This window comes from Paenibacillus sp. EKM301P, from assembly GCF_011800295.1.
In the GTDB taxonomy this organism is placed as follows: domain Bacteria; phylum Bacillota; class Bacilli; order Paenibacillales; family Paenibacillaceae; genus Paenibacillus; species Paenibacillus polymyxa.
This window is the reverse complement of sequence record NZ_JAALFM010000015.1, coordinates 1-57,671: the sequence shown is the minus strand read 5'-3', so window position 1 is coordinate 57,671 and position 57,671 is coordinate 1. Positions and strand designations below refer to the sequence as shown.

Sequence of the window (57,671 nt, the reverse complement as noted above, 5' to 3'; positions counted from 1 at the left end):
GGGGGAATCGGGGAGCGGTAAAAGCACGGTGGGCCGCACGATTGTCAGATTGACGGATAAAACAGATGGTACCGTAAAATACAAAGGGGTGGATCTCCACAGCTTGTCGGCCAAAGGGATGCAGGAACTTCGTCCTAAAATTCAGCTGATCTTTCAAGACCCGTACAGCTCGCTGAATCCGCGTGTACGGATCGGAGATGCCATTGGTGAGGCGCTGCTCGACCACGGTATAGCTACCAAAGAGGAGGTCCGGCAGATCGTGCTGGACGTACTTAAGCTGTGCGGATTGTCGGAATATCATATCGACCGTTTCCCGCATGAATTTTCGGGAGGCCAGCGTCAACGGATTGGCATTGCCCGCGCGCTGGCGCTTCAACCGGATCTGATCATCGCTGATGAGCCGGTGTCAGCGCTGGATGTGTCCATACAGGCGCAGATTATTAACCTTTTTGCCAAATTGCAGGCCGAGCGGGGTCTGACATATTTGTTCATCTCCCACGATTTGAGCGTAGTTGAACATTTATGTTCTCGTATTGGCGTGATGTACCTAGGCTCTATGGTCGAAACAGCTTCGCGTGACGAGTTATTCGGCAATCCGCTGCATCCGTATACGAAGGCGTTGCTGTCGGCTGTGCCTATACCAGTGCCGAAGCTAAAAAGAGAACGTATTTTGCTCAAAGGGGATATTCCAAGTCCGGTGAATCCGCCTTCGGGCTGCAAGTTTCATACGCGCTGCCCCTTTGCAATCGACCGCTGTTCTCAAGAGATTCCATTCTATCGTGAAGCTCGCCCAGATCACTGGGTGGCTTGCCATTTGGCTGAATGAACGAAGTTAACTCAGCAAGTTTTGTGCCGTTGTCACGGCAGACCGTTCACCGCAATGAAACGGTTCTGCTAGAGCAACGGCTTTTTGCTGTATAGTGTTTTGAAATGTTTGAGTTGACAATCTACTTGAAGCAGAGGTATATTAAACATTAATCGTAATGATTACTATTAAAATGCAAAAGCATGTCCATATTTGTGTCCTTCCGTCCCGCGATCGCGATGGGGAACCTTTATGATTGGCATATATAACAAGGAGGAGCTTTACATGGCCAAGAAGTCGAAAATCGTAAAAGAGAAGAAACGTCAGGAAATTGTAGCGAAATATGCGGATTTGAGACGTGAATTAAAAGCAAAAGGGGACTATGAAGCTTTGCAAAAGCTTCCTCGGGACTCATCCCCAACCCGCTTGAAAAACCGTTGCGAGCTGACAGGCAGACCGAGAGGATACCTGCGCAAATTCAAGCTGTCCCGAATTGCGTTCCGCGAGCTGGCCCATAAAGGCCAAATACCAGGCATTACGAAATCTAGCTGGTAATTTAGAAACCGATTAATTGTTTGTATGTTTATCTGATAGCAGGTTGTAACGAGAATGCTTCATGCCGTAGGGTGGCGTGGAGCATTCTTTTTAGAAGGAATATATTATCATTTGTATTGATTCTCCTCAGTTGGTTAGGTAGAATATGGACGGGTTAAAAATAATACATAACAAGCGATTACATAATGTGGATATGTCAGATTATGTATACCTCAGGAGGAGCTACAAGATGGAAGTGAAACAGAGAGAGGACTCCTTTTGGAGTATGGTCAAAAAAGGAAATAAATCTTCAGGCTCGGCAGCGTTGGGTAATACCGGCATTGCCCTGATTAAGGGGATTGCTTTTGCCTTGACAGGCAGTGGCTCTATGTTTGCTACGATGATGCATTCCATTGCGGATGCAGTGAACCAAATGTTTGTATTTGCAGGCAGTGTATTGGCAGAGAAAAAACCTACGAAACGGTTTCCTACTGGCTTTGGACGGGTAATTAATCTTTTTTGTATGGTTGCTGTTATTGTCGTAACGATTATGGCCTACGAAACTGCATTGGAAGGAATTCATTTGCTACAGCATCCGGCTGAATCTGCACAAGGATTTTGGATTAATGTAGTGGTGCTGGTTTTGTCATTGGCGGTTGACGGATTTGTATGGAGCAAAGCGATGAAAGAAGTGCTGCATGAATCCAGAGTGGAAGCTAAGGGGCTAAGTATTTTTACTTCTGCCTTTCGTCATGTGGGACGTGCTGCGCCACCAACCCGTTTGGTGTTCTATGAGGATTTGGTTGCAACGACAGGTGGGGTACTCGCCCTGCTAGCTGTAGTGGTCACATCGCTGACTGATTTTAAGCTGCTGGACGGAATTTCAAGTATTCTCATCGGCTGTCTGATGGTCGGTGTAGCGTTCCGGGTCGGTTATGACAACATGGTGGGCTTGATTGGTGTATCAGCACCTCCCGATATCGAAGAACGTGTGGCTTCCATTATCCTGGCAGATACACATGTGACCGATATTTCTCAAATGCGTATTTTGCAGGAGGGGCGTTACTATCACGTCGAAGGGGTAATTGAGCTTACTTCGGGCATGACGCTGGCCGATGCTGATGATATCAAATTTAGAGTCGAGGATGCTCTGCTGCGTGATCCTAATATTTCAGATGCCGCATTGGGGATTCTAGAGGATGACGGGATTAGAAACTGGAAACAAGAGAAGCCTAAAGCTTAGAAAAATGGACCAAAGCGAACCTGGACGGAGCTTAAGAATGTAAATAAGAACCTTCATGACCACGACAACGTGGCGTGGAGGTTCTTTTATATTTTTCCAATTGTATTCCTACCCCTTTGAATTTAGGCTGATTGTTAGATACAATGAAAGCGTTAACAAAAAGAGGGTGAAACGAATGCTTCTCATGGGGAGGAAATGCGAATGAGTCTTCTGAAGGAGGCTTGGCCTGCTTCGCGGCTCGTCAACGCGCTGGCTGGCGGAGTGCAGGGTTCAGCAAGACAACGGTTAAGGAGCAATTGGACCCAAAGGCTACGGGCAACTGTCGATAAACCGGCATTCGCCGAGCTTTGGAAGGACATCGAACGCATCTGCAATGATGTTCGGGAAGCGCCTTGGCCTGAACTACCATTGTCTCTGTTCCGGCAATTTGCTAATACAGGGGAGCGCAAGCCGTATGAGGATGTATACTTCGAACGGCGCGGACGACTAGTTGCTATCGTGCTGGCAGCTGTTGCCGATCCGGTGCCTCGGAAGATGAAAGAGGTGGAAAGCGGACTGCTGGACATATGCAGCGAATACACTTGGGCGCTTCCTGCACATGTCAACGAAGAGGACACTGTAACACCGCCTTGGCAGCAGGTGGATTTATTCGCGTCCGAAACAGCGCAAATGCTGGTTGAAATTTTATTGCTGCTTGGAGAAAAGCTGGTTGATCACGTAGTCGTTCAGGTGCACAAAGAGGTTGAGCGCCGTGTACTGGAACCTGTTTTTTGGCAGCCTCATCATTATGATTGGGAAACGGCAGAGCATAACTGGTCGGCAGTATGCGCTTCGGGTTGCGGAATTGCTGCATTGCTGCTGGCAAAAGACGACTTTTCCAAAGCGGTAGCCATCGAGCGTGTGCTGGGCGCACTGGATTGTTTTTTGGCAGGCTACAGAGAGGACGGGGGATGTCCCGAAGGCGTAGGTTATTGGGTGTATGGCTTTGGGTACTTTATATATTTTGCCGATATGCTGCGTGAGTTTACCGAGGAAGCTGTGGATATTTTGAACTCGGAAAAGGTAAGGCAAATCGCAGCCTTCGCAGAACGGGTCCATTTGTCGGACGGTATTTTCGCTAATTATTCAGATAGTAGTGAAACTGAACGGTTACCTTCCGGACTCATCTCCTATGTGAATTATTTGCTGGGACGCCCATCTACACTTCCTTTTCGCGTACCTGGTTTGTTGAAAGATCCGTGTCGCCGCTGGGCTCATGTATTGCGTAACCTAGTCTGGACGAATCCCTTGGTGTATGGATGCGGTGAAGCCGAAATCGATTATTTGCCACAACTCGGCTGGTTGATGTGCCGTAGCCTCAGTTCTAGTCATCATGGATCTGGGGGGCAGCAGGATCATTCAGATGCCGTACTTGCTTTTTCAGCCAAGGGTGGGCATAACAATGAGCCGCACAATCATAATGATCTTGGACATTTCATCCTTCATGGCGGCGGCGAAAATCTACTTTGTGATCTGGGAGCAGGCTTGTACACGAAAGCCTATTTTTCGCCCGGACGGGAGTCGATTATCAATATTTCCTCCAGCGGCCATTCCGTGCCTATCATCAATGGGACCGCGCAGCAATCCGGAGCAAAGGCAAGGGCGGTTGTGCTGGATGTTGCTATGGATGAGCAGGAGGGAGCACAGACAGTCACAAGCTTTAAGCTCGACTTGACATCTGCTTATGCTGTAGATGAATTGGCTGTTTTCACCCGTTCCTTTGCCTGGAGTGTACTGGAGGGAAACGAGGGAGCAAGGCTTACTGTCACAGATCATTTTGAGTTTGAAACGTCTAGTATGAACGTGAAGCCGTGGGATGTGGAGGAGCTTTTGATCAGCCGTATTCAGCCTAATACAGGAGCAGGCTTCGTGGAATGGAAAGGAACGAATGCAGTGGTTAGGCTAAATTATGATGCTGGCGCGCTGAGGCAGAGGCTGGAGGCTGTGAAGCATATAGATCATGACGGAGTGCCCTTTGTATTTTATAAGACATCACTGCAACTGGATTCCAATCGCTGGAACGGCTCAGCAAGTGTCGATTGCAATCTATTTTTTACCATACATCAATCTTCATGTTGAATGGGAGGCATACAGAATGAATAAGCTTCAAACAGGCAGCGTATACCCTTGGCAGACGGAACTGGAGAGATTTATACAACAGGTGGAAAGCGCACCAAATCGAGAAAATGATGGATGGACACACGAACGTAAGCTGGCTGTGCTGGAAAAGCTGGTTCGTGCATATGCCTTGTATCAGGATGAAAACGGAGCTATCATTGACCCTCATTCTGAAAGTGAACGGTATTACTCCACCCCATCCTATGCGTTGAGTGCGGCTGTGCTGGTCAAAGAAGGCCGGCATGATTTACTCGAATCTGCGGCTGCGGCCTTGACGCATAGCATAGCCTGTGTAGTGGACGAAAAAGCGCCAGATCATCACCCGGACTTTTTTCCAATTATGATGATGGGGGCGTATCGTATCCTTAAAAATCTGCTGCCAGAGCAAGCCACGGCTTGGAAGCAGCAGTTGAGCAGGATTCAACCTGAGCAGACTTACATTTTTACGATGAGCAAAATGAAAAATCCAAACCGGATGATCAACTGGAACGCGATCATGATTTCCGGCGAGTTTTTGCGTGCCACTGAAGGGATTGCAGCCGACTCTGAGTGGATGGAGACGTATATCCGCAACTACCATTTACCTCGTTTTACCGGTTTGGGGCTGTATCAAGATGGTCCGCTGGATCGGCCCAATAGCCCATTCGCCTACGATATTGTCACACGGTTTCATCTGGGCGTGATGCTGGAGAGCGGATATAATGGCGGCTGTGCTCTCGAAGTGCGTGACTACCTTCGCAGAGGAGCACTTAGCTCATTGCTGACTTTATCCCCGCATGGGGAAATTCCTCCGCGTGGAAGAAGCGCGCAGCACCAATGGAACGAAGCGGCTGCGGCTTTTGTTTTTACAACACATGCTCAGCAGGCGTATACAGCAGGCGAGCATGGGCTTGCAGGTGCATTTCGACGGGCAGCAGATCTATGCTGGCAATCCATTAGCCGATGGCAGACCGATGATGGCAAGCTGCATATCGTTCGCAACCATTATTCGTCTGAGGCACGCCATGGCTTTGAGGTGTACTCGAATCATACCTGCTACAGTCTGTGGACGGCAGCGGTGCTGGCCCATACCCTCCTACATGGGAAGGAGATTGATCGTATTCCTCCGACCTCTATCCCGGCGGAGATCGGCAGTCGGGTGTTGGCAACGGACGGCTGGTTTCAGACCGTCATTGCAGCTGTAGACGGGCAGCAAATGCTTGTGCAGACCTCAATCAACGATCCGTACAATATTCCGGGCATCGTACGTGTTCAACGTTCTGCGCTGCCGTCTCTGATCGGCCCATCCTCAGCAGGACACGCAGATCGCGGCTTTACGGGTTTCGCGGAGGGAGATATTTTCCCGCTGAGCTATACACCAGCCTGGCAAACCGAAGACGGAAAATGGCACAGCTTGTCAGAAGGAATCCCCGGTACATTGGAATTCGATCGTGATGGAGGGATTGATCCGCAGGATGGCGGAGGAAACGTACAGATGGAGCGCAGCTCAGCGTCTGATGGAGAGACAGATTTCACTCTGCTGTGGGAAGGTCCATTCCCGGGGGTGAGGGAAATCCGAACGCATTATCGTCAGGTGCCCGGCAAAATTGAAGTGTCGTATGAGCTTCAGGGCAATATTCAGAATGTGGGGGCACTTATTCCATTGATGGCGTATGACGGTCGGGAACGAAGTGTGATTCATCATGTGATGGCAGCCGGGGAGGAAACTGAAAGCATTCGCGTAGAATATGCGGGCGCAAGCCTTGAAGTTATCCCCACGACGGAAGGAACAAACGTCGTATGGCCGGATGAATTGACTGCCGTAGCCTGCCGAAATGGTTTACTTAAGGGAGCGCGTCTAGAGTGTGGCGGCAGTCGCATTTCCTTTATCATTCGGTTACCTGAATAGATAGTTCGGGAGCCATAGTTATCTTCAATCATGTGGAAAGGGAGAGGGAAAAAGGAATGATAAAATCAGAAGCGTGGCTGGAGCAATCGTGGGAGCTGGCATTGGATAAAACGCTTGCCTTGGCGGCAAGACTGGGGGACGCCTTTCCACATGTTGCAGAGGGTGGACGTTATGATAATCGTGAGGAAGCATGGTGGACAGCAGGCTTTTATCCGGGACTGCTATGGCTGGCCCATCGGGCACGTCCTGATTGGGAGTCTGCCAAAATTGCACAACGGTGTGAGGCCCGGTTGGAAAAAATACTCTATAATAGCGAAGCTGTAGACCATGATCTCGGTTTTATTTGGCTGCTCAGCGGTGTGGCCGCCCATCGGTTGACTGGAGATTCAGAGTCCAGAAGACGGGGGTTATTGGCTGCTAATTTGCTGGCTGCCCGTTTTAACGTAAATGGCCGCTTTATTCGCGCGTGGAACTTCCACTCGAAGGATATGGATACACGGGGTGTTGCGATTATAGACAGTATGATGAATTTACCCTTGCTCTATTGGGCCTCGGAGGAAAGTGGAGATCCACGCTTTGCGGCTCTCGCTGTCCAGCATGCAGATACCGTGGCACGTGAGTTCGTTCGTTCGGACGGCTCCATTGCGCATGTGGTTGAGTTCGATCCGGAGATTGGAAAAAAGGTCGCTGAGCATGGCGGACAGGGATTTGCTCCCGGTTCCGCCTGGGCACGTGGCACGTCTTGGGCTTTGTACGGTTTTACGCTTTCGTATGGATACACACTCGATTCGCGTTATTTAAAGGTGGCCGAGAACACGGCTGACTTTTTCCTGTCCCAGTTGGGCGATGCTTGCCTGCCTGTATGGGACTTTAGAGCAGAAGAAGGACACCGCGAAGCATGGGATTCGTCAGCTGCGGCCATTGCAGCTAGCGGTTTGCTGGAACTAGCAAAATATTCGGCACGTGCAGAGCAATTTACAAAAGCTGCAGAATCCATCCTTCAGGGTTTGCATCACACGTGTACGGCATGGGGCGAAGAACATGAGGGATTGCTGATGAACGGAACCGTACATTATCCTGAGCAAAAACACATCAATGTGCCCATCATCTACGGCGATTATTTCTTTGTCGAAGCATTGGCAAAGCTGCGTGGTGAGGAAGGTTTGTTTAGTGTGGAGGGCAAAAAATATAGTAAGTAAGATGGTCAGGAACAAGCTCATTCGAGCTGAGTTGTTGCTTGTCAAATCGATATAATAAATAGTGAGGCAGCGTATGTGTAAACTCATTTACACATACGCTGTTTTTTTATGCGTGAAAAGGCTGATTTTAATTCGATGCCAAAGTACTACGTATAGGTAGATAAGAGACTGTAGCAGCGCTTATTTCGTGCCTAATCAGAGTAAAATCACGGTATATAAGCTCTTAAATCCTATAAAAATGTCCATTTTAATGCATGGAAATAGGTCTTTTCACTTGTTTATGAGTGTTTATTCGTAAATTGACAATTCAGGGAGGTGGCCGTATGATATCTCCTTGGGTAAAGGAATAAAATGGATTTTAACGAATGCAAAGGAGTTATACATCATTATGACAGTAACAAGTGATAGTGTAAGAAAGATTTACGGAGGATTTTGGGTGAGAACGGCAGCGTTTGTGATTGATCTGATCATCCTTACTGCCATAATCCTTTCAATAGGGGGAGCAATTTACATCATCCCAGATATTTTGGGTATAAAGGAGACGGTGTTCATACAAGTACTGCTTATGTGGTGGCCGCTAATCTTTTGGCTCATGGTGCCATGGCTGTACTGTGTATTATGGGAGTCGTCGAAGGTAAGAGCAACACCAGGTAAGCTCGTGTTCTCTTTAGTTGTTGTAGATAAGGAAGGAAAGCGTCTTGGATTCTTACATGCCTCAGGGCGTTATTGGATTAAAGCCATTTCTTTTGTGATTTTACGTCTTATTTACATTGTGGTCGCTTTTACTGCGAAAAAACAGGGAGTCCACGATCTTTGTGCCAGCACCTTAGTTGTAAATAAAAAAGAGTTGCAGCGACATGAGCAGCAATCGTCCCTACCTCCAGTAGCTTCTAATAGAATGAATTAAGGAAATCGCCGTTGCAGATGATGGGACTATTATGTAATATAAAGTAAATGATAATGATTATCATTTTCTATGAAACTACATAACTTGGAGGATACATCATATGCAACATATAAAAATATCGCCTCGATTCCCCGTGCTGACGAGTGTAATGCTCATTATAGCCATTGTACTTTCAGCTTGTAGCTCACAAGAAAATGGTGCCCAAACTTCCCTTACGGCAGGACAGGCTACAAACAGCACGGAGCAAAAGGAAACGGCATCTACAACGCCGACCACCCGGGAATATACAGACTTTCAAAAACGTAAAGTCACGATTCCGGTAAATCCGCAGAAAATTGTTTATGTAGGCAGTGATCCAGGGGATTTGCTTGCCTTGGGTGTACGTCCAGCAGGTGCGAGTCTGAGTGTCATTCAGTCACAAATAGTGTACGCAGACCTTACCAAGGATATTATCGATATAGGCTACCCGGTGAATCTGGAAAAGCTGACGATGCTGAAACCAGACCTTATTCTTTTCGATAATTGGGATGTAAAGACGATTGACACGTTAGCTAAAATTGCACCTACCGTGGTTCTTAATTCCGAATTGGCAACTTTTGAACGTATGCAGGAGCTAGGTAAACTTCTTGGGAAAACTAAAGAGGCAGATCGGTTTAAAACCTTATATGACGAGAAGGCCAAACAAATGAAGGCCAAGCTGGATGTTGACATTAAGCCGGGAGAGACAGCAACAGTGCTGTTAGTTATGGGGGATAACCTGTATGTTATGGGACATCAGGGTATATCCGTGTCGTTGTATGATATGCTCGGTTTTATACCAGCTTCCAAGGTACAGACAGACTTGATTGATAAAAAAGAGCGCTTTGCTACCATTTCTAACGAGGTACTTCCTTCATTTATCGGGGATGAACTCTTTATTCTGTCGGATCAGAGTGAAGAAACAATTGCAACGACCAGAAACCTGATGAATAGTGAAGTGTGGAAAACGATTCCTGCCGTTCAGAATAAACGGGTTTATACGCTTGACAGCTCGTGGAATTTTGATGATGCCATTACGAGAGAACGATTGCTGGAACAAATTCCAGATTTGATGAAGCAAAAGTAAACAAGGAACCAGCCAGTGCCTGAAAGCATTTGCTGGTTTCTTTGTTTTTTCATTATGGCAGTGTAACGTCCTCACAAACAAACCCCTCGACGTCCTATCTTTTATAGAATTTCATGAAAAATAAAAAATGTAAGTTATTCTTACAGTTTACATGTTCTTTTTAGCTTGTTTTGCGTTATAATGAAAGGATGCACATTATGAACGAATTGGAGGCACAGCCCGATTGACTACTTACCCTTTTGCCTTTGATCCGTCCAAGCCGTTTATTGAGCAGGCAAGTGACTGGATTGCAGATGTATTTTACGAAGTTTTGCCTGAAGTCGGCTTTGAGGTTCGGGATGAACAAATTTATATGGCATTCCAGCTGGAACGTGCCTATAAGGGAAAAAAGACCATTTTTGCAGAAGCAGGTGTAGGCACTGGCAAAACGCTGGTATACCTGCTGTACGCTATTGCATATGCCAGATACATGAGAAAACCGGCGATTATCGCCTGTGCGGATGAATCATTGATTGAACAACTGGTGAAGCCAGAAGGAGATATCGCCAAGCTGGCACGGCACTTAAGCTTGACGATTGATGCTCGATTGGGGAAGTCACCGGATCAATATATTTGCCTGAACAAGCTGGATGAGGGGCGAAGCGGACTGGATGAGGACGCAGATGTTTTCCGCGATATTTATCAGGGTCTGCCTGATTTTGTTCATTTTCCAGATACGTTACAGTCCTTCACTCCATACGGGAATCGGAAAGAGTATCCCGAGCTAACAGATGGACAGTGGAGCAGACTGGGATGGGATGTATTTCAAGACTGTCTCGTTTGTCATCAGCGCCATCGTTGCGGACAGACGTTGTCTCGTGATCATTACCGCAAAGCGGCAGATTTGGTCATCTGCTCTCACGACTTTTACATGGAGCATGTATGGACCTACGAAGCGAGAAAGCGCGAGGGTCAACTGCCGTTGTTGCCAGAGCACAGCTCTGTTGTTTTTGATGAAGGGCATTTGCTGGAGACAGCAGCACAAAATGCGCTTACTTACAAGCTTAAGCACACTCAATTTGAGTCTATTATTACCCGACTGCTAGAGGGGGAAGTGCGGGAATCTCTGGCTATGACGATCGAGGATGCAATCTCCCAAAGCGAGGCATTGTTCGCCGCGCTCAATAAGAACAGTCAGCCAGTACAGGGGTCTAATCGCAAGGAGTTTATCCTGAATGAATCGTTGATTCGGGAGGTGAACCGTTTTGGTGAACTGATCGGCACGATCGAGGAAGAGCTTGTGTTTGAAAGCGGGTTATTCTCTCTGGATGAGTATCAAGTCAAAATTGTAGAAGAACATTTGGAAATGATTCAAACTGCTTTGGCTTTGTTTAAGCGTCCTGAACTTCTCATCTCGTGGGTGACGGAGGACCAGGATGGATTAACGCTTGTGGTTATGCCGAAGATGGTAAAAGAGATTCTCAAAGAACGAGTATTTGCGCAGCATATTCCAATCGTATTCTCTTCGGCTACACTTTCCGTGGAGGGTTCATTTGACTATATGGCGCAGAGTCTCGGTATTGAAAACCCGTTAACGTTTTCCGTCGCTTCACCTTATGACTACAGTGATCAGATGCAAGCGGCATTGTACCCGTTGCAAGCGGGACATAATCCAATCCAGAGAGCGCTGACGCTACTGAAGAAATCGCAGGGAAGAGCGCTTATCCTGTTTCCTTCTCAGGAGGAACTGACTGCCTTCCAAAGGGGACTCGCTGCTTACCCAGAGGCATCTGCCTATCGTTTTCTGTATGAAGGTTCGGCTGAAATCAGCCATCTGATCTCCGCTTTTCAGAATGATGTGGAGAGTGTGTTGTGCGCTGTTACATTATGGGAAGGATTGGACATCCCTGGACCATCCCTGTCACATGTTATCATCTGGTCGCTGCCATTTCCTCCGAACGATCCGGTTTTTACGGCTTTGCGCAAGGATGCAGCAGATCCGTTCAATGAGATAGATATGCCTCACATGGCACTTAGGCTCCGACAGGGCATAGGGCGTTTAATCCGCTCGCGTAATGATCAGGGCTGGATCTCGATCATGGGTCACGATTTGAATCGTCCAGAAGTACGCACACAAGTTGAACAACTACTGCCTGCGGGCGTAGAATGCACCGTAATTGAAGGAAAACCGGAGGGAATAAAAACATGTTGAATTTTACAGCATATACAGTAGATCAAATTAAAGATGCTTTTGGTATTTTGAGTGGACAGCGTTATGAATTTATCATTGAGATAGAGGTAGAGGAAGACGACGAGCTATACACTGAAAACGGAATATATATCCGTGCTCTTTATTTAGTAGACGAAGGAAAGACAGGACTGCTGAAGTATGAATTGTTTGAAAAAGCAACGGATCGTTACATCGAGCTTGAACTTGAAGAGGATGAGCTGCAAGCAGTTGAAAACTTCTGTAAAGAACATGTACAGGATGGAGCAGTAAATTAACAGTAAGGGCACATAGCTAGCAAAGCTATATATTGCAACCTATAATGAGGACATCAAGGAGCCTTGGCAATGACCAGGCTCCTTTTTTCTATGACCAGTGAAATGAACCTATGTGCTCTAACGCAGTCTGTTCCACATATTCACCATAAACAGCATAATACCCGCCGCCAGTAACACCCATCCTATGACGATCCACACTCCAGCCTCTACAATCGCGTAATTTTTACCTATAATCGCCAATATCAACACTGGCAGACTGATGTTATGTATCCAAAAATGGATACGTGCCAAAATCGTAACTGAAAGTGCAGGAAAGGCCACATAGATTAGACCTATGATCCCAAGAGTCGTCCAACCCAGTAAATGGATATGAGACTGAATAGGGGACAGGCTATAATCACCCGACACGCCAATGATTGCACTGAGCAGCGCACCGAGGGCAAAATATACGGCAGCTATCTTTAAGCATTGCTTACCCATAGATAGCATCCTCCTATGTTAGAAAAGGGAATTTTGAGAGATTATTCTCCATCATATCGAGGCAGGATATCAAGGGTGTGGGTGTTGTGACTGGTCCATTTGACAAAAGCTTCAAATACACATAAAATCTTATTGCATCAATACTTACCGCATTACTATGTTTTTGGAGAAGATAGCGAAGTTCTCCGACAATGGGCGCTAATTTTTGACCGTTGGTTTATTTTGGATTCGCCATTAAAAGGAGCTTGAAATTATGAATGTATATCGCAATACCCTTGAACTCATCGGGCGCACGCCATTAGTGGAGCTGAATAGCTATTCTCTACCCAGAGGAATTCGCCTGTTCGCCAAGCTGGAGTTTATGAATCCCGGCGGCAGCGTGAAGGACCGGGTGGGAAAGGCTCTAATTGAAAAAGCATTAAAGACAGGCCAGTTGAAGCCGGGCGGGACTTTAATAGAAGCAACAGCAGGCAATGCAGGTATTGGTCTTGCGATGGCCGCGCTTCATTATGATATCTCGGTTATTTTTGCTGTGCCAGAGAAGTTCAGCCAGGAGAAGCAGGACCTGATGAAGGCATTGGGAGCACGGATCGTTCATACCCCGACAAGTGAGGGGATGAAGGGAGCCATTGAAAAGACAAAGCAATTGGCTGCTGAAATCAAAGACGCATACTTGCCACAGCAATTTAGCAATCCTGATAATCCAGAGGCTTATTATACGACAATGGGACCTGAAATTTGGAACGATCTGGACGGTAAAGTGGACGTATTTGTGGCAGGAGCAGGCTCGGGGGGCACATTTATGGGAACCTCGCGTTATCTTAAGGAGCAGAATGCAGCCATTAAAACGGTCATCGTAGAGCCTGAAGGGTCCATTCTGAATGGTGGCGAGTCAGGCCCTCATAAAACAGAAGGGATCGGCATGGAATTAATCCCTGAGTTTGTGGACAAAGGCTTTTTTAATGCCATTCATACCATTAGCGATGTGGACGCATTCAACCGCGTCAAGGAACTGGCGGAACGTGAGGGTATTCTCGTCGGCAGTTCCTCCGGTTCAGCCCTGCACGCTGCTTTACTGGAAGCAGAGAGCGCACCGGATGGTGCACATATTGTCACCATTTTCCCAGATAGCAGTGAACGTTATCTGAGCAAAAAAATATATGAAGGCGGGATTTAAAATGAGACGCAAAACAAAACTGATTCACGGTGGACTCCCTACCGATCCTCATACTGGTGCGGTTAACGTTCCTATTTATCAGGTAAGTACTTATGAGCAAGAGGAAATCGGCGTTCATAAGGGATACGAATATTCGCGTACAGGCAACCCGACCCGGTTTGCACTGGAAGAGCTGATCAAGGAACTGGAGGAAGGCAAACGTGGTTTTGCTTTCGGTTCCGGTATGGCAGCGATTCATGCAGTATTTTCCTTGTTTAAAGCAGGGGATCATATTTTGTTGACCGATGATGTATACGGGGGCACTTATCGTATTGTAAGCAAGGTGCTTAGTCGGATCGGGATTGAGTCCACATTTGTGGATACAACTGATCTGGAGGCTATTTCCCAAGCAATCCGTCCCAATACGAAGGCATTGTATGTCGAAACACCAACCAACCCGCTGTTGAAAGTTACTGATATCCGCGCGGTTTCAGAGCTGGTGAAAAAGCATGAGCTTTTATTGATTGTGGACAATACATTTGCTACCCCTTACTGGCAGACGCCAATTACACTCGGGGCTGATATCGTCGTTCACTCGGCAACCAAATATTTGGGTGGACACAGCGATGTTGTAGCCGGTTTGGCTGTAGTCAACAGTGAAGAGCTGGGCGAGCAGCTTCATTTTCTACAAAACGCCATTGGCGGTATTCTCGGCCCGCAGGATTCCTGGTTATTGATCCGCGGTATCAAAACCTTGGGTCTGCGTATGGAAGCAATCGAGAAAAATGCAAAGGAAATTGCAGCCTTTTTGGAAAAGCATCCGAAGGTTAGTAAGGTGTACTACCCTGGGTTGGAAAGCCATGCACAGCACGAGCTGTCCAAAACTCAAGCTGAAGGCTTTGGCGGCATCATTTCGTTTGATGTAGGTAGCGATGCCAACGCGGTTGCCCTCCTGAAAAAAGTGCAGTATTTTACACTGGCTGAGAGCCTGGGAGCGGTTGAAAGTCTGATTAGCGTTCCGGCACGTATGACGCATGCCTCCATTCCCGCAGAACGTCGCGCAGAGCTAGGTATTACCGAGGGCTTGGTACGGATTTCGGTTGGGATTGAAGATCTGGAGGATTTGATCGAAGACTTGCAATCAGCATTGTAAGAAAATAAGCATAATGATCCAGAGAGGTGGCAGAAGCTGCCTCTTTTTTTGTTGTGAGAATAGCTTCTTTTTTGGAAAGCACAAAGGAGTACATAGAGGTGACAACGAATAGTTTTATATAGTTCATTTGAAGGTTAAACCGAATATAACGCGGCTACGTCTCTGAGGAAACAAAAACCTGGAGGGGGAATGTTATGAGGTTCACACATCTGGAAAAGGCAACTACTGTGCTGTTGGATCATCCGGTACGTCTGGCGTCTGCTTATGCAGTCGGTCCAGTCGAGCTTCCGGAAAATTGTGGTGTGGGCAGGGAATGGTCTAGTCATTTTACGCATGAGGAATGGAATTTGGAAAAGGCTTGTAGTGAAGATGGAATTGAGCTTTCAGCAGGGGGAAGGGCAGCATGCCGATTATTGACCGAGCTTGATCCCCGGACCTCTGAACTGAATCTAGGTGTTTTTCCGCCTTTGGCTGAACAAGAAAGACTTTTGCTGGTTTCAAATCTACGTTGTATGACAGCACAGGAAGTGATTTTCAGACCGTTTGAAGGAACTGGACAAATTTGGATAGATGGAACATTGGTATATGCAGAATCTGGTCCCTTTCGCTTATATCTGGAGGAAGGTGACCACACGGTCGTTATCATTGCTGCGTTTATTCCTGATGAGGCTCGTTCTATTCGTATCAGTGGAAATCAGGTATGCGATGAACTAGATGTGATAGAACTGCATCGTGAATTCGTAGAGCGTAATATACGTAATCATATGGCTTGGTTAGAAGTTGAGCAAAGTGCTGGCAGGGAAGGAGAAAACAGCCCGATCCTATTTTACTTGCTGCGTAAGGATCGGATACTTCTTCCCTCAGATCAAACGTTATGGGTTGAGGTAACGAATGATGAGGGTATGAAGCTGGATCGGTTTACAGCCCATTGGGAGCAGGAGCAAAGCTACGCCTGGGATGAGGAGAAGGCCAAGAAGACGGGAATGCTGCACTTCACCGTTACATATCGGGATCATGAGGCCGTAGAACATCATTTTGTGTATTCGGTACTTGTGCGGCCTTTGTCAGTCGTCGTGGAGTGCTTACAGGAAGAGTATGATCATTTCATTCAAGTCTGCGCTAAAGATGAACTTCCTTCTGCGCAGAAAATACAAATAGAGGGCCTGCTTGAGGAATTAAAAAGATTAACGGATTTGCCGGAAGATCCTTTTGAAATCTGGGATTCACGGGTGGTGCGTGAATATATCAAGCTATTAAAACAAATTTTTATGCATGGACATACCGAACAGTCACAGCACCCATCGGTGCTCCAGAAAGAACATATTTTTTTGACGGCTGACGGCATTGGCGAAGGTTTATTTGTCTCCCGTTTGGACAATAGTTTACAACGGTATACAATCCAGCTTCCCAGCAACTACACGGCTGAGCGACGGTATCCTCTGATCGTTCTAATGCCTGGCAAGCGGTATGAGCTGGGACTGCCGGATTTTCAGGATAGAGGTTTTGGGCAGGGCTGGGAAGACGAAGCTATATTTGTTACTTTTTCGTGTCGTGGCGTTACGCTGGGCAGTTATATTGGAGAAGCAGCTTTTTTGGAGGGGCTAGATGTCATACTGCAAGCGTACCGAGTGGACGAAGAACGTATCTATCTGACGGGTTACTCGAATGGCGCATATGCTGCCTGGGCGATGGCACAGGCTTATCCTTCTCGGTTTGCAGCTATTGCAGTAATCTCAGGGGCGCCACATCCCAAGCATCTGAAAAATTTGATCAATATGCCAATATTAGATGTATGTGGTGACCAGGATTATTTATTTGCCCAAGCATACACAGCTCCTGTAACAGAGCTTTCATCGAACCATTTTAAAGGTGTGATAGAGCGACAGTCTAATCATTGGGATACGCATGAGTTAAGACTTTTGGACGGCATACTGGGTTGGCTTATGCAATGGAAAAGAGATGTTGTGCCTCAGCGTATTGCCTATCGGACGGAACGGGGCAGACATAATCGGGCTTACTGGCTGGAACTGACGCGCATGGATGAAAACGAGGAATATGCGGAGTTGCATGGCGAAATGAGCTCCACTGGTGAATTGGATATTGAGGCTGTTCACGCAGAAGAATTTGTGATTCATCTCTCGCAAGAGGACATGTCCTTGGAACTCGCTCAGGTTCGTATTGGAGCCCGCATTTTCATGTTGGATTTACGAGAATACAGCCGCTTTCGCTTTGTTAAAACACACTCGCACAAACGCCCCTCACCCGAATACCGTTTGATTGCTGAACGGGAGGGAGAGAGCAGTGAAGACTCCACCAAAAATGCGGATGCAGCTAAGAGTATTGCGGGTTTGCAAAGCGTGGGAAGAAATGGTGCTAGTCACGGTATGGGTGTACTTGACGTTTATATGGATCGACTTCACATCGTTCTTCCATCCAGCTATACTACATCAGAGGAAGAGCAGGCAGTGAAACGAACGGCAAACGCCTTGGCTAGCCCGCGGACAGCGACCTGGAATCCGTACATTGGTGTTCATTATCCGGTGGTGTCTTCTAATGATATTCCAGAGAAAGAGCTAGCTGAAAGCAACGTGATTTGTATCACTTCGGATTTGTCCAGACATGAGTTGCTTCAGAAGTATCAAGCGCATCTTCAAATTGCATGTACCGAGGACGGGTATACATGGGGTGACGATTTTACGACAGGCGAGTACTGTTTGTCATATATTCAGCCTAGCCCATGGTCAGCAACCCAGCAGATGCTTGTTGTAGCGACCAATTCACCCCGTCTGCTGGGTAAAAACCTTTTTATGCGCAGACTGATTATGCCCGGATATTTTAATGGTCTACACCCGTATTTGAATAAAGAGATTATTGTGTATGATAGCAAGGGAGTACGAGCATTTAACTTTACTTCCATTAGGCATGCGCAGCATAAACTACAAGGCCAATGAAAGATTCAAGTGTGTTATCATAATCCATATAAAAAACGTCTTGATGCACCTTGGGACTAACCCCTGTTTGTGAGACAGGGATCAAAACACCTTTCAAGTTTAGGCAGCCAGTCGTCGGAAATCTACGGGCGACTGGTTATTTAGTTTCGTTTGAATCCGAATTGAGTTATAAAGGGTGATGTGGTCTCGAACGGTCTATACAACGATTCCAGTCGTTGTATAGATGAGATCTTCAAGGTAGAACGTTTCAGACTTTAAGGTGGAATGAAACGATTCGATGGGGGCATGATCAGCGGGCGTTCCTTTACGGAACATGCTCATGGTCATGCCTTTTCTCATTACTGCTGCTTGATAAGCGGTGTGACGGATATACGCTTCCCTGGTCGTTATGAAGCAGCATTTTTGTCAGTTTTGGAAGTTGATTCAGCGTATTCAAATAGGTGATGTCCGTGACGAGCTTTTGCAGGGGCGCTTCGGCATGGAATTGCCGCTTTAGTAGATTTTCTGCTGGATGAGCGGGCTGCCCAGTGACCTTTCGTTTCTTCATCCTCACGCGGCACGGTAGTCCATCACGCTGCATCATCCGCTGAACCCGTTTGTGATTCATTTTTTGCTCTGCCCGAAGGAGTGCGGTTTTCCGGTACCATACCGAAATTTATGACGGAGCAAAGCTCACTGATTTTCTCCGCCACAGCTTCTGTGCGCTCTGTCTCCACTGCTGCTTCCAGCGGTAGTAGGTCGCTCTTGCGATCCCGAGCCATGTACAAGCCTCAGACACTGTCACTTCGTCTCGAATGGATTCAATCCAGGCAACGACGACTTCTGGTTCCACCTTCCACTTCCTTGTACTTTTTTAGCAGGTCCAATTACTGCTTCAGACGATGCACTTCCCCTTTTCGATACCGCCTCATCCATGTTTTTTTCTGTGTCTTATTCCGTATTCCAACTGCTTCATAACCTCTCTTACTGGAACTCCTGCCAATCTCATTTCTTTTTTTCATTATCGAGAACACGAATTACGCACACCTTCTTATATTTTTTTTGCAAATGAATTTCCGAATGATTCAGACCTATCATGCAATATAACTTCTCGATCCGCCAAGCGAAAGAGGGTGGGCTAACAGCGGTTAGAACGTAGCTTAGCAAGCACGTCATATAAGACAGTTTACAGTTTGTCATGCGGTATATGTGACAGGTCCAAGTACGATGTCATCAAAAGCTTGGCGGTTTTATCACTGTTCGATTTAACAATATTGGAGATAAGGTGAGGGGGTAAAGCAGAACAACATTCTAAAATAATAGGGGCGATTGCGTTATGAAATCATTCACCATTCGAAAAGGAGTGGCACTTACTTTGGTAGCTATATTGGCGGGTACACTGGCTAATGGAACTGTCCACGCAGAGGGTCAGACGGCAACTTATCAAGCTATCGATAAAGCTGCCAACACCGACAATATTTTATCGTCGGAGTTCGCAAAAGAATCCAAAAAAGAACTCAACGAGAAAGAAAAGAAAAGAAAGCATCGGGAAGAAGTTAAACGCGTCATGGATCAAGTAGTTACCAACAAAAGAGTTCCAAGTGTCGTGGCAGGTGGGCTACAGGACGGGGAACGCTGGTCCTACGCTACGGGTACAGCCAGTTTCGAAGTGCCACGCCCGGTGGAGCCGGATTTTTCATTCCGTATTGGAAGCATCACGAAGACATTCACTGCTACCGTTGTATTGCAGTTGGCTCAGGAGAAAAAATTGAACCTGGATGATTCGGTCGAAAAATGGCTGCCGGGGGTCATAAAGGGTAATGGGTATGACGGCAACAAAATTACGATTCGTCAGTTGTTGAACCATACAAGCGGGCTCGCGAGCTATACTGATCTTGATTTTCGAGATATTACCTTGCCTCAAAATCCATTCCGTTACTATTCGTCCGACGAGCTTATCAGCATGGGACTAGCAAAGCCGCCTGTATATGCGCCAGGGAAGGGCTGGAACTATTCGAACATGAATACTATACTAGCCGGTCAAATTATTCAGAAGGTAACAGGAGATACGTATGCGGAGCAGATCAGGAAACGGTTGATCGAACCGCTCGGAATGACAGGAACATTTGTAATGGAAAATAGTCACAATATTCCAGGTAAGCATGCCACAGGATATAATATGGACAGATCGGGTCATTTGTATGATCTAACAGAAATGAGTCAATCATGGGCAAATGCAGCCGGAGATATAGTCTCAACAACCAAAGATTTGACCACCTTCTTTAGTTCGCTGTTGGGCGGAAAGCTTCTAAATCAAGAGATAATGGACCAGATGTTCACGACAGTAGATTCACCTATAGGTAAAGTCGGACTAGGAATTTATGAAATAAAAACAGCTGACGGGCAATCATACTGGGGGCATGCCGGCGGTACTTTCGGATTTGAATCGAGAGCCTTCGGATCTTTAGGCGGGCAGCATATTTTGGTAACGTGCATCAACTCGGTAGCCCAGGAAGTGGAGCTGGCTCACAATAAAATAATCGATAAGGAGTTTGGCCGTTAAGTTTAAAGCCGACATCGTGCCCTTTATTTGAGGGCGGATGTCGGTTTCTGCTATAGTTAACTCCCGCCAACAGATTCTTTACCGCCGAGTCATAGAAGTCGAAGAGCAAGGGAGTCAGGAAGCACAAGAAGCAAAAACTGAATGTGACCCCTATATCGTGAGTACCATCGGGAAATTCATCAGCTACACGATATTCTTCATTCGCGCCATTTCTATTGCTTCTTCGCGGTTGTTGACGCCGAGTTTCGAGTAGAGAATCGAGCAGTAATTGCGGATCGTTCCCTCCGATAAAAATATCTTGACGGCGATCGATTTGTAGCTCAGTCCCGCTCGACAGATGCTTCAGAATCTCCATTTCGCGTTTTGTAAGCCCGTACGGTAGTTTCCCTGACTTGATCCGATGTTCTCCAACTGCTCACGTTGACACTTCATCTCTTCAAAAACTCGCGTAGCGACTGATTGGTCGATCCAGGTTCCTCCATTTTAAATAAGTTTCAAGGCTTCCTTCATATCCCGCGGATGAATCGACTTCAGCATGTAGCCTTCTTCCCCGCGTTCCAATGTAGTTGCTGCCTGCAAGGAATCCTTAAATGTTGTCATGAATAAACCTTCATATTAGGCCATCGTTGTTTCATCTCTAGTAAAGCTTCAATCCCGTCCATTCCCTGCATACGAATATCCATTAGCACGATATCTGGTTGGGAGGGATCACAATGTTCTAATGCTTCGCGTCCGTCCCGGCTGTACCAACGACGTTAAAATCAGCATGTTGATCCAAAATTTGCTTCAAGCTGTCGGTATAGATCAGCTAGCGATAAACTCATACGGGAGACGAGCAGCAATCCAACCGTTCAATATCGGAATACGATTCCGCTAAGGATACCTGTCCACACATAGGTTCTTCGACTGCTCGTCAAGCCGATAGCTATCGTGAGTAAAACAAAAGACCAAAGCAATCCCGGGGCTGCGTAGGCTAAATAAAGATAAAAAAGCCCATTACTGTGACTTCGATTGTGAGATACCAGTCTTCTTTCCTATAGAGGATGATTAATGGAACGAGATAAACGACGAAAGCAAGAGAAAGTACAACCCAAAGCGACACAACGGTCAATGACGGATCTACAAAACCAGCGCTCGCGATAATGACTAGCCAAAGCGTGCGTATGGCTACAAGTATCCAATCATACCAGAACCTTTTTTTCATTATCGAGAACACGAATTACGCACACTTTCTTATATTTTTTTGCAAATCAATTTTCGAATGATTCAGAACTATCATGCAATATAACTTCCCAATCCGCCAAGCGAAAGAGGGTGGGCTAACAACGGTTAGAACGTAGCTTGGCAAGCACGCCATATAAGACAGTTTACAGTTTGTCATGCGGTATAAGTGACAGGTCCAAGTACGATGTCATCAAAAGCTTGGCGGTTTTATCACTGTTCGATTTAACAATATCGGAGGTAAGGTGAAGGGGTAAAGCAGAACAACATTCTAAAATATTGGAGCGATTGCGTTATGAAATCATTCACCATTCGAAAAGGAGTGGCACTTACTTTGATAGCTATATTGGCGGGTACACTGGCTGATGGAACTGTCCACGCAGAGGGTCAGACGGCAACTTATCAAGCTATCGATAAAGCTGCCAATATCGACAAGATTCACATAGAAATATCATTTCAGTTTGACATTTTCAATAAAATTTGTCGATTAAAATAAGAATGAGGGATGGTTGGATCAATGTTGCTTCGTTTACGCAAATCTTCAATGCAGGCGGCCTGGATGGTGTGGGAAAGAGGGTTCGAGTGGATTTCACGCTTTCGCGGCTCGCATACATCGCACTTTGGAATTTGCAAAGTCATGATTAAGAAACACCGAGGGGAGAGCATCGTCTGTGCGGACTCCACCATCATCGATAAAGGCGATCTGGTCGGGGAACTCCATCTCAATAATGAAACGATTCTGACGCTGATCAAATCCGAAGACTCAGACCGCGCGGCGCTCGTGGCGGCCCGGCTTACACGGAAATCCATGCAGCAGATCAGCGAGGCATTCGCAAGTCAGCCGGAGTTCAGAGAGGTGAAGGCGTTAGTCGGCATTACGCTGCTTCATCGTGGTTTGATACATGGTCTTGGTTTCGAACAACAACCGATGAAGTCCGATCTGCTCCAACGCATTACAACGGCTTATCTACGATTATTGTTATCCGTCATGCACCCTGAAGGCAAGAAGCGGATTGGCCGCAAGACCGAAAAATTGATACCGATGATGCTGATTCACTCCCGCAGCTCGTTGAGGAACCGATTTATGACGGTGAAGAGGCAGTCCATTTCAAAGGAGTTATGTCTACCCAAACTATGCTCCAATTAATTAAAACAAAAGAAACTAAGAGCGTGGTGAGTAAGTTCTTGGAGGGCGGTATGGAGTTGGAACACAGCGAGTGGAAACCCATACCGCCCGGAGGCAACCTATTTTTCATCATGCTCTGTAACAAAGGCGGGATAGGCATTCATGGATAAAATTATGGAATTTTTACAGAACTTCGGAGCGACGGGACTTTTCATTCACGCTATGCTTGATGCGATTATTTTCCCCATCCCGGCGTTCTTCCTGCAGCTTTCTTTAAGCGCGGTGCAACCGGAGTCGGCTTTATGGCTCGCTACGGTTGGCTTTGCAGGAAGTCTGCTTGGGACACCGATCGGTTATGGGATCGGCAAGGTGTCGGGAAAGCATGTTATGGGCGGTGTAATGAAGAAAAAATGGCTGGATTCGGCAAGCGACTTATTTGCCCGCCGCGGCGAGGCCGCAATCCTGATCGGATCGTTCACTCCGATCCCGTTTAAAATATTTACGATTTTATCCGGATGCATGAATTATCCGTTATGGAAGCTGCTCAGCTACGCGGCCATTGGCCGAGCGGTGAAGTTTTATGTAGTCGGTTTTCTCTTCTATATATATGGCCGCGCGGCAGAGAATATGGTGAACCAAGTTCTCACGATTATGCTGGTGGGCGTTGGTGTAGCGATTGCTGCAATATGGTTCTTGATACGGAAGCTGTCTGAGTGGAGGAAGATAAGGGATGAACATCAGTCAATCGAAAAAACAGGGAACGGAGGTGGAAAGCAGGATGCAGTGGATAAGGCGAATTGATCAAACGATGTTCTTCTGGTGCAACCATCGGCTGAGCAGCCGGGCTCTGGACCGATTGTTCGGATGGATTACCCATTTGGGCGGAGCTTTGTTTACCATCATTTGCGCAGTGTCCTTGGCATGGTTCGCCGAGGGGGAGTTCAGCAGAATCGGGCTACAAAGCTTGATCGCACTGGCCGTTAGCCATATCGTTGCTGTCCTGATCAAGAAAAAGGTGCGCAGAGACCGGCCTTTCCGCAAGCTGGAGCAGGTAAAGGTAGGCAAATTCCCGTTGAAGGATTATTCCTTCCCGTCCGGCCATACAACCGCTATTTTCGCCTTGGTTACACCTTTTATGTTGGCCTCATCGCCGGCAATTATGCTTGTCTTGATTGGTCTGGCCTTGTTGGTGGCCATATCCCGGGTTTATTGGGGCTATCACTATCCGATCGATTGTGTGGCTGGTGGGATGGTCGGATTCCTAACGGCGGTGCTGGTTGTTTTGTTCATGCATAGTTAAATTTCACGAGGGAGGCGATTGTTGATGAATAGCATGAAACGGGAAAAGCTACTGATTCTGTCCGGCGCGCTCGGGGATGGACATATGCAGGCGGCCAAGGCGATTTTGGAGGCATCGGTGCTGTACAAACAGGGAGTAGAGGTGGTCGACTTTATGCAATGGATCCATCCCCGCATGCATGTGGTTGAACGGTATTGCTTCCTGCAATGGGTGAAGCATTTTCCTTCCTCATACGGATATATGTATCAGAAGACCCGGACGGACAGTACACTTACTTTCTTCCTGAAGCATTTTCTCACGACCAGCCTGCAGCGGCTGCTCAAACTTCTGAATGAGGAACAGCCGACGTTGATTGTCAGCACGTTCCCGCTGGCATCAGCCGCCATTTCCTTGCTTAAGGAAAAAGGAATGACGGATCTGCCTGCGGCAACGGTCATTACCGACCATTCCGATCACAGCTATTGGATACATCCGTCTACGGATCTGTATCTGGTTGGTTCTGAAGGCGTGCGTGCAGCTCTGCAGAGAAAAGGCGTTGCTGACCACAAAATCGCTGTAACGGGCATCCCTGTTCGCCCATCCTACAGTCAGCATGACAATAAAGACCGGCTGCGCGAGAAGCTGGCCTTGGATCTTGACGCCTTTGTCGTGCTGGTGATGGGCGGCGGCTGCGGGATTATCGATAAATCCTTCATCGAGCAAATGCAATCTGACTCTTTTCCCCCTAACGTGCAATTTGTCATTGTATGCGGACGCAATGTGAAGCTGCTGTACCGCCTGCATGAAGCGTTGGGAGACAGGGATAACGTCATGCTGACAGGCTTCCTGGAGGGAATCCATGAATGGATGGCGTCCGCAGACGTATTGATTACCAAGCCGGGCGGACTGACGACCTCCGAAGCGCTGGCGCTTCAGCTTCCCATGCTGCTACTGGAGCCACGGCTGGGGCAGGAAAAGGATAATGCCGATTATTTGATTCAAACGGGAGTAGCTTATCTATGTCAGATTGACAATTTGCAGGATCAGCTTCAGCGGCTGGTTCAACAGCCTTCCCTATTGGAAGAAATGAGGGAGAAAGCAGGGCTGTGCAGACAGCAGGATTCCGCCAGACATGCGGTCATGCAAATTCTGAGCATGCAGAACGATACACAGGAAGAAAAATGGATTTGCTCCTTGCAGCAGTATGCTTAAGCTTAACTTTCACTAAGGGGGATAAAGACGTTGCTTGTTAAATATTTGTTGATTGGGCTCATAGGCTTCATCAGTCTGTATATGTTAATTCCAAGTTTTCTGCCACGAATCATCAGATTTGGAGCTTTTCGTAAGGGAACCACCAAGAACCAGGTAGCGTTCACGTTCGACGATGGGCCGCATCCGAGGTATACACCGGAATTATTGGATTTATTGCAGGATTATCAAGTGAAGGCCACATTCTTCGTGCTTGGCTCGCAGGCGGAACTGCACCCGGATCTGATCAGAAGAATGGACCGTGAAGGTCATCAGATTGGAATCCACAATTACAATCACATCTCCAATTGGCTGATGCTTCCCTGGACGGTGCGGCGTGATCATATGAAACGGACCGCAGATATTATTGAATCTATAATTGGAAAAAGGCCGGATCACTATCGCCCGCCGTGGGGGCTCATGAACGCTTTCGACTTCTTTCATCCCAAATCGTACCGCATCGTACTCTGGTCCTTGAAGGCGGGGGACTGGCGCAGCAGAAGCTGCCGCAAAAAGCTGAAGGCAACGCTGCTGAACGGAATTACGGACGGATCTGTTATTTTGCTGCATGACAGCGGAGAATCGCCGGGAGCGGACCGTCACGCGCCATATTTTATGCTTCGGGCTCTGGAGGAAGTACTGCATCAATTAAAGGGACGTAACTTGCAATTCGTTCGTCTGGATGAAATGGCTTGACAAGTGAAATGAGGTGACAATAGTGGGACATGAACCGCAAATTTTAATTTTAACGGCCGATTACGGAGAAGGTCATCATCAGGTGTCCAAGGTGTTGCAGCAAAGCTTGATTCGCAATGGTTATAGCCAGGTGGCGGTTGTTGACTTGTTCCGGGAAGCTTATCCTGTACTGAACAAAATAATCCGCTATCTGTACCGGCAAAGCCTGTATGCAGCCAGCCTGGGCATTCCCTATTACGGATGGACCTACCATCTGACCAACCAGCTTCCCATGAAGGGAAAGATCGCAGCCTGGATGAACAGTCTTGGCGGCGACAGGCTCAAGAAAATCATCCTCCAGTACCAGCCGGAAGTCATCATTTATACATTCCCGTTCGGCAGCTTGCCAAGCAGCGAGGCATTATCTGCGATTCGTCCCCGGACTGCGGTTGTCATAACGGACTTTGACGTTCACCGAAGATGGCTGTTCGCCAGGCCGGATCATTATTTTGTCCCTACCAGTGACGTGAAAGAGGCTATGGTCAGGCAGGGCGTCCCCGAGAGTCGTATTACCGTGACCGGGATTCCGGTCAGGGAGTCATTTTATGATGCAGCAATGATCGGTTCCGGCTCCGCTAAAGAAACAGATGAGCATGTGATTCTGCTTATGGCTAACGTCTGCGGCACATTGCATTCGCTATCGAAGCTCATCGGGAAGCTGCTGCTCTTGTCAGGCGTCCGCATTCAAGTGATTTGCGGCCGGCAGGAAGGATGGAGACGGAGGCTTGCGGAGAGCTGGGAGGATGATGCAAGAGTGGATGTATTCGGCTTCACCGATCAATTGCATGTTCTAATGAGCAGCGCCTGCTGCGTCATCACGAAAGCGGGAGGCGTTACACTATCCGAGACGATTCAGGCCGGGGTTCCGATTTTCATCCTAAATCCGTTTCTGGGGCAGGAGAAGGAAAATGCCCTGTACTTGCAGCGCAAAGGAGCGGCAGTCGTGGCCTTTACGATTCATGATCTGGTGTTGCAGATACAAGCGATGATCTCCTCTGAGCCGATCAAGCAGTCGATGATGAACGGGCTGCTCGCAGTAAGGCAGAAAACGTCTGCGGACCATATTGTCCGGCATTTGTTTCCTGAGGCAAGTCCCTTAAGAAGGGGTGGAATATGATGAGCGGGAGGAGCGCGTTCAAGCTTTCTACTCTGACGCTGTTCACGGTGCTTTTTTGCACAGAGTTTGTCCGAAGCGCTTTCTTGTTCTCGTTTCTGCCGAACTTTGCCGTCAACGAGTCGGGGCAAACCGTTGCTTTGGTCGGTCTTGCCGTCTCACTTCATTATACAGCCGATACGCTGATTAAATGTGTGGCTGGATATTTGCTGGACAGGTTTTCGCTGCGCTGGCTGCTGCCCACCACTTTCGTCCTGATGCTGTCCGGACTAGCCGCCGTGTTCTTTAGCCCGTATGCCTGGGGGCTCGTTGCCGGTTCCGTGATGCTTGGGATGGGGGCGTCGCCTATATGGCTCATTTGTCTGGAGAAAATCCGGCTGACGGAGCGGGCGGCCCAGATTGGGGCGATATACACTGTGTGGCTGGCCTGCATCGGTCTGGGGCCGGTCACAATCAATCTCACCTTCGATTATGGCTTCGAACCTGCCTTCCGGCTGATGGTTGCGCTGCTCGCCGCCGGCTGCATCGCATCGTTCGGGATTAACAGAACAACCCCCTTGCGTCTCCAAAACGTCAGCTTGGCCGAACAAGCGGCAGGACTGCGAAGAAGACTCGTTCAGCTGAAATGGCTGCTGCCAGGCATGGTCCTGCAGATGACTGCCGCGGGACTGCTGCTGCCGATACTGCCCGGTTTTGCCGCTGACCATCTCGGTCTGAGCCAGCCACAATATTCGCTAATGCTCATATTAGGCGGGGCCGGCGCGATGCTGTTTCTTGTCCCGATGGGGAAGCTGGCCGATCGATGGGGGCACAAGCAAATGTTATTCGCCGGTTTCGTATCGCTTACGGTCGTATTGGCTCTGTTAATCGTATCCATGCCGCCGCCTGCATTAACGATGCTGTTTGCCTTTATGTTGGGATTGTCTTACTCAGCCGTGCTTCCGGCCTGGAATGCGGTGCTGTCATACCTTGTTCCGGAGGATCAGAAGGGGACCGGGTGGGGAGTACTCTCCGGGATTGAAGGGCTCGGTATTATGATTGGCCCGGTCATCGGGGGATGGATAGCCAGCCAGTATACGAATACTGCTGCCATTAGCCTCAGCGCTGCTTTACTGGCGGTTCTTGCACTTTTTTATTTGATTTTGCCGCAAAACAAGCTTGTCTCGGCTGGCGGGACTTTGCAGCACAAGAGGGAGAAGGCTCATGGACCTGATCGGGGTAGTTGAACAATTATTTCACGAATATGGATACCTGGTCTTGCTCATCGGCTTGCCGCTGGACTTCATGGCGCTCCCCGTTCCGTGGGGCAACAGCCCCTTGACCCATACCGGTTTCTTAGCCTCTAAAGATGTGCTTCATGGGTTGTCGGCTAATGCGATGGCCCTGACGGGAGGTCACCATCACGTATGTGATTGGTTACAAGGCAGGTATGCATGTGATCGAGCGTTACGGCCACTGGCTCTTCCTCAAGCAGGAGTTGGTCGAGAAAACGCACCGCTACTATGACAAATACGGGGGCCCATTGCTGCTGGTCAGCTTCTTCATTCCTGGAGTCCGGCAGTTTATCGGCTATTTTATCGAGGAGCAGTGGCCAAATATGTTCAGCATCATTGAGCAATATTTGAAGTTCTTTTTTATCGGAGTGGCTTTTCTCGCGGGGGTGTGGTTGCTGGTTCAAGCTCGAAGCGCGAGGGGAATGGATGCAAAGCTCACTGATTTTCTCCGCCATAGCTTCCGTGCGCTCTGTCTCCACGGCTGCTTTCCAGCGGTAGTAGGTCGCTCTTGCGATCCCGAGCCATGTACAAGCCTCAGACACCGTCACTTCGTCTCGAATGGACTCGATCCAAGCAACGGGAACTTCTGGTTCCACCTCCTTTCCAGTTCCTTGTACTTTTTTACTAGGTCCATTTTGCTGCTCCAGACGATGCACTTCGCCTGTTCGATACCGCCTCATACATGTTTTTTTCTGTGTCTTATTCCGTATTCCCAACTGCTCCATAACCTCTCTTACCGAAACTCCTGCCAATCTCATTTCAATAGCTTTTATCTTTAATTTCTAAGGGGGAACTCACTCTCGTTGCCAACGTAAAAACACCTCCAAGGTTATCTCCATATCTTACGACATGGCTTGATTCTCTTGAAGGTGTTTTGATTTGTCTGATGTTATGGGGCCAGTCCCGTTCCCCTTGGCGATCCTGACGTTTTTTTTGCTGATTCATTGCAGTGATTCATTGATTGGGATACGTCATATATAAAAGGGCATTATGGCAGTCAGCTTTTATACTGCTCCATCAGGTACATGATCTTCACTTCATCGGCCAAATCTCCAAAGGGTTCTAACGGATTCTCCTGAATGATATGATATAAACGTTGGATTCGTTCCTTTGGTAGCTTCCGAACATATCTGGAGATGAAAGCGGCATGGGTGACTACGTAGCGTTTTTTACGGACTGCTGCGCTGGCTACGCGAACGAGAATATCTTCGCCCCCGGCCATTTCCAAAATACGACGCTCATAAAAAACCACATATCGGAATGTCCGATCCTTAATCAGCTCACGATTGAGTCTGGCAACCTCTCCAATGTATCTGACCATAAGGGGTTCAAAGCTTTTGATCAGAAGAGGATCGAGCGTTAATTCCATATCTTTGCGGAGAACAAAAGATTGCAGCAAAGCGACCTGCTGGAGCCTTATCCGATCATTGTGAATGAGTACGGCAATCTCGCGTAGCATTTCATAGCAGACACGCTCACTAAGCTGCCGCAGGGCAACTGCGTTCTTATGATTCACGCCCAATCCTTCCTGGATCTGTCCTATACGGCCTCTGAATAGGCGTATAAGCTGCCTACGCTGTTCATAAAGAACAATGCGGTGCTGTAGAAGGACCAAGGGCAGGAGGAGAAACGCACCGACGATACCGCACAGTAGCATTTGCTGTGACGAGTGAGCGAAAAAGATAGAAGCAGCCAGCAACGCAATGCCGACAGCAAGGTCTTTATGAAAATAACGTTTGGCTCTGAGTTTAGCATATTGCTCTACAGGAACCAGCGTATCCCGACCACATGCTGTACATTTCTCTTCCCAAAGGGCGGTGAATTGTCCGCAACGCTTGCAGACTCTCAGCTTTTGGAAGGCATGCTCTGTGCGGGTAAAGGGGCGAAATTGCACAGCCTGCTTGGAACTATTCATTGTGCTCACTTCTCCGATTCAGCAGCGCAAGAAGCTCGGTGTCGATTTGTGCAATCGACGGGGCGCGTTTTTTATGTATATAGTAAATTAGTGATTTAATGGCGACAAAAAGAAACATAATCGCCAAACATCCGTATGAGATCATAGTGTACTTCCTCTTTCTGCTTAGATTTTTATTTTTACTGTTTTACATGAGTGGGTTTCGCTAGGGTTATTTTTGTCGTATAAAGGAGAAGACTGGTGCCCGATTGCCCTTGTTGGGGTATAATTATATCATTACTGCAGGATATTGGTAAAATCTCGCGATATAATAGGCTTTTTGGTCGCATTCAGGCCGTTCGGGCAGGATTTTCAGCTAGCGCTCATGTAAAACTCATTATAATTTAATAGTAGTGGAGTACAACTGTAATTTAGAATGAGAATTAATCGGCAAAGGGGTACAAGCGATGTTTAGTAGAGACAGAAAATGGTTTTTGGTCATCGGAATCATATGTACAATGATCATGACTTCGATTTCGGCCTGGCAGCCACAGACGGCGAATGCCGCTTCACCCTCAGCTTCTAAAGTGGATGCGGTGTTGGTAGTCGATGTAAGTAATTCGATGAACACCAGTGATCCTGGGAAGATTGGCAATGAAGCCATGAAAATGTTTATTGATATGTTGTCAACGCAAAATGACAAGGTTGGGATTGTAGCGTATACGGATGTCGTACAACGCGAGAAAGCCTTGCTTAATATTTCATCCGAAGCGGATAAGCAGGAACTGAAGACATTTATTGACGGGCTGAACCGGGGAGCGTATACTGACACCTCCGTAGGTGTCAAGGAAGCGATCCGTATTTTGCAGGATGGCAAAACAGCCGGACATGCGCCTATGATCGTTATGTTAGCTGATGGTAACAACGATTTTAATAAGACGACAGGTCGAACTGAAAGCCAATCCACTCAGGATATGGCGCAGGCTGTAGCCGAGGCTAAAAAAAGCGGTGTGCCGATCTATACCATCGGTTTGAATGCAGATGGAAAGCTAAATAAGAATAAACTCGCCGACATCGCGCAGCAAACGGGCGGCAAGTCCTTTATTACAAGCTCGGCGGACGATCTGCCGAACATTTTGAGTGAAATTTTCGCCAGCAATCTGAAATTGAAAGTGGTGCCTTTGCAGTCCATTACGGCCAACGGCGACTATCAGGACGTTACGGTAACCGTACCAAACGATAGCGTGCTGGAAGCCAATATTTCAATTATGTCCTCGAAACCAGTGGACGCGAGATTAATAGACCCGTCGGGCAATACGAAGCCGATTCCTTCGAGTGATGTACTGCTGTCCAAGTCGAAAAGCTACTCGCTGATTAAATTGCTCAAGCCTGTGGCTGGCGACTGGAAGCTTCAAGTCAAGGGAGTGCAGCAGGATAAGATTGATATTAATCTGGTATTTAACTATGATTTGGAGTTGAAGCTGGACGCGCCGCCTGCCAAATCATACAAAAAAGGTGACACGGTAGAGATTCATTCCTATCTGACGAGCAATAACCAGCAGTATCAGGATCAGGAATTGTATGCGAATATGAATGCTGTCCTGAAGGTCAAAGACCTTGATACGGGTACAACGAATGAAGTGCCCCTAACTAACGCAGGGGATGCTTTTACCGGCTCTTATACGATTCCAGATGAGCATGACTATGAACTAACCGTCAGAGCAGAGGAGAAGAGCTTTTACCGTGAAACGCAGCCTGTAACCATCAGCGCCAAAGCTGGGGCGGCGAGTGGTACGAATACTGGCACAACCCAGCCTACTACACCTGCTGAGAAGTCTAAGCTGCTGCCACTCATTCTTTTAGGGGTGGGACTGCTCGTTCTGCTGGTAGCGGCATATTTCATCTGGAAGGCTGTCAAAAAAGCTAATCGTGGCTTTGTCGGCCAGATCGTACTGGAAATCCGGGATGAAAATACCGGCGAAAAGACATACCCGCAGTATAAGAAGCTGAACACCTTCCGGGGCAAATTCAATTTACACCAGTTGCTGCAACTGGCGCCGGAATTTGCCGGAACCGATAAGGTCGTGTTCACGCCAGCAAATCAGGATCGGATTGTGGTGCGTAGCACTCCGGAGATTACGATTGAAAAATCCGGGCGTGCTGTAGACACAGGCAACGGTCTTGAACTGAAAAACGGTGATCGTCTGACGATCCCGCTGGCTAGTGTGGACAAAACCATTTTACTGGAGTTTATTTCAGTAAACAGCTAAACGAACCCTTAGGAGGTCATATCTATGAAACCAGTAGTTAGAGAGCATATCCAACAATTAGACGTATCACTCGGCGGAGGGATCGTAAGCGATAAGATCAGAGTAGATACCATTGATAATCCTATTTTAATTATCGGACTTGGGGGAACGGGGATTGACGCCCTTCTCCGCTTGAAATATCAAATAAACCGCAGATTCAAGCTGCCTGCAGACCCGATTTCCAAGAAAAAGAGCGAGAAGCCGGATAATGTGGAATTTCTCGCTTTTGAAACGAATGAACAAGACCGTAACAAAAAATACAAAGGGATTGGCTTGGATCCCATCAATGAGTTTGTACTGCTATCCAATGCAGAAATCGGCGGATTGCTGCAAAACCGCAGTATTTTGGAGCCGTACATCACTGACTGGCTGTCTCCTGAACTGAGCATTACCGATGGTATGAACGGGGCGGCAGGGGTACGTCAGGCTGGGCGATTACTATTGTTCACCAAAATCAATCAGGTCGTACAAAGTATTGACAAAAAAATTAAAACCCTGTCTGAAGGCACTAACAAGAAGCTTATGGTGTTTTTGCTGTCTGGATTGTCCGGCGGTACAGGGAGTGGTACTTTCCTCGATATCTCATATATCGTCCGAGGCATCATTGAGCGCGATTATGGTTCCGCTGGTGTAGACCGTGTTAACACACTGGGTTATCTGTTCACGCCGGATATTAATCTGGCGAATAAAAGCCTGAGCGAGCATACGCGTGAATATATTAAAAAGAACGGCTATGCTGCATTGAAAGAACTGGACTACTGGATGAATGTGGATAGTCGTGGCGAACGCTTTAAGCAACAGTACGGTAACATTTTGACTGTAAACTCGCCGCTGCCGCCATTTAATCTGTGTCACCTTATTTCGGCTACGAATACGGAAGGCAAGCTGCTGGAAAATGCTTATGATTACTGCATGAATGTCACCGCTGAGAACATCACCAACTTTATGGCGAGTGAGGAAAAACAGTCGGGCGAAGAATTCGCCATTCATGACTATATCAGCAACATTCGTACCAACATCGCGCAAATGAATAAGGCGTATCCAGCAAACTACGATTACAATATTATCGGAGCTTCTTCGGCAGTGCTGCCCATGGAGGAAATGACGACATATCTGGCTTACCGGATGTTTGGTAAAATGTCCAAAATGTTTGAGCAAGCGCCGAATCAGGAGGATGTAGAGAAGTTTGCCCGCAAGTTGGGTGTCGATCTGGATAGCATGATCAAAAACTTTGAATCTCGTGTACCTGAGCCGCTTCCGGGTTTTGAGAACAGTGAACGGTTTAGTTATAACAATGTTGTTAAAATGCAAGTAGTCAATATGGACACTGAGCTGGAGCAAACGTTCCTGACGCGTGCCCGCGAAGAGTATATCAAAGCGAAGAAACAACTTCCCGGTGAAATTACAGGACAGTTTACAGACCAAATCCGCCGAATGTTCCTGCATCCCGAGCAAGGACCGTTTTATGTATCTCGCATGATTTATACTGAAAAAGGATTTAGCTTGCTGAAAATGCTGCTTTCCTATGTAGAAACGCTGCGTGAATCGCTGCACCGTATTCCAACGGACATTGAATGGGCGCGTGAGCAAGCGAATGAGAAGCTGGGTGATGCCAAGAGTGCGTTTGTATCCAAGGATAAGAAGAAAAATGCATATATTGAAGCAAAAATTAATGAATATTGGCTGCGGGCTGATGTGGAACGTACAGAGCAGCTCATTGAATTTTATGAAGATCTGTATGACCTACTAAATAAAGAAAATAATCGCATTTATAATGTATTTACTGAAATTTTGAATGCACTGAGTGCCATTTTCGAGAAGAATGGCGATCTGCTGATTAACGGCGAGGAACAATCCGATCACAAAGGAAACAAAACGTACTATTGGAATTTGGTAAGTGTACCGGATATCTCGGAAGTTGTGACCAAGCTGCTGGATAATCGCAATGGTGACGATTTGATCCGTGATTTTGCCCAAGAATTGCTGGAAAATTCAGATCAATGGGTGAAAGATCAGGATATGGATATCATCAGCTCGATTTCTAATTTCTTGACTGACAAATTCGGTGATCTCATTACCCGTTCCATGGAAGATTTCCTGGTTATGAAATACGGACAGGACGAAGCAATTGAAAAATTTGTGGAGCGTTACATTGCAAGCAAGCTGGATGAGGAGGCTGTACCTGTCTTCCATTTGAGCAATAGTTCTGGCAATTTGTACTTCCCGTCATGGGGATTCGTTTCGGTACCTGTACAGTCGCCTAATATCCTGAAGGGCGTTCGCAATTATCAAAATAATGCAATTGGCAAATCGCACTTTACTATTAAAGAAAGTGAAGTCCGTAACCGGATTTTCTGGCTCAATACGCGTAATGGTGTTCCTCTGTTTGTATATACGCCGCTCAAAGTGTATGAAGAGAGCTATGAGAAAACCATTCTTGACCGCGAAGGTATTGGCCGACATCTGGTGCAGACAGGTCAGAACAACTGGACGAATTTGCCGTCGCCGATTCCTGAAAAGTCATGGGGAGAAACTTACGTCAACTCCCGTGTGCAAGCCCACAACGCCCGCATTCGCAATGACTTCGACCGTGCCAAGTCACTCGGCGTAATTCGGGAGAAGGATGTTGATCAAAATACAAGCAGCCGCTTTACTGTAATTCGCTCAAAAGCGCTAGATCTGAATGCACTACTGGCAGCCTACGATATGCGATTGCAGGAATCCAAGCCGAATTTGGGTGAGGTGAAAAGAGCATGGTCCGAGCTAAAACGTCTACTGGCTGAAGGGCTCGAACAGGCCGGAAGCAAGGACATCTTTGGCAGCATCAATGAAGAGATGGCGAAGGAAAACCTGATCCGTTCACCAGAGTTAACGCAGGTGGTTCGTGATGAGCTGGCGAAATATATACAAATCGAAGCAAAAGCCGCCGAACTGGAAGCTTTGCTGGGCAAATATCAGGATGAAGAAAAATGGCTGGATCAGTTCATTCAGGCACTCTATACGGACACGATTACGAAAAAAGGCGCTTTGTACGTCTATGATCGTGATGAAGAGGAAGAGGCGTGGGAGCCGTTTGCCAACGTCATGAAAAGCCGCAATTATGTGGAGTTTGAAATCTTCACAAACTTCCGTGGTTTGGAAGAGAAGAAATTTGCAGCTCTAATGCGCAAGGCGGATCGCCGTGATGCTGTATTGACTTCATCTGAGGATATTACACCACTGCTGGCGAAGTTGGATGAATTGGCTGCAACTTACACAGAGGCTCGCAATCAATTGGAATATGAAAAGGTAGAGCTGGCTAATGGAGCGGAACTTTATGCATTCTATGCTCAAATGGCTGGAAAATTAAACGACATCCGCAGAAAGTTGAAGTAAGTATGAGAGAGCAGCTGTTACGTTATGCGGCTGACTATGCAGCCGCAGAGGACCAATTAATCGGAAGCGGGGATGGACGCAGCAGCATCCATTTCCCGTCCGTGTTTCTTTTTATCGGCGATCGCATGAGCCCGGTGATGAACACAATTGCAGATATCAACCGGACCAAGTGGGATAACAGCACAGGGGTAACCTATATTCAGATTCGCTCACAGGATGAGCATGCGGCTGTAGACCGCTCGGTGGATGCCATCGTTCATACGATAGCAGTACCGGAAGAAAGTAGCCACCAAACGCTACGCCGTGACTTGCACCAGGCTTTTTATACCCATGAATCGAAGTTAATTGAACTTAACACCGCGTTGCGCCGTGCTAGTGGACATCTGGCCGATTACGGACGGTTGTATTCCTCGTTCGAGCGTGTACATTTGTCGATCTTGACAACAGCGGATGATCCCATGAACGTATTAATTCCTGAAATTACGCTGTTGGCAGAGTATATTTTTGCGCAATCTTTTAAATCAGTACAAATGGATCTGTATGTGTTGGTGAGCGAAAGCGATCAGACTGCCCAATTCAGCTACAGGAGTGCAACGTCCGTTGCTTTTATGCGGGAGTTGGATTATATCCAGAGCCCAGCATATACGTTTACCGCACCGCTGCATATGACCGAGGACAAATTGACCATCCCGGTATCCCATGCTCCATCTCCGTTGTTTGATCTTGTCTATGTGCTGTCAGACAAGAATGAGCGCGGCGTAACGGTACCGAATAGTCTGCGCGAGAGCTGTGATATTATTTGTCACATTCAGCTTCTAAAAAACCGTTATCAGGCAGGAGATTCCTATCGGTCACAGGATGGGGGCTACAATAATACATCGTTTAAGAACAACATCATGACGGAATCCGGGCGGCAGGGTTATGTGTCGGCTGGATTTTCCCGAGTTAACCGCCCTAATCAATCGATTGCCCTTACGGTGTTGTATCACTTTTATGTGAAGTTGTTAGAGCGTATGAGAACCGAGCAAGAGTGGGACATACGTGATAAGCTAAATTATTTTGGTTTAGATGCTGCCGAGCGTGGCCGCACGCGAAATGATCTAGTTCCTGACAATGAGGCGATCATGGACATGAGCGCACTAATGACCAGCGGAGCCAGTTACGGCTCGTTGAAACGAATGACATTACGTGAAGCAGAGGAAGCCTTGTTTGGTCAGGGCTGTGAAGCCTTTTTCCGTGACAACTGCGAACGGATCGTACATAAACGCTTGGGAGATTTTCAGGCGGATTTGCGTTTGCAGATGGCTGTGAATACAGCTGCTAAAGAACATCCTCATATCGGCTTTTTCGAGCTGACAGATTGGACAGATGAAAATCAAACAGGAAATGTGCTTACGGCTATTCGGGGACTGATTCGTGATACGTCCAATGATTTGCAGATTAGTGCAGCCGAACTGGATGCGCTGTATAGCGGACGAGTGGAGGATCAGCCCTTTCAACGACTGCCACTTATGGATAAACATAATGTGCGCAGCTTGATCCGTTATCTGACTGAGACAGTCTACGGACATAAATTGCACATGCTGCGGATTCAAGTGGATTTGGAGCTACTTCGCCGCTATGAACTGGCATTGGAAAAATGGCATGCACAGGCCAAGCATATTACAGTACAGCTTGCCAACCTGGAGCGTGAATTACATCAAACTGCAACGGACAGTATTCGACAGGCTGACAGTTACACAGGCCAAAACCTGTTCGAGTACTATGAGCGTGTGACGGAGGATGTCATGCGTGAGCTAGAAAGCAAGCGGGGAAAATCTATATTCTTTGACACCCGGCATATGGGACCTGTATCTGGGTTGCTGGATGGAGGTTTATCCGCGCTGGTGGATAGACTTACACAGACCTGCCGTACCTTGATTCTCAGCTCACAGCCATTTAATCAGACATTCGAAGAAGAATTATTACGTCGTGCCAATGTAGCTGCTGCATATGAAAATCGGCTGGTCGTTCCAAAGGATGAACTGTTTAAAAAACTGTATCAAACGTTAGAAGAGCATGGCGGAATTAATGTACGTTTGCTCGACTACACCCATGAGCATCGGTATGAAGAAAAGTACTTCTTTGGTGATTACGAAGGCGAGTTTCTTCCTTATGCGATGGATGTGGACATTACTTCGCGAATTTACAAGCTGGGTTTTGTACATGAGCGTCGCAGCAGCGGGGTGGAAAAGCTGCATTTGATGGGCGGCTTCCATCTGGAGGATCTGATGGTTTACCGCAACGGCAAAACGTATTATGAGACATATACTGCGAATGGTTTCGTGTTTCATGGAATCGACGTGGACCGGTTGCCGGAATTGCGGTAGCCATAATTATCCTACTTTAATGATGGAAGGAAGCAACGAATCTTATGAAGCAACGTAAATTTAACGTTCTCCTATTGGTGTTTGGCTTGCTGGGCGCTGTAGTAGGCTTCATCTTGGGAGAGCTTATTCTTCACAAATTAATAGGCCACTGGCCGCATATCATTGTGATCGGGCTATATTTTGGCATCATGGCGCTGTGCATTGGTCTAGGCTGCCTTATCGGCGAACTGATTTCGCCACAGTTAAATGGACATTCATGGCGACAACGATACTCCGGATTGTCCTGGAAATTACTAGTACCTGCTACACTCGTCATGTTGTTCGTGGCAGGTCTGCTATTAGAACTGGGGTATCAGGTTAACCCTGAAGGGCGCAAGAGTGTACAGGACCTCGTGCTTGTGATTGATAATTCCGGGAGTATGCAGCAAACAGATCCCGATAATGAGCGCCTAACGGCTGCCAAGAGTCTAATTGGGCAAATGGATGGTGATAAGCGCGTAGCCATTGTTTCATTTGAATCCACTGCGCAGTTGGTGCAGCCATTTACTCCCGTTGGCACAGACGCAGAGAAGCAAGCGGTTTATTCCAAAATCGATAGTATGCAGACTATAATGTCAGCCGGTACAGACATTGGGCTTGCTTTGGACGAGACGATCAAGGAGATTGAAACCCAAGGCAATGCGGAAAAAGGTTCACTCGTTATTATGCTCTCTGATGGCTTTAGCGAACTGGATACTCAGACCGCATTGGCTCCTTACATTGCCCGCCAGATTCCGATTAATACGGTCGGCCTGAAACTGGCAGAATCGGAAGGTATAGCTTTGTTGCAAAATATTGCCAGCTTAACGGGCGGAACTTATTCTAATGTAGCTAATGCCCAAGGACTTACTCAGGCGTTCGGTAAAATATATAACAAAATTGGTGATCGCACGCTGGTAACGGAGCGGACAGGTGAGTATGCCCACAGTCTGTATTTTGCCATTTATCGCGTAACGGCTCTGGTTATTATTGGGGTTCTATTAGGGTTGGCTCTTGGATTGATGTTTGATAACCGTTTTCTCGCGCGGAATTTCGCAATTGGTGGAGTTCCAGCCGGCTTGCTCGCTGGCTTGATTTTGGAAAGAGGGTTATCTGGCTCGCCTATAGGTGACTTGATGATTCGTTTGCTGGCAGCGCTCGTACTGGCGGCCCTTATTGCTGTCTTTTCGCTCGTTCTGCCGATTGCGGAAAATACTCGCCGATCTTCTGGTGGTGGGAGCCAGGGGGGACCGTCAGGCCACCGGAGAGGGACACCAGAAGGCCCGACGCGCAATCGACGTAACAGTGGGTTTTAGAACGGGAGGCGGGAACTTATGCAGTATAGGGATGCACAGCCCGATGATCCTGTGATTTCGGAGCTGAGCCACAAAATTGACGACAACCGGGTTGTGTTACGCTGGCAGTGGCCTGAAGGCGCAGCCGTGGTCTATATTGCCAAACAATCAGCTGATACAGGTGCGAATGGACAGAATGAAGCACCGACTTCTGAACTGAAGCTTTTTACACGCGAGGAATATAAGGCCGCTGGCAGCTATCGTGACCGAATTGAAGGCATTGGACGTGTGCGGTATACCGTGTATCCAGCTGTTCGGGAGGCTGGTGAAACCTTTGTAATCCGCCAGCAAGACGGAGCCAACCAACTGGAGTTGAGCACAGGCAGGGCTAAAATCAAATATGCGGTTCACCATAAAAAAAGCTGGTTTCGCAGCCGCAAAACAGTCCAGATTCAGGTGACAGCCGAAGTTCCTGTTCCGCAGGAGGCGCTTTGCTACGTGAAGAAGCGCGGTGGCTATCCGGCAGACCGGGACGATGGAACCTTGTATGCGTTCACGGCACCCTTTGCCGCAGGACGGAATGTTTTACCCGCTATTGAAGTGGGGGGAGATGAGTATGTGCGGCTGTTTTTTACGGACGGTCAGAAGTATGGCACGATATATGAATTAGTCCCTGAATGAAAGGAGGCCACAACCGATGAGTTTTCTTAGCAATTTATTCAGAAGAAAGCCACAGGCCGAGCCACGGCCGTTATTCTATGATATTGTGTGCCCTTATTGCTTTAGTAAATTTTCACCAGAGGAAGTGGTATTCCGTGCTTCTCATCACCGCGAAGATGATGAGGATTACGCTTTGGGTGAAGATGAGCTGTTGAACAAATATCGGGAGCGTTTTGGCTTGGATAGTGTGCATGATATGGAGGCAATTCTTCATCCCTATGATGTACCTGAGGAGCATCGCTTGTATTCAGATCATGTGCTGACAGGTCTGACGGACCGTTACGGTGAGCTGACGCGTCACCGACTGTGCCCACACTGCCATAACGAACTGCCTGTAACCGCAGGCAAGGTGCCGAGTAATATCATTTCGATTATTGGAGCTTCACAGGCGGGGAAATCTGTATATATGACCTCCCTGATTCACACGCTGCAGCATGTGACGGCCGACCATTTTGACGCGGCTTGCATGCCGCTCAATGCAGAGATCAGCCGCAAGTTCCGCACGATGTATGAGGAACCACTGTTTGAACGTGGCGATCTGCTTACATCGACGCAAAAAGAAAAGATGCAGGAGCCTTTTATTTTCCAGTTTGTATTTAAGGATGAGGAAAAGCCACCACTGACTTTGGTATTTTTTGATGTAGCTGGTGAGGGGATGGTCGATCAGGACTATCTGGGACTGCATGGACAGCATATAAAAAATTCTGCGGGTATTCTTTTTATGGTCGATCCACTACAAATCCGTTCTATCCGGGAACGTATTAAGATTAATCTTGGCGATAAGCCTGGTGAATGGGTCTCGCAATATGATGAGCCGCGTGATGTCGTACTTACGATGTTCGGTGACTTTATCGCATACCAGGAAAAAGGCAAGACGGACATTCCAACCGCTGTGGTCCTGACCAAAAGCGACATGCTTACTGCGCTGGCAGATGAAGAAGGCACGTATATCAAGACGAACAGCAATATTTTTAATCCAATGGAACATCGCAAATACATGGATTTGGATGAGTTCTCGAACATTGATGGCGAAGTTCGGCGCTTTATCGAGAAGGTGGATAAGCCGTTCAAGGGCACAATGGATGTATATTTTACAGATACAGCCTATTTCGCGGTTTCTGCTCTAGGTAGCAATCCGGTGGAGCAAAAGCTGCAAGGGTTGGTTAGTCCGATCCGTGTAGATGAGCCATTCATTTGGCTGCTATACAAGTTGAAGTACATCGAGGGGAGAGAATCACAGTGAGTTATCCTACCTCTCGTATGATACAGCAGCAGATGTACACACGGGAACGGCGTGGTATTTTCCGTTCTACCGAAGGCTTTGATACCGTGGCTAATTCCAAAGGACTGGATACTTCATTTATTAAAAAGGTGTTGCATCCTTTATGTGTGTATGATGCGCCTGCGGCATTGACAGCGCGTGGTGAGAAGCAGGAGAGTGTCTATCCGGAAGCTTTACATCTGGTACGGACAGAGTCCGGGGATGTAGTGCTTGGACGCAGTATTTATAAAGCAGCGGATTTCACTGGGCTGCGGAGCGCTTTTTTTACGCATAACTATGTGATTCCGGCCGGACATGGTGAGTCTCCATCTGATTATAAGCAGTGGCTGAACACTTCGTTTGTCGATACCTATGATATTGAGCAGGGAACGGAATTACCGGAATTAGAGCGTCTACCAGGTGGAAGTGTATTTCCCGCTGTTGACCCGTCTGCAGTACTGGCTCAATTGCAGCTGAGCGAAGAAGTGTTCAAGCAGCTCTTGTACGCAGTCATGATGTCAGCCGCGGGTCGCAAAAAGGTATATGTAGCGCTGAATGTGCCAGCAGAAGTGGTAGCATCCTCAGCCAAGCAGCTGCTGGGTGTGTTGTACGCGGCACTGCCTTATGCATTTCGCAACAGACTCGGATTTCTTACATATGCGCAGGAACCGAACAGCAGAAAAGGCATTCACTTAATGTTCGTTGAGCCTTTCAGCTTGCGTCCCGGTGATCGGAATGTAGAAAAGGACTTTGTATTTGACCTCTCTAACAATAGTCGAATACTGAATGTGGATGCAGAGCAGGTGAAACAGCCTTATATTGACTGGATTGTCCGTACGCTACTGAATGGCGGGGCTGCGGACGATTTTCTCAAATTTGCCGAGCAAATGCTGACAGGCATGGAGGCAGGACGTGAACTAATGCCTTCCAGCTATCATGAGCTCATTACGCTGTACAGAATTGAACAGGGAGAGCGGTCATTATACAACGAGCAGCGAATCACTGTGTTACGAAGCTTAACTGATTATTTATCGCCATCTGATGCGCTACCACGTAAAATGCGGCTGAATGATCTGTTTCTTTCATTTTTTGATCATGAGTTTGATCGGGTGAAGGATGGACATATTCCGGATGTAGGGCTGGTCGATTGCTTCAAGGACTATTATAAAGTTCATGCACGTAGCAGCGAAAATCGGCTGGTGGAATATTTAATCCGTTCGCTAAACAATGCTTATACTGCTAGGAATACGGAAGCAGTCACATATATTTATCATACGATTGAAGAGAATCCGTCATTAGGCAAGGCCTATTTTACGAAAGTACTGGGTAATCCGGCACTCACCAAAATGCTGTTCATTCCCTACATGGACAGTCAGATGAAAAGAACGCCTGATGTAAAGGGCCTGTTGGCCGTGGTGCATGAATGGGGCAGTCGGTATATCGAAGTGTCGGCGAATGCCGACTTTCAGCTTTTGGCCGAATCTGCATTGATGGGCAAGCTACGTGCTGAGAGAAAGCCGGTAGAGGCTGTGGCTGCCATTCACGAACGCTTGCGTCAATGGGACAGTAGTTCTGCCGTGGGCACACTGTCCCCGCTGGAGCAATCTGGATTGACAGAGCGCTTACGGGAAGCAGCGGATCGGTATTTGCTCACTGAAGTAGAGCTTAAAGAAATTTCACCTGATCAGGTCGTACAGATTCCGTTTTTCACACGGCCCGATTTGGTACAGTGGGTTGGAAAGTTGCCTGCTCCTCTCAAGGGACAAGCCGTGCGATTGATTGCGGCTTATGATTGGTTTAACACGGAGGACCCGGAACCATCGGTGCTAGACGGTCTGGAGCCAAGCGAAGTAGAAAAGGTGCAAGATTGGGCTTATGGTTGGCTGCCCCAGCAGCTTGCAGAAGGCCATTTTGCCCGTCTGTTGCCAGCTTTCTATCGTTCTGATGGTACTGGCGAGGGAATACTGGATTTTGCTCGCCTGGTCAGTTCGATCCGCAAATGGGCGAAGGATAACGATACGATGTACCGCTTTATCCGCTGGTCGGAGGAACACGCTGAGTTTGCTACTCCACGTGGTGGTTTTGAGCCAGCCTATCGGCGTGCGTTGCTTTTATTCTTCCAAAAGGAAGGACGAGAGGGACTGCATAAAAAGACGCTTTGGCGTCAATATTTTGAATCTGCTAAGCCTGTGTTTAAAAATTTCTATTTGGCAGCAAAGCGTGAGACAGATACGCCTTTGGTCAAAACGCTTCGTCGTTTCCGCAAAGGCGGGGTGATTTCCGGGATCGTATTAATCATTATTGCAGGTACATTAGGCGGCCTGAAAGCAACCGGGGTAATCGGATCTGTTGACACACCAACGCCTGCCGCTGCTCCAAAGCCTGTACAACAGCCAGTAGAGCCTATAGTGCCGGTAAAAGAGGAGCCTACTGCAATAGTGACACATGTACCTAATACCAAGTCCACTACGAAAATGGTCAAGCTATTGTTTGCGTTTCAAACATCGGCAGAGCAGGCAGAATTTAAGCCTAAAAAACTCGTCATTGTCGGCTCGGATCAACAGGAGCACTCATACGAAAATTTTACGCTTGCTGAACAGAATGATAAGGAAGCAGCCAGTAAAGCTAACAATGGTTCGTCCGGTGACGTTAACACTGAGGGAGCTACCACCAAAAGCAAGACAGCAGACAGAGAATCCACAGGTGGTGGTTCTACAGATTTGAACGATACATCCAGCGGAAAAAGCACTGATCAGACTGGAGCAGTGACAGACAACACAGATGGAGGCGCGACTTCAGAGATATCAACTGAGGGTAGCGGTATAGCAACTGATAAAACCACGACCAGCACGTCCGATAATGATACAGGAATAACGGAATATGACCTCGACAAGTATCCTTATCGTACGTTGTTGACCATTTGGCAACGGCTAGAGCTAAATCATGCTAGCACGGTTACCGTTGATGGGAAAGATTATCCGCTAGTTCAAGTGAAAACTGCGGACTAAGCAACTATAGACAGTAAAAAGACGGGTTCCTTTCAGGGCCTGTTTTTTTGCTATGTATAAGTTTATATATATAGAATGTATTCGTTATTTTGAAACTGATTGTATTTAGTAGACGATCATTTTACGAAGGTATTGACACCAAATAGGCGGCTGATTAAAATTAGTTGGAATTCAAACTATTAAAATTCGATAGATATGGAGGTTAGCAGTGAAATGGGAAGTGAGGTGTACCCCGTTTGTCTTCCATGGGAGGAGGAGAGCACGATGTATTTAATTAAATGGATTTTCACCACTGTCCGGCGTGAGATTGAAACAGCACTGCGCCCTTTGGGGCTTACCTCCCCACAATCGCAGACGCTCTATATACTGGCGATGTCGCCTGGAGTCACCAATACGGATTTGGAAAAGCTATTGCTTATTGATAAATCAAGTGTTACCAGCCTGGTTAACGGGATCGTTAAGAAAAACTGGGCAGTACGCCAAAGTCATCCGGAAGATGCGCGAATGAAGCAAATCTATTTGACCGAGGAAGGCTTGGAGATTCACAAGGTAGCCGAACATACCATTGAGCAAATTAAAAGCTCCGTAGGCAAAACGTTATCTGTCGGAGAGTCAGAGGCGCTGCGCGGTTTGCTCAAAAAAATTCTTCACGATTACCGTCCTGCGAATACCTGCGTTTGAACGGATAAATAGAAAAATGTGCCCGGATGGGGAATCCATAAGCTATAAAAAATCACCTAGATAAGGTGTTAACAGGAGAGGGAGAAACCAAATGATAAAAGAACAAACTTATCCCAATGCGGATAAGCTTATGCGTGTTTTGGCCTTCACACTTGTTTTTTCAGTAATGAACGCTTTTATGTTTAATGTAGTAATGCCTGTGATCCGGGAGGAATTTCATATTAGTGCCTCCGATGTAAGCTGGCTGCTGACGGGTTATATGATCGTGTATGCGGTTGGCTCGGTGACCTACGGTAAGCTGGCAGATAAGTATCGTCTCAAGGATTTGCTGACATTTGGGATTATCTTTTTTGCACTAGGCTCGCTTATTGGGCTGTTGGCCAATCAATTTTGGATGTTAATTGTAGCTCGTTTGCTTCAGGCCACAGGGGCTGCTGTTATTCCGGCAACTGCTATGATTGTTCCTGTTCGTTATTTCTCGGCTGAAAAAAGAGGGCGAGCTTTGGGCGTCACAGCAATCGGCTTAGCATTAGGCACTGCACTGGCTCCTATTATTTCTGGTTTGATTACAGGCTTTGCGAGCTGGCGTTTTCTGTTCGTCATTTCCATGCTGCCACTGATCGCTTTGCCGTTCTTTCGCAAATACTTGGACGATCAGCGAGGAGAGGATCAGAAGTTTGATTTTCTGGGTGGATTATTGCTGGGTGGAACAGTGGCCTTCTTGTTGCTTTCCATTTCACAAGCCAATATGTTATTTTTTCTGATCGGCGTGGTTTTATTTGGACTGTTTATATGGCGCATTAATACTGCCCACGATCCGTTCATCCAGCCGAAGCTGTTCCGTAACAAGCAATATTCATATGGGCTTCTTATCGCTTTTTTAGGGACGGGGATTAGCTTTGGATTGCCTTACTTGGCACCACAGTTTCTGAATAGTCTCAACCAGCTTACACCAGCAACGATTGGACTGATTATGTTTCCCGCTGCTATTGCGTCAGCTCTATTAGGAAAAAAAGGGGGGCGCTTGGCCGATAGCAAAGGGAATTCAGTTCTGGTGTATACAGCCGTATCGCTATTATTTATCTGCTTTATCAGCTTGTCCACGTTTGTAGGTGCGTCTCCGTATCTGATTTTGTTTTTGCTTATTTTCGGGAATGTAGGTCAGACCTTTATGCAGATTGCCATGTCCAACACAATTTCTCGTACTTTGTCGAAAGATCAGATTGGTGTTGGAATGGGGCTGTTATCTCTGTTGAATTTCATTGCCGGGGCGATCACAACAAGTATTTTGGGCAAAACGTTAGATAGTTCCTCGTCCTTTCATTTGAATCCTGTTGTATCTAATGTCCAGGTGTTCAATTTTAGCAATATATTTACGGTGCTTGCGCTGATTGCACTTGTGACGATGGGGCTTTATGCGTTGCAGTTCCGGCGAGGGGCACGTGGCAATAGGCCTGCTGTCGAATAAGGATAAACATTTTATGTAAGCTCATGCCATAACAAGGGTATAATATAGAAGGAGAAATTTTCTATGGAAGGACGGAGTGCCCAGCATGACAAGAAACCTTCAATATGTACCCTATGGTTATGAACCACCAATCGAAACGCACAAAGGGACTATGGTCTACTATGATACGTTTGAGCAGACTACAGCCAGTGAGCTGGAGCTTTTTGCCGAAACGGGGGCTGCACTATCTTTTACAAAGTTGGTGCTGTATCCACTACATGAAGAAACCGTCAGAAGAATGTGTAAGCAGCCAGTACGCTCGTATTATAAGCGGGTCGACGAGCTGGGAGAGTGGCAGCGAGAGCAGGCTTTGAGTGCTGTTGTGATTGAGAACTGGGAAGGTAAGCGAAAAAAGTATACGCCGATTGAAGCAGCCATTCGTTTTTTGGCGGAAAAGTATGCAACTCCGCTTTTTTTGTATATGAGTCCTGAAACTGCTAATTTGTGCGCTTCCTATGTATCCTTTGGAGAATGGATTAGAAACGTCAGGTTGGTGCTTTCGAGTGAACCCTTGGAACTTCATCCTAAGCTAGTACAGTACCGTAATCGCTGGAACACGGTAAAAGAAGCAACAAACCGCGACTCCAAGGTTGACAAAGAGGAGCATGAATTATAGAATAGAACTAATCGTAAAAATTACTATTGTAATTGTATACCATGTATTCCAATTGAGGAGGAAGAACAAATGCGCGTTATTGTTACCTTGGCATGCACCGAATCCGGTGATCGCAACTATACAACAACCAAGAACAAAAGAAATCATCCGGAGCGTATTGAAATGAGAAAATACTCTCCGCGTTTGAAAAAGTACACGATTCATCGTGAAACTAGATAATTTGTGGTTTGCTGCATAGCAACCTGAATGATTCTGCTTCGTGAGCGGAGCCTGTTAAGTTTGCATAAAGCCTATGTTATGGAACCGGCGAAAACTTGAATTAGTCCAGTGGACAGAGTGTCCAAAGTTAAAGCTAGCACCTAAGAGGACGGCTTCTTTTCATAGTTGTTTGATAGATGCTAAGCTACATGGCACGCTTTGCCTTTTGAATCGAAAGCACGTGGCCACCGAGTTCTCCTATGCTGATGTCAGCATGCAGGACGAGCCGGAGAACCATTCACAATATGCTTATATAACGATGGAGGCTAACGAAAGATACGGAGCGTTCGTGTAATGGGCGATGCGATATATACGGCATCGTTCGCTTGTCGTTTACGACCTTGAGCGCAACTGTTACGATCTGTCGTCTTTTTTTCTGAGACATAACTGCTCTTTTTGCTAACTGATGGAGCATTGCTGCAGTACGTTTGAGTTTGAAACTAAAACTACATGAAAGATTAGGTGAAACAAATGAAAAAAGATATTCATCCAACATTGAATAAAGTTATCTTTTTAGACCCTAGCTGTGGATTCTCTTTCCTGAGTGCTTCCACTAAGTATTCGCAAGAAACGATGGAATGGGAAGATGGCAACACATACCCAGTTATCCGTGTAGATACTAGCTCCGCTTCCCACCCGTTCTTCACTGGTAAACAAAGAAACGTGGATATCGGTGGACGTGTGGATCGCTTTAACAAAAAATACAACCTTAAGTAAGACTCTTCGAAAGCTAGGTTTACGGATTATGTTGATAATTCGTAAACCTAGCTTTTTTGTTATCTACGGACTAGTTACGTCCGAAAACAATGCGAATAACAAATGTATTTTGCGCCTCAAATGTAACACTCTTTTACTAGCTTTAAGTAAGCTTAATCAAGTAACCCGATTTGTCATTGCCATGTGGATCACTTCTCCTCTGGAAAAAGCCGTAGATCGCATCACGCACGTTTTGCTCAAACTGCACGTTGTTCCAATCCCAACACTGTTAATCGGTACCGCTTATCCTGATTGTTTGATAACATGCTCATTTTGCAAGTGCCAAAGTGTAATAAGAACATGAAAGCAGCAGTTTCCCCGGAACGGTACGAGAAGTTGCTGCTTTCCAATGTAAAATGAACGCGCACAATTGTCGACAATGCTAATCTTGGCAAACTAATCATTTTATAATGTAATTCTATACTTCGAATAAGATTGTCTTACTTAAAAATAATCGCAGGTATCTAGCCTGCGATTATTTTTTTATAGAACATGAGTCGCGATTAATGGAGGATTCTGATAAATCACTCGCGGAAATGAGTTCTTTGAAGAATAGAGTTGGGCACTTGCTGTAACTAGCACCATTATAATAACTTTTGTTCAGAATTGGTTCAGTGGTTCCGTGTATATTAATTCGAAACGACATAAATCACTTATTTTCGATAAATATATGAACAAAAAATTAATATAAACGTGTTTTTTTTGTTGAGAAATATAGTGGATCGGACTTATTACCCGACTTTTCGAAGATCGAATGGGTCGTTTTACTCAAAAGTAATTAGGAGGTACAACCATTGAAGGTTTATTCACTTAAGTGGGCAGCCGCTCTTGTTGCTCTTCAGGCGACGTTTGGTACTTCTGCTTACGCTGCAACGCCTGCCGATAATTTGTTTTCAGATACATCCTATGTGACGAGTGATAAAATGGCAGCCATCCAAGAAGCTGTACGCCAGGGGCTTTTATCGGGAGATCCTCAAGGAACCTTTCGCCCTGCAGCAACATTAACTCGTCAGGAACTGGCAGTATTATTGGTCAGAGCTTTAAAATTGGACCCTGTTTCGAGTTCTTCTACTTTTAAAGATGTGCAAAGTAAACAATTTGCTGCGCCATATATAGAGGCTGCACAAAAAGCTGGATTTCTATCCGGGGATGGATTAGGGAATTTCCGTCCGAACGATCCTGTTACACGTGAAGAGCTGGCAGCCGTGTTTGTTCGTGCAGTTGGAGGGGTTAATGCAGAGGGCGGATCAAGCATTTTGCCCAAAGATCAGTCCTTGGTAAGCCAATGGGCGGCTGGATCGGTAGATACGGCACTTCGTCTGGGCTTAATTGACATTCATGACAGCAAGCTCAATCCCACAGGTGAAGTAAAAAGGGAGGATATTGCTCCTTTTCTCTTGGATATTTTCAAAACTCAAGAGCAAACAGCTACGATCAATAGCATTGATGGAGACATTGTAACGATCGATAATGTTCCTTATTTAATAGAAGGAAAGTTGAAAGAGTTGATCGGAAACTCCAATAAAGATGCGTTAAAAGGAGCTATATTAAAGTTTAATTCGCGCAATCGTAATGTGGACGGGCTGCAACAATTGGAGATCGTACAAAAAGATGTTGTGCTAAACACTGATGGTCTGCCGGAGAGCAGCCTGCTTCGAATTTCAGGTGATGGTGTTCAGATTAAAGGAGAGATAAAAGGAGTAATCGAGCTTAACGACGGTGTCTCTAATATCCAACTGAATGGAAATGCAAACCATCTTATTGTGAATTCCAGCAATGGTATTTCTATTAAAGGAACAGGGACAATTGGGGAGCTTAAAGTTGCCAACGCAAATGCTAAAGTGATATTGAACCCGAATTTTAAAGTTGAAATGATTCAGCTGCCTAAAGATGTATCTGTTTCACAAGTTATCCAAAATTACAACGAAGTACAAAAACAGATTGGAAAAATTCAGTCGGCTGACGGGACGGTTCATGAAGCGACTACAGCTACGTCGAGCAGCGTGACATTTTCCTCTGGAGGTGGAAGTTCAACAAAATCAGTGACTAACCATGCGCCAGGCGTTACTACTGGGTTTACTGACACTACGTTAAGTACAGCAGATGAGCCTAAAAAGGTTAATCTGGCAAATAGTTTTACTGATGCTGATGGAGACACTCTGACTTACACAGCAGAGTCTTCTGCCACGAACGTAGCGACGGTAGCAGTGAATGGAAGTCAGCTGACTCTCACACCGGTGAGCGCAGGAACAACCAAGGTCACGATTACGGCGAACGACGGCAAGGGCGGGACCATAAACAGCCAGTTCAACGTGACGATCACACCGGTGATCCCCGAAGCCGTGAGCCATGCCCCGACGGTGGAAACGTCGATCAACAATGTAACGACAGGAGCCGCAGACGGCATCAAGACGTTGAGCCTTGCAGATGTGTTCGCAGATGAAGACAGCGACGCGCTGACATTCACTGCAACTTCGACGAATGTGGGTGTGACTACAGTAGCGGTAAACGGAAGCGATCTGAAAATAACGCCAGTGAACGCGGGTACAGCCGCGATTACGGTAACGGCAGATGACGGAAACGGCGGCACAGTGGATACGCAGTTCAACGTGACGATCACACCGGTGATTCCGGAAGCTGTGAACCATGCGCCGACGGTGGAAGCTTCGATCAGCAATGTAACGACAGGAGCCGCAGACGGCATCAAGACCGTGAGCCTTGCAGGTGTGTTCGCAGATGAAGACAGCGATGCGCTGACATACACTGCAACTTCGACAGATACAGGCGTGGCGACAGTAGCGGTAAACGGAAGCGATCTGAAAATAACGCCAGTGAACGCGGGTACAGCCACGATTACGGTAACGGCAAATGACGGAAACGGCGGCACAGTGGATACGCAGTTCAACGTGACGATCACACCGGTGATTCCCGAAGCTGTGAACCATGCGCCGACGGTGGAAACGTCGATCAGCAATGTAACGACAGGAGTCGCAGACGGCATCAAAACGGTGAGCCTTGCAGGTGTGTTCGCAGATGAAGACAGTGACGTACTGACATACACCGCAACTACAACAGATACGGGCGTAGTGACGGTAGCGGTAAACGGAGGCGATCTGAAAATAACGCCAGTGAACGCGGGTACAGCCACGATTACGGTAACGGCAAATGACGGAAACGGTGGCACGGTGGATACGAATTTCACTCTAACGGTGACTCCTCCACCCGCTGTTAATCATGCTCCTGTTGTTCAAAGCGCGATTAATGATATTTCTACAGAAGCGGGTGCTATGGACACAACTATCGGACTTGCTTCAACTTTTGCAGATGAAGATTTGGACTTGCTAACGTATTCTGCTGATTCATCGAACCCTGGCGTAGCAATGGTTTCCGTTACAGGCGATCAACTGATTATTACTCCGCTAGCAGTCGGGAGTGCTACAGTAACAGTCACCGCAGATGATGGAAAGGGGGGAACCGTTCAAACGATCTTCCAAGTCACTGTTGGAGAAAAGAAAGGACTTTTCTTCTCCGAGTTGGCATGGGGGGAGGGCGACCCTATGATGCAGATTATTGAGCTTTATAATGCGGGTTCAGAGAGATTGGATGCTTCAAAAATTAGAATTGAACGCAGTAACGGTGGAAATTCGATTGAGATAAGTCAAGACGCTGGTGCTTTTATTCCAGGTGGAGCTACTTTTGTGATAGGAGATACCATGTATTTTGGTGATGCACATGTAGATTACTTCACGGATATGGGATTTTATAACGATGATTCAGCACCTGTCACTCTATCGCTCTATTACGATAATCAGTTGATTGATACGGCGGTGTTTCAGCCTCATACCACTATAGCTAGACAATCCGGTGTTACCCATGGAAATGCAGGCCACTACGAGGAAAGTGAATGGATTGATGAAGGAATCGATTATACGGATAATATCGGTATCTTTAGCAGCGAGGCGCCATAATGAATAAAAAGAATAGAGGGAACATCATGAGTTCTAAACCTAATAAATGGCTGATTACATTAGCCTTAGCTGCACTTGTTGCTCCAACAGCCTTGCAGACGATTGCATCTGCTGCCAGTGATGCATCAAACGGAGCAGCTCTGGCCAGCCTGCCTTTTAAAGACATCAATAATGTTGCTTCTAAGCAAAAGACAAGCATCCTCCAAGCCATTGAAGCTGGGCTTCTGCGTGGAGACCCATCCGGATCTTATCGGCCAACGGATTTGTTGACTCGTCAAGAAATGGCGGTTCTATTAACTCAAGCTCTGCAACTCTCTATTTCTAAAGCAGCAACCAGCAGCTTTGCGGATGTAGACTCGAAAAGTTGGTCTAGTCCCTATATTGAGGCTGTACACCGTGCAGGACTCATGAATGGAGACGACGGTAACAAATTCAGACCCAAAGCGGTAGTGACCAGAGAGGAGGCGGCAGTACTGCTTATGCGGGCCGCCGGGCTTCCTATCACAGCTGACGCCACGGAGTCTGCTAAACTTACTGATTGGAATCGGGTTAGCCCGTGGGCACGGCCTTACGTAAATACGGCTTTACAGTCGGGTTCCATGGGGACGAATCAATCCGCTTTCAAACCTAAATCGTCTGTTCAACGTCAAGATATAGCCCAGTATATGATGTCTACCTTTTTCCCTAAGGACCATGTTGTCCAACTCCAAAAAGTGGAGGATGGAAAGGCTTGGATTAACGGGATTGAATATAAACTTTCGGATTCAGTTAAAGGAATCTTGCAAACCTCTAACCAGGAGATTCTCAAAGGAGCAGATATTCAATTTGTAGCATCACAGCGGACCATTGAATCGATCACCAAACTAGTCATCCATGCGAGCGGGCAAGCCCCGATAGGGCAAGCTTCCGAATTCAGTGGTAATCTTGTATTAGACGGTCATAACTCTACGATTGACGGAGATTTAACTATTGACGGTGATTACATTTCAGTTATGAATTTGAATGTCAAAAATAGCTTTACAGTTACGTCAAGCCTTGGACATGATTTCTATGCCTCTAAATTTACGGTACAAGGAAAAACATATATTCAGGGTGGTGACCAGAACACCGTATTATTTGATGCATCTGAGCTGAAGGATGTCGAGGTTTCCAAACAGGATGTCCACGTTGTCATTCAAGGAAATTCGACGGTGGATCAAATGACGTTGACTTCCAATGCAACAATTGAAAATGATTCATCCTCAACGATACTGCAGTTGAATGTTCTTGCCGGTGCACAGCAGGTAGAGCTACAGGGGACTATTCAGCAATTGTCGGTCAACAGCGATCGGTCCGTAGCTCTGACAGGCCAAGCCTCTATTAATACAGTGACTGTGAACAGTTCCTCTCCAGTCAGTCTGGAGGTAGCTGGAACCATTTCAAATTTACAAGTAAATAACTCTGCAGCAAATATTAGTGTAACCTCCTCCAGCCAAGTCACGAATACTTCATTTGCAGCAGGTGTGTCCTCTTCGACGGTATCAGGAGTCACTACAACTTCTTCTGGCAGCTCGCGTTCTACGGTTGTGACCAATACAGCGCCGAAGTTAGTGACCAAATATGACGATCAGGCCGTAACGGTGGGCGATTCTGAACTTCAAATTGACTTGCTTGGTCATTTTACGGACGAGGAGCAGTCCGAGCTCAAATATACGGCAGTGTCGTCTAGTACAAAAATCAGTACAGTTCGAGTAGAGGGAACAAATCTATTTATTAAGGCTGTTGGCAAAGGGACTGCAACTATTACGATTGCCGCCGATGACCAGGCCGGGAAAAAAGCGGGAACGAATTTCAAAGTTCGTGTCAATGAATCTCCAGTTTCATCGGGTATCCCTGATCAAAGCAAGCAGTTGGGGAGCGGCGACGTAAACTTATCTTTGGGATCGTTTTTTACGGATTCTGAAAATGATCCCATGACCTATGAGGTTGCGATCGATGATTCTTCCATTGCCACCTTTACCCTGACTGGTGATCAATTGGTATTAACTCCGGCAACTGTAGGACATGCCCAAGTTACCGTCAAGGCATCCGATGGTCGTGGAGGCAGCGCAAGCCAGTCGTTTCAATTGGCGGTAACTGCAGTACCTAATCAAAATCCGGTTGTAAATCAGAAGCCAGGCAACCAAACGCTTACTGTTGGCGATGCGGACTACATCCTGGATTTATCCCCGGTATTCCTTGATCCGGATAGCAATCCACTAACCATATCGGCAGAATCCTCGGATCCATCCATTGCGACGGTCTCTGTTAACGGAAACCAGGCTACGGTTCATGCGGTTTCCTCAGGAACAGCAAACATCCAGCTAAAAGCGGCAAATGGCCTTGGAGGCAAGGTTAAGACCAATTTTGATATTACCGTTAATGAACCTCCGGCATCCTTGGGAATTCCGGATCAAACGAAACAAATCAATTCAGGCGACATTCAATTATCTTTAAACAACTTCTTTACCGACCATGAGCAGGATACGTTATCATACAGCATTGATATTTCCGATTCTTCGGTTGCGACTGCAGTGTTGAATGGGGACACGCTTACCATTACACCATTAAAGATTGGCAGCACAGCAGTATCCGTTAAAGCATCTGATGTCCATGGAGGCAGCACAAGCCAGTCATTCCAAATGGAAGTAACCGCTGTTCCTAACCAAAAACCGGTTATAGATCAGAAGCCTGATAATCAGACACTGATTTTAGGCAATGCAGATTATATCCTGGATTTATCTTCTGTATTTCACGATCCCGATGGCGATCCTGTGGATGTTTCGGTAGAATCGTCGAATTCATCAGTTGCTGCTGTATCCGTTAACGGAAACCAAGTCACCGTCCATGCAATTTCTTCAGGAACAGCAACGATTCAGCTTAAAGCAGAAGATGGTCGCGGGGGCGAGGTCACTACTGATTTTGATGTTACTGTCAATGAATCCCCAGTTTCGTCAGGGATTCCGGACCAGATAAAAGAAATAAATACAGGCGATATTCAATTGTCCTTAAACGATTTCTTCTCCAGTCCTGATAGCGATATTTTAACTTACGATGTTAGTGTTTCTGACTCGACTGTTGTGACGGCTGACGTTTATGGGGATATGCTCACTCTTACACCGTTAACGATCGGTAGCACATTAGTATCGATCAAAGCAACAGATGACCGGGGAGGGCAAGTGATCGAAACTTTTAAAACCACCGTCACAGCTGGAACTCCGGAGAATCAGAATCCAGTAGAAACTAAACCTGCCGACCAGTCGCTTACTATAGGTGGTGAGGTTTACTCACTCGATTTAGGTTCCGTTTTTACTGATCCTGATGGGGATACGTTGACCTTTAAGGCAACCTCTTCCGATCCGTCCGTTGCTTCGGCGGAAATCGCTGGAGCTCAATTGAAAATTCAGGCACTAAGTGCAGGAACGACGAGCATAGAAATCACAGCTATGGATGGTCGTGGAGGGGAAACCTCAACCAGCTTCCAGGTCAGCGTCCAATCATCCGGCTTGCCTAACCCGTCTTCTAATCAGCCGCCTCAAGTAGATGCGGTCATTTATGAACAAGTGTTGACTGCAGGAGTTACGAATGCAAGAAGCTACGACTTATCTCAATTGTTCAGTGATGCTGACGGGGATGCCTTGACGTTTACTTCTACTGTTGAATCAAGCGGTATGGTAAATGCAGAGGTTAACGGATCAACGCTGACTCTTACTCCAGGTAATCAGGCAGGAAGTACCAAGGTAACGATTACTGCGGATGATGGGCATGGCGGAAAAGCCACCTATAATTTTCAGGTAACGAATGCCCCTCTTGCAACGAATGGAATTATTCAAATCCGGACTAAGCAAGGGGTCAAAGATCCGATTACTTATGACATGTCAACAGTGTTCCCAGGTGAAACTTCATTTAAAGTCTATTCGGGTACGGCAGATTCTACCTTTACTGGACCAACCCCTCTTAATGGGACGGTTTGGACGTGGAACGGGGGTGTTTTTCAATACTTCTGGGTAATCGGAGCAAACGGATCTGCTACTGTATTTCAAGTGATCTCAAATCCTCAAGGACCGGAGGAACTGTATTTTTCTCAGTATCTATCCTTGGATAAAACCCGTACTGCCATTGAGCTGTTTTACAATCCGGTAGGAGATACTTCTAAGCCTATAGAAAATGCAGGATACTCACTTGAGATTCATCAATACAATTTAGCTACAAATACTCCTAAAGTGTGGAGCCAGCCTATTAATTCGTTTTACAAAGGCATGCCTTATATATATATCGATTCCATCTTTTACGACTTTTTCGATATTATTCCTGCGACATACTATAATGATGAGATAATGTTATTAGAGACAGATAAAAACGTAACGACAGGCTATGTTCTGAAAAAGAACGGCGTAACGATCGACGTCTTAGGTGATCCTGACGGCAAAACGCAATTTATGCCGAATAACGGGACTATTATCCGAAAATCGGGGATTAAGTCCGGTTCCTCCTCTTATAACCTTCCGGGAGAGTGGAACTCTTATCCAAGTGGAACGCTCCAATATTTTAGTCATCATACTCCATAACATTTTGTGGAATTAACGGGAAGCCGGCGATTTTTTCGTCGGCTTTTTTCTTATATTTTTTCAGATTTTAATCCTCTTAATTTGTGCTTCCTTAAAAGGCAGTAGAAGTGCATAACGATTATCGGTTTTGGAGTTTGTTTTTGATTTTAAATTAAACTTAAATTTTTTTTGATAAAACACTTGCTAAATGATTTCATTATGTGATATATTCTTGTTCCGGCCAATTAAACAAGATGTTTTGCCGGGTAGCTAATAAGCAGAATGGATTTGAAGGAAGAAGTACTTCTCGAAAAAAAAGTTATTGCAAAATTAGTTCGAATGTGATAATATATAAAAGTTGCTGTTGAGATTGATTTGACATCAAGAGAAAGTGTTTGATCTTTGAAAACTGAACAACGAGTGAGTACGGATTTTATTTATAAAATCCAATGCTGAAATTTTGGTACATG

General features: G+C 46.7%; 41 protein-coding genes and 2 pseudogenes (1 of these 43 running past the window's edge). 36 read left to right on the top strand and 7 right to left on the bottom strand.

Annotation, left to right across the window (positions count from 1 at the left end):
• From HFD99_RS22410 to HFD99_RS22365, 10 genes are all read left to right on the top strand, one after another.
• A protein-coding gene (locus HFD99_RS22410; RefSeq protein ID WP_031463404.1) for an ABC transporter ATP-binding protein crosses the window boundary here: on the top strand, positions 1-826 show its 3' portion. The gene continues 143 nt to the left of window position 1, outside the view; the window shows 826 of its 969 coding nt (coding positions 144-969); the start codon falls outside the window, past its left edge; its stop codon occupies positions 824-826.
• 264 nt (positions 827-1,090) lie between these two features.
• Positions 1,091-1,360 carry a 30S ribosomal protein S14 gene (gene rpsN / locus HFD99_RS22405; protein ID WP_017428381.1) on the top strand — a complete coding sequence of 90 codons (270 nt, stop codon included), beginning with the start codon at positions 1,091-1,093 and terminating at the stop codon, positions 1,358-1,360.
• A 229-nt stretch (positions 1,361-1,589) separates the two neighbouring features.
• Positions 1,590-2,582, top strand: a complete 993-nt coding sequence (locus HFD99_RS22400; RefSeq protein ID WP_016821124.1) for a cation diffusion facilitator family transporter — start codon at positions 1,590-1,592, stop codon at positions 2,580-2,582.
• 201 nt (positions 2,583-2,783) lie between these two features.
• Positions 2,784-4,700, top strand: coding sequence for a heparinase II/III domain-containing protein (locus HFD99_RS22395; RefSeq protein WP_031463405.1), 1,917 nt, complete (start codon positions 2,784-2,786; stop codon positions 4,698-4,700).
• Positions 4,701-4,716: 16 nt separating this feature from the next.
• A complete protein-coding gene (locus tag HFD99_RS22390) occupies positions 4,717-6,627 on the top strand; it encodes a hypothetical protein (protein WP_031463406.1) in 1,911 nt (636 codons plus the stop codon).
• Positions 6,628-6,683: 56 nt separating this feature from the next.
• Complete coding sequence (locus HFD99_RS22385) at positions 6,684-7,826, top strand: glycoside hydrolase family 88 protein (protein WP_017428384.1); 1,143 nt, start codon at positions 6,684-6,686, stop codon at positions 7,824-7,826.
• Positions 7,827-8,214: 388 nt separating this feature from the next.
• The gene (locus HFD99_RS22380; protein WP_025364737.1) at positions 8,215-8,733 is read left to right on the top strand and encodes an RDD family protein; all 519 of its coding nucleotides are present in this window, start codon (positions 8,215-8,217) and stop codon (positions 8,731-8,733) included.
• Positions 8,734-8,833: 100 nt separating this feature from the next.
• Positions 8,834-9,838 carry an ABC transporter substrate-binding protein gene (locus HFD99_RS22375; RefSeq protein ID WP_031463407.1) on the top strand — a complete coding sequence of 335 codons (1,005 nt, stop codon included), beginning with the start codon at positions 8,834-8,836 and terminating at the stop codon, positions 9,836-9,838.
• A 223-nt stretch (positions 9,839-10,061) separates the two neighbouring features.
• Positions 10,062-12,029: an ATP-dependent DNA helicase gene (locus tag HFD99_RS22370; RefSeq protein WP_031463408.1), complete on the top strand. Its 1,968-nt coding sequence runs from the start codon at positions 10,062-10,064 to the stop codon at positions 12,027-12,029.
• Entirely contained in the window at positions 12,023-12,322 is a 300-nt protein-coding gene (locus HFD99_RS22365) for a DUF6509 family protein (protein ID WP_019687094.1), read from the top strand. Before HFD99_RS22370 ends, HFD99_RS22365 begins: the two co-directional genes overlap by 7 nt.
• 117 nt (positions 12,323-12,439) lie before the next feature.
• Here the strand turns inward: HFD99_RS22365 and HFD99_RS22360 are convergent, their stop codons facing one another.
• Entirely contained in the window at positions 12,440-12,802 is a 363-nt protein-coding gene (locus HFD99_RS22360; protein WP_016821131.1) for a hypothetical protein, read from the bottom strand.
• 253 nt (positions 12,803-13,055) lie between these two features.
• Between HFD99_RS22360 and HFD99_RS22355 the strand changes: the two genes are divergently transcribed.
• From HFD99_RS22355 to HFD99_RS22345, 3 genes are all read left to right on the top strand, one after another.
• Complete coding sequence (locus HFD99_RS22355; RefSeq protein WP_016821132.1) at positions 13,056-13,979, top strand: PLP-dependent cysteine synthase family protein; 924 nt, start codon at positions 13,056-13,058, stop codon at positions 13,977-13,979.
• Position 13,980: 1 nt separating this feature from the next.
• Positions 13,981-15,111, top strand: coding sequence for a bifunctional cystathionine gamma-lyase/homocysteine desulfhydrase (locus HFD99_RS22350; RefSeq protein ID WP_016821133.1), 1,131 nt, complete (start codon positions 13,981-13,983; stop codon positions 15,109-15,111).
• A gap of 194 nt (positions 15,112-15,305) precedes the next feature.
• Entirely contained in the window at positions 15,306-18,062 is a 2,757-nt protein-coding gene (locus HFD99_RS22345) for a PHB depolymerase family esterase (RefSeq protein ID WP_123797134.1), read from the top strand.
• A 99-nt stretch (positions 18,063-18,161) separates the two neighbouring features.
• Here HFD99_RS22345 and HFD99_RS26115 read toward each other — a convergent pair.
• Both HFD99_RS26115 and HFD99_RS26110 read right to left on the bottom strand, forming a co-directional pair.
• A pseudogene (locus tag HFD99_RS26115) lies at positions 18,162-18,722 on the bottom strand (IS3 family transposase); the annotation flags it as partial.
• Positions 18,718-18,846: a helix-turn-helix domain-containing protein gene (locus HFD99_RS26110; protein ID WP_446723035.1), complete on the bottom strand. Its 129-nt coding sequence runs from the start codon at positions 18,844-18,846 to the stop codon at positions 18,718-18,720. The pseudogene HFD99_RS26115 and the gene HFD99_RS26110, both read right to left, overlap by 5 nt.
• A gap of 531 nt (positions 18,847-19,377) precedes the next feature.
• On the opposite strand from HFD99_RS26110, the gene HFD99_RS22335 reads away from it, so the two are divergent.
• A complete protein-coding gene (locus tag HFD99_RS22335; RefSeq protein WP_016821135.1) occupies positions 19,378-20,604 on the top strand; it encodes a serine hydrolase domain-containing protein in 1,227 nt (408 codons plus the stop codon).
• Positions 20,605-20,787: 183 nt separating this feature from the next.
• Here HFD99_RS22335 and HFD99_RS22330 read toward each other — a convergent pair.
• Positions 20,788-21,820: pseudogene (locus tag HFD99_RS22330) on the bottom strand (response regulator).
• Positions 21,821-22,120: 300 nt separating this feature from the next.
• On the opposite strand from HFD99_RS22330, the gene HFD99_RS22325 reads away from it, so the two are divergent.
• The 8 genes from HFD99_RS22325 (at position 22,121) to HFD99_RS22290 (ending at position 28,553) form a co-directional block, all read left to right on the top strand.
• Positions 22,121-22,321, top strand: coding sequence for a hypothetical protein (locus tag HFD99_RS22325; RefSeq protein ID WP_225164877.1), 201 nt, complete (start codon positions 22,121-22,123; stop codon positions 22,319-22,321).
• Positions 22,322-22,342: 21 nt separating this feature from the next.
• Positions 22,343-22,972 (top strand): YkoP family protein, encoded by a 630-nt coding sequence (locus tag HFD99_RS22320; protein ID WP_123797135.1) that lies wholly within the window; start codon positions 22,343-22,345, stop codon positions 22,970-22,972.
• Positions 22,973-23,125: 153 nt separating this feature from the next.
• On the top strand, positions 23,126-23,752 hold the full coding sequence (locus tag HFD99_RS22315) for a YqaA family protein (RefSeq protein WP_123797147.1): 627 nt from the start codon (positions 23,126-23,128) through the stop codon (positions 23,750-23,752).
• Entirely contained in the window at positions 23,730-24,251 is a 522-nt protein-coding gene (locus HFD99_RS22310) for a phosphatase PAP2 family protein (protein WP_123797136.1), read from the top strand. The genes HFD99_RS22315 and HFD99_RS22310 overlap by 23 nt, the downstream gene beginning before the upstream one ends.
• A 24-nt stretch (positions 24,252-24,275) precedes the next feature.
• Positions 24,276-25,442, top strand: coding sequence for an MGDG synthase family glycosyltransferase (locus HFD99_RS22305; protein ID WP_016821142.1), 1,167 nt, complete (start codon positions 24,276-24,278; stop codon positions 25,440-25,442).
• Positions 25,443-25,472: 30 nt separating this feature from the next.
• Complete coding sequence (locus HFD99_RS22300) at positions 25,473-26,174, top strand: polysaccharide deacetylase family protein (RefSeq protein ID WP_123797137.1); 702 nt, start codon at positions 25,473-25,475, stop codon at positions 26,172-26,174.
• Between the two features lie 22 nt (positions 26,175-26,196).
• Entirely contained in the window at positions 26,197-27,330 is a 1,134-nt protein-coding gene (locus HFD99_RS22295; protein ID WP_016821144.1) for an MGDG synthase family glycosyltransferase, read from the top strand.
• Positions 27,327-28,553, top strand: a complete 1,227-nt coding sequence (locus HFD99_RS22290) for an MFS transporter (RefSeq protein ID WP_123797138.1) — start codon at positions 27,327-27,329, stop codon at positions 28,551-28,553. Before HFD99_RS22295 ends, HFD99_RS22290 begins: the two co-directional genes overlap by 4 nt.
• Before the next feature lie 143 nt (positions 28,554-28,696).
• Here the strand turns inward: HFD99_RS22290 and HFD99_RS22285 are convergent, their stop codons facing one another.
• The 3 genes from HFD99_RS22285 to HFD99_RS22275 all read right to left on the bottom strand — a co-directional run bounded on the left by HFD99_RS22285 (position 28,697) and on the right by HFD99_RS22275 (position 30,661).
• A complete protein-coding gene (locus tag HFD99_RS22285) occupies positions 28,697-29,359 on the bottom strand; it encodes a hypothetical protein (RefSeq protein ID WP_155399765.1) in 663 nt (220 codons plus the stop codon).
• 239 nt (positions 29,360-29,598) lie between these two features.
• A complete protein-coding gene (locus HFD99_RS22280; protein WP_019687097.1) occupies positions 29,599-30,516 on the bottom strand; it encodes a hypothetical protein in 918 nt (305 codons plus the stop codon).
• Positions 30,509-30,661 (bottom strand): hypothetical protein, encoded by a 153-nt coding sequence (locus HFD99_RS22275; RefSeq protein WP_017428401.1) that lies wholly within the window; start codon positions 30,659-30,661, stop codon positions 30,509-30,511. Before HFD99_RS22275 ends, HFD99_RS22280 begins: the two co-directional genes overlap by 8 nt.
• A gap of 301 nt (positions 30,662-30,962) precedes the next feature.
• Between HFD99_RS22275 and HFD99_RS22270 the strand changes: the two genes are divergently transcribed.
• From HFD99_RS22270 to HFD99_RS22205, 14 genes are all read left to right on the top strand, one after another.
• Positions 30,963-32,765: a vWA domain-containing protein gene (locus tag HFD99_RS22270; RefSeq protein WP_016821148.1), complete on the top strand. Its 1,803-nt coding sequence runs from the start codon at positions 30,963-30,965 to the stop codon at positions 32,763-32,765.
• Between the two features lie 24 nt (positions 32,766-32,789).
• On the top strand, positions 32,790-36,179 hold the full coding sequence (locus HFD99_RS22265) for a tubulin-like doman-containing protein (RefSeq protein ID WP_123797139.1): 3,390 nt from the start codon (positions 32,790-32,792) through the stop codon (positions 36,177-36,179).
• Positions 36,180-36,181: 2 nt separating this feature from the next.
• Positions 36,182-38,548 carry a transcription initiation factor TFIID gene (locus HFD99_RS22260; RefSeq protein WP_123797140.1) on the top strand — a complete coding sequence of 789 codons (2,367 nt, stop codon included), beginning with the start codon at positions 36,182-36,184 and terminating at the stop codon, positions 38,546-38,548.
• Between the two features lie 44 nt (positions 38,549-38,592).
• Positions 38,593-39,882, top strand: coding sequence for a vWA domain-containing protein (locus tag HFD99_RS22255; RefSeq protein WP_123797141.1), 1,290 nt, complete (start codon positions 38,593-38,595; stop codon positions 39,880-39,882).
• Between the two features lie 18 nt (positions 39,883-39,900).
• Complete coding sequence (locus HFD99_RS22250) at positions 39,901-40,542, top strand: hypothetical protein (protein ID WP_017428406.1); 642 nt, start codon at positions 39,901-39,903, stop codon at positions 40,540-40,542.
• A gap of 16 nt (positions 40,543-40,558) precedes the next feature.
• A complete protein-coding gene (locus HFD99_RS22245; protein ID WP_017428407.1) occupies positions 40,559-41,824 on the top strand; it encodes a TRAFAC clade GTPase domain-containing protein in 1,266 nt (421 codons plus the stop codon).
• Entirely contained in the window at positions 41,821-44,850 is a 3,030-nt protein-coding gene (locus tag HFD99_RS22240) for a GAP1-N2 domain-containing protein (RefSeq protein WP_123797142.1), read from the top strand. The genes HFD99_RS22245 and HFD99_RS22240 overlap by 4 nt, the downstream gene beginning before the upstream one ends.
• Before the next feature lie 213 nt (positions 44,851-45,063).
• Positions 45,064-45,531, top strand: coding sequence for a MarR family winged helix-turn-helix transcriptional regulator (locus tag HFD99_RS22235; RefSeq protein WP_123797143.1), 468 nt, complete (start codon positions 45,064-45,066; stop codon positions 45,529-45,531).
• A 91-nt stretch (positions 45,532-45,622) separates the two neighbouring features.
• On the top strand, positions 45,623-46,999 hold the full coding sequence (locus HFD99_RS22230; RefSeq protein ID WP_017428409.1) for an MFS transporter: 1,377 nt from the start codon (positions 45,623-45,625) through the stop codon (positions 46,997-46,999).
• A gap of 85 nt (positions 47,000-47,084) precedes the next feature.
• Positions 47,085-47,654: a hypothetical protein gene (locus HFD99_RS22225; RefSeq protein ID WP_123797144.1), complete on the top strand. Its 570-nt coding sequence runs from the start codon at positions 47,085-47,087 to the stop codon at positions 47,652-47,654.
• 69 nt (positions 47,655-47,723) lie between these two features.
• Positions 47,724-47,873, top strand: a complete 150-nt coding sequence (gene rpmG, locus HFD99_RS22220; RefSeq protein WP_013370941.1) for a 50S ribosomal protein L33 — start codon at positions 47,724-47,726, stop codon at positions 47,871-47,873.
• Positions 47,874-48,383: 510 nt separating this feature from the next.
• The gene (locus tag HFD99_RS22215; protein WP_016821159.1) at positions 48,384-48,629 is read left to right on the top strand and encodes a type B 50S ribosomal protein L31; all 246 of its coding nucleotides are present in this window, start codon (positions 48,384-48,386) and stop codon (positions 48,627-48,629) included.
• 833 nt (positions 48,630-49,462) lie between these two features.
• Positions 49,463-52,636: an S-layer homology domain-containing protein gene (locus HFD99_RS22210; protein ID WP_123797145.1), complete on the top strand. Its 3,174-nt coding sequence runs from the start codon at positions 49,463-49,465 to the stop codon at positions 52,634-52,636.
• Between the two features lie 26 nt (positions 52,637-52,662).
• On the top strand, positions 52,663-57,222 hold the full coding sequence (locus HFD99_RS22205; protein ID WP_123797146.1) for an S-layer homology domain-containing protein: 4,560 nt from the start codon (positions 52,663-52,665) through the stop codon (positions 57,220-57,222).
• Positions 57,223-57,671 lie beyond the last annotated feature (449 nt).

Excerpts from the sequence above, each read along its gene's own strand:
- rpsN (WP_017428381.1), top strand. The coding sequence starts at position 1,091 with ATGGCCAAGAAGTCGAAAATCGTAAAAGAGAAGAAACGTCAGGAAATT.
- HFD99_RS22400 (WP_016821124.1), top strand. The coding sequence starts at position 1,590 with ATGGAAGTGAAACAGAGAGAGGACTCCTTTTGGAGTATGGTCAAAAAA.
- HFD99_RS22395 (WP_031463405.1), top strand. The coding sequence starts at position 2,784 with ATGAGTCTTCTGAAGGAGGCTTGGCCTGCTTCGCGGCTCGTCAACGCG.
- HFD99_RS22390 (WP_031463406.1), top strand. The coding sequence starts at position 4,717 with ATGAATAAGCTTCAAACAGGCAGCGTATACCCTTGGCAGACGGAACTG.
- HFD99_RS22385 (WP_017428384.1), top strand. The coding sequence starts at position 6,684 with ATGATAAAATCAGAAGCGTGGCTGGAGCAATCGTGGGAGCTGGCATTG.
- HFD99_RS22380 (WP_025364737.1), top strand. The coding sequence starts at position 8,215 with ATGACAGTAACAAGTGATAGTGTAAGAAAGATTTACGGAGGATTTTGG.
- HFD99_RS22375 (WP_031463407.1), top strand. The coding sequence starts at position 8,834 with ATGCAACATATAAAAATATCGCCTCGATTCCCCGTGCTGACGAGTGTA.
- HFD99_RS22365 (WP_019687094.1), top strand. The coding sequence starts at position 12,023 with ATGTTGAATTTTACAGCATATACAGTAGATCAAATTAAAGATGCTTTT.
- HFD99_RS22360 (WP_016821131.1), bottom strand. The coding sequence starts at position 12,802 with ATGGGTAAGCAATGCTTAAAGATAGCTGCCGTATATTTTGCCCTCGGT.
- HFD99_RS22355 (WP_016821132.1), top strand. The coding sequence starts at position 13,056 with ATGAATGTATATCGCAATACCCTTGAACTCATCGGGCGCACGCCATTA.
- HFD99_RS22350 (WP_016821133.1), top strand. The coding sequence starts at position 13,981 with ATGAGACGCAAAACAAAACTGATTCACGGTGGACTCCCTACCGATCCT.
- HFD99_RS22345 (WP_123797134.1), top strand. The coding sequence starts at position 15,306 with ATGAGGTTCACACATCTGGAAAAGGCAACTACTGTGCTGTTGGATCAT.
- HFD99_RS22335 (WP_016821135.1), top strand. The coding sequence starts at position 19,378 with ATGAAATCATTCACCATTCGAAAAGGAGTGGCACTTACTTTGGTAGCT.
- HFD99_RS22325 (WP_225164877.1), top strand. The coding sequence starts at position 22,121 with ATGAAATCATTCACCATTCGAAAAGGAGTGGCACTTACTTTGATAGCT.
- HFD99_RS22320 (WP_123797135.1), top strand. The coding sequence starts at position 22,343 with ATGTTGCTTCGTTTACGCAAATCTTCAATGCAGGCGGCCTGGATGGTG.
- HFD99_RS22315 (WP_123797147.1), top strand. The coding sequence starts at position 23,126 with ATGGAATTTTTACAGAACTTCGGAGCGACGGGACTTTTCATTCACGCT.
- HFD99_RS22310 (WP_123797136.1), top strand. The coding sequence starts at position 23,730 with ATGCAGTGGATAAGGCGAATTGATCAAACGATGTTCTTCTGGTGCAAC.
- HFD99_RS22305 (WP_016821142.1), top strand. The coding sequence starts at position 24,276 with ATGAATAGCATGAAACGGGAAAAGCTACTGATTCTGTCCGGCGCGCTC.
- HFD99_RS22290 (WP_123797138.1), top strand. The coding sequence starts at position 27,327 with ATGATGAGCGGGAGGAGCGCGTTCAAGCTTTCTACTCTGACGCTGTTC.
- HFD99_RS22285 (WP_155399765.1), bottom strand. The coding sequence starts at position 29,359 with ATGAGATTGGCAGGAGTTTCGGTAAGAGAGGTTATGGAGCAGTTGGGA.
- HFD99_RS22280 (WP_019687097.1), bottom strand. The coding sequence starts at position 30,516 with ATGAATAGTTCCAAGCAGGCTGTGCAATTTCGCCCCTTTACCCGCACA.
- HFD99_RS22275 (WP_017428401.1), bottom strand. The coding sequence starts at position 30,661 with ATGATCTCATACGGATGTTTGGCGATTATGTTTCTTTTTGTCGCCATT.
- HFD99_RS22270 (WP_016821148.1), top strand. The coding sequence starts at position 30,963 with ATGTTTAGTAGAGACAGAAAATGGTTTTTGGTCATCGGAATCATATGT.
- HFD99_RS22265 (WP_123797139.1), top strand. The coding sequence starts at position 32,790 with ATGAAACCAGTAGTTAGAGAGCATATCCAACAATTAGACGTATCACTC.
- HFD99_RS22260 (WP_123797140.1), top strand. The coding sequence starts at position 36,182 with ATGAGAGAGCAGCTGTTACGTTATGCGGCTGACTATGCAGCCGCAGAG.
- HFD99_RS22255 (WP_123797141.1), top strand. The coding sequence starts at position 38,593 with ATGAAGCAACGTAAATTTAACGTTCTCCTATTGGTGTTTGGCTTGCTG.
- HFD99_RS22250 (WP_017428406.1), top strand. The coding sequence starts at position 39,901 with ATGCAGTATAGGGATGCACAGCCCGATGATCCTGTGATTTCGGAGCTG.
- HFD99_RS22245 (WP_017428407.1), top strand. The coding sequence starts at position 40,559 with ATGAGTTTTCTTAGCAATTTATTCAGAAGAAAGCCACAGGCCGAGCCA.
- HFD99_RS22235 (WP_123797143.1), top strand. The coding sequence starts at position 45,064 with ATGGGAAGTGAGGTGTACCCCGTTTGTCTTCCATGGGAGGAGGAGAGC.
- HFD99_RS22230 (WP_017428409.1), top strand. The coding sequence starts at position 45,623 with ATGATAAAAGAACAAACTTATCCCAATGCGGATAAGCTTATGCGTGTT.
- HFD99_RS22225 (WP_123797144.1), top strand. The coding sequence starts at position 47,085 with ATGACAAGAAACCTTCAATATGTACCCTATGGTTATGAACCACCAATC.
- rpmG (WP_013370941.1), top strand. The coding sequence starts at position 47,724 with ATGCGCGTTATTGTTACCTTGGCATGCACCGAATCCGGTGATCGCAAC.
- HFD99_RS22215 (WP_016821159.1), top strand. The coding sequence starts at position 48,384 with ATGAAAAAAGATATTCATCCAACATTGAATAAAGTTATCTTTTTAGAC.
- HFD99_RS22205 (WP_123797146.1), top strand. The coding sequence starts at position 52,663 with ATGAGTTCTAAACCTAATAAATGGCTGATTACATTAGCCTTAGCTGCA.